Genomic DNA, 43178 nt, shown 5'->3' on the forward strand with positions numbered 1-43178 from the left:
ATCACCACTTCCAACTTCGACCTACTGTAAGTGCTTGATTTTCAAGCTCTTTCAGCGCTTCGTCGCTGGGAGTGGTGCGCATTATAGGGAGTTTAAATTGGCCGTCAACGACTAATTTAAACTTTCTGCAAAAACTGTCCGACCGATCAATTTACCGCCACACCCTGCCCTGTCAGACGGCGCTCCTGGCGCAGCAGATAGCCGCCCACCAGCAGGCCGACCACGCACAGCGCCACGACGTAGTAGGCCGGCCCCAGTGGGTCTTCCTTCATAAGGAGGGCAACCACCATGGGTGTCAGGCCGCCGAAGATGGCGTAGGCCAGGTTGTAGGAGAAGGACAGGCCGGTGAAGCGCACGACCGGGGGAAAGGCGTTCACCATGACATAGGGCACCGCGCCGATGACGCCGACACACAGGCCAGTCAATGCATACAGCGGGAACAACCAGTCCGGGTGTGCCTTGAGGCTGGTGTAGAAGGTCCAGCAGACGACGCCCAGCAGCACGCTGCCGACTATAAAGGTGCGACCGGCGCCGAAACGATCCGCCAAGCGCCCGGCAAGGATGCAGCCGACACTGAGGAATACAATCGCCAGGCTGTTGGCCTTCAGGGCCGTGGCCGCATCGAAGCCGTAGACCGTCTGCAGCACCGACGGCGTCATCAGGATCACCACCACGATGGCGGCCGACAGCACCCAGGTCAGCAGCATGGACAGCACCACCGCCGGACGATGCTCGCGCACCACCACACCCAGCGGCACTTCTTCGGCCAACTGCTTGCGCAGTTGCAGCTCGGCAAAAACCGGTGTTTCGTGCAGCCAGCGGCGCAGGTAGACGGAGAACAGGCCGAAGATGCCGCCGAGCAGGAACGGAATCCGCCAGGCATAGGCCCGCACTTCCTCGGCACTGAAGACGCTGTTGATCAGCGTCGCTACCAGCGAACCGATGAGAATGCCCGCGGTCAGACCCGAGGTGAGCGTGCCGCAGGCATAGCCCACATGGCGGTGCGGAACGTGCTCGGCGACGAAGACCCAGGCGCCCGGCACTTCACCACCGATGGCGGCGCCCTGGATGATGCGCAGCAGCAACAGCGCCAGCGGCGCCCAGATGCCAATCTGCTCGTAGGTCGGCAGCAGGCCCATGATCAAGGTGGGAACGGCCATCAGGAAGATGCTCAGGGTGAACATCTTCTTGCGCCCCAGCAGGTCGCCGAAGTGCGCCATGACCACTCCACCCAGCGGACGGGCCAGGTAGCCGGCTGCGAACAGCCCGAAGGTCTGCAGCTGACGCAGCCACTCGGGCATGTCGGCGGGGAAGAACAGCTTGCCGACCACGGTGGCGAAGAACACGAAGATGATGAAGTCGTAGAACTCCAGGGCGCCGCCCAGGGCAGACAGGGACAGGGTCTTGTAGTCGCTGCGGGTCAACGGACGTGACGCGGGCGCGGCAGGAGCGTTCACAGAAGGCATTGTGATTATTCTCGACAGGCAAGGCAGATGGCGGCGGCGTTGAGCCGCCGGTGCCGAACCATAGCAAATTGCGCCAGGACGACACAGGCATGCGCGGACGAGGCAAAGTCGAATCCCTACGGTCGTCGCAGCGGGCCTTGCTCTATATAATGCAGACAGGCCGATCAAAAGCTGTCCCAAGGCCTTGCACCGGCAGGTGTCTTGGGAGAGTTTTTCCACAACCTCACCATGAGTACGCCGGGGGCAAGAGGCCCTGAACTATGATCGAGCTCGAACAAGAAGACCCCATTCCGCAGGGTGACTTGGCCCTGCAGATAACCGCCCTGCCGCGCGAGACCAACGGCTTCGGTGACATCTTCGGTGGTTGGCTGGTGGCGCAGATGGATCTCGCCGGTACCGCCATGGCCAGCCGCATCGCTGGCGGCCGCGTCGCTACAGTGGCCATCGACCGTATGGCCTTCCTAGTTCCGGTCGCCGTTGGCGCCCAGCTCTCCTTCTATACGCAATCGCTGGAAGTCGGCCGCAGCTCGATCCGCATGCTGGTCGAAGTGTGGAGCGACGATCCGCTGTCCAGCGAATGGCGCAAGGTCACCGAGGCAGTCTTCGTGTTCGTCGCCATCGACGGCAGCGGTCGCACCCGTCCGGTTCCACCGCGCCGAGGCTGAAAACTGAAACGCCGGCTATCAAGCCGGCGTTTTCGTACGTGCCCTTCTCTCTTTTCAGGATCAGCGCATCGGCTTGCCGCGTACCGGAGCGCCGTTGGCCTTGTAGTAGTCGGCGGTGCTGCGGGGCAGCGGCTGACGGCCACGGACCTTATCGGCGATCTTCTCGGCCATCATGATGGTGGTGGCATTGAGGTTGCCGGTGATGATCAGCGGCATGATCGAGGCGTCGACCACGCGCAGCCCCTGCATGCCGTGCACACGACCCTCGCCGTCGACCACCGCCATGTCGTCCTCGCCCATCTTGCAGGAGCAGGACGGGTGGAAGGCGGTTTCCGCGTGCTCGCGTACGAAGGCGTCCAGTTCGGCATCGCTCTGCTTGTCCAGACCCGGGCTGAGCTCGCGGCCACGGAAGGGGTCGAGCGCCGGCTGGTTCATGATCTCGCGGGTCAGGCGGATGCCATCGCGGAACTCCTGCCAGTCCTGCTCGCTGGACATGTAGTTGAACAGGATGCTCGGATGCTTGCGCGGGTCGCGGGAGACCGCGTTGATCCGGCCGCGGCTGGGAGAGCGCATGGAGCCGACGTGGGCCTGGAAGCCATGCTCCTTCACTGCGTTGCTGCCGTTGTAGTTAATTGCCACCGGCAGGAAGTGGTACTGGATGTTCGGCCACTCGAACTCCGGACGGGTGCGGATGAAGCCACCGGCCTCGAACTGGTTGCTCGCGCCCAGGCCGGTGCCGAGGAACATCCACTCAGCGCCGATCTGCGGCTGGTTCCACCACTGCAGTGCCGGGTACAGCGAGACCGGCTGCTTGCAGGCGTACTGCAGGTACATTTCCAGGTGGTCCTGGAGGTTCTGGCCGACGCCGGGCAGGTCATGCACCACCTCGATGCCCAGGTCGCGCAGCAGGCCCGCCGGACCGACGCCCGAACGTTGCAGCAGCTGCGGCGAGGCGATGGCGCCGGAGCACACCAGCACTTCGCGGCGGGCACGAACTTCCTTCAGCGCATTGTCGTTGCCATGCAGGTAGGTCGCCCCGATGGCGCGCTTGCCGCTGAACAGGATGCGGTCGGTCAGCGCGTGGGTGACGATGGTCAGGTTCGGCCGCTCGCGGGCCTGGTCCAGGTAGCCGCGTGCGGTGCTGGAGCGACGGCCCTGCGGGGTCACGGTGCGATCCATCGGACCGAAACCTTCCTGCTGGTAGCCGTTGAGGTCTTCGGTTCGCGGATAGCCCGCCTGCACGCCGGCCTCGACCATGGCATGGAACAGCGGGTTGTTGCCGGCCTTGGGCGTGGTGACGCTGACCGGGCCATTGCCACCGTGGTAGTCGTTGGGGCCGATGTCGCGGGTCTCGGCCTTGCGGAAGTACGGCAGACAGTCGAGGTAGGTCCAGTCTTCCAGGCCCTTGGCCTGGGCCCAACCGTCGAAGTCCATGGCGTTGCCGCGGATGTAGCACATGCCGTTGATCAGCGAGGAGCCACCCAGCCCCTTGCCGCGACCGCACTCCATGCGGCGGTTGTTCATGTGCGGCTCGGGATCAGTCACATAGGCCCAGTTGTAGCGACGACCCTGCAGCGGGTAGGCCAGCGCGGCCGGCATCTGGGTGCGGAAGTCGGCGCGGTAGTCCGGGCCGCCGGCTTCGAGCAGCAGGACGCTGACGTCGGCGTCTTCGGTCAGGCGGGTAGCCAGTACGTTACCGGCGGAACCGGCACCAATGATGATGTAGTCGAATTCCTGGGACATGCAGGCCTTCCTCTTTTTCAGGCACGACACCGCCCGCGACGCGTGCGCGTCGGTGTCTGCGTATTCGGGATGGCCGGTGGTCAGGGAGTGGGGCCTGCGACCGGCCGTTCAGGGCTCGCTCGCGGCGGTCAGAACACCGAGGCGTAGTCGCCCAGCTCTACCTGCACGGATTTGATGCGAGTGTAGTGAGCCAGGGTGGTCAGACCGTTCTCGCGACCGACACCCGATTGCTTGTACCCGCCAACCGGCATTTCGGCCGGCGACTCGCCCCAGGTGTTGATCCAGCAGATGCCGGCTTCCAGGCGGTGGATCGCACGGTGCGCGCGGGCCAGGTCCTGGGTGACGACGCCGGCGGCCAGGCCGTACTCGGTGTCGTTGGCGCGGCGGATGGCTTCGTCTTCGGTGTCGTAGACGAGGATGCTCATGACCGGCCCGAAGATCTCTTCGCGGACGATGGTCATGTCATCGGTGCAGTCGGTGAACACGGTCGGCGCGACGTAGGCGCCCTTGGCGAACTCGCCCTGGGTGACACGCTCACCACCGCACAGCAGGCGGGCCTTCTGCTCTTTACCCGACTCGATGTAGGAGAGCACGCTCTCCATGTGGGCGAAGCTGGTCAGCGGGCCGAAGTTGGTGTTTTCGTCCTGCGGGCTGCCCAGGCGGATGCGCTTCACGCGCTCGACGACCTTCGCCTCGAAGCGTGCCTGCAGGCTGCGCGGGATGAACACGCGGGTGCCGTTGGTGCACACCTGGCCGGAGCTGAAGAAGTTGGCCATGACGGCGATGTCGGCGGCACGGTCGAGGTTGGCGTCTTCGAAGATGATCAGCGGCGACTTGCCACCCAGCTCCATGGTGACGTCCTTGAGCGAGGAGCTCGAGGCGCTGGCCATGACCTTCTTGCCGGTGGAGGTGCCGCCGGTGAAGGAGATCTTCTCGATCAGCGGGTGCTCGGTCAGCCACTGGCCGACTTCGCGGCCGCTGCCGGTGAGGACGCTGAACACGCCATCGGGCAGGCCGGCCTCGGTGTAGATTTCGGCGAGCTTCAGCGCGGTCAGCGGGGTGACTTCGCTGGGCTTGAAGATCATCGCGTTGCCGGCGGCCAGGGCCGGGGCGGATTTCCACAGGGCGATCTGGATCGGGTAGTTCCAGGCGCCGATGCCGGCGACCACGCCCAGCGGCTCGCGGCGGGTGTAGACGAAGCTGGTCTCGCGCAGCGGGATCTGCTCGCCTTCGATGGCCGGCACCAGGCCAGCGTAGTACTCGAGCACGTCGGCGCCGGTAACGATGTCGACGTTGCGGGTCTCGGCCAGCGGCTTGCCGGTGTCGAGGGTTTCCAGTTCGGCCAGCTCGTCGTTGCGCTGACGGAGGATTTCTACGGCACGGCGCAGGATGCGCGAACGCTGCATGGCGGTCATTGCCGCCCAGACTTTCTGCCCTTCCACCGCGGCCTGTACGGCGCGCTCGACGTCGTCCTTGGAGGCGCGCTGGACCTGGGCGAGAACCTCACCATTGGCCGGATTGATGGTTTCGAAGGTGGCGCCGCTGGTGGCTTCCACGTAGCGACCGCCGATGTAGAGCTTCTGTTCTTCGAATCGAGCCATGGTGTAGGCGTCCTCTCTTATTAGGTATCAGTGCGCAAGGCTGGCACAGCGGGCTATCCCGCCTGTTTCGCCAGTTGTTGGTCGAGGTAGTCGTATGCGATGGACAGTGCCTGCTCGGTGTCGAAGGCATCGCCCGAGAGCGCGCCGCGCAGCCACAACCCATCGATCAGCGCCGCCAGCCCACGGGCCGCCGCGCGCGCTTCGGCGATCGGCAGAACCCTGCGGAACTCGCAGCACAGGTTCGAATACAACCTGTGGTCGTTGACCCGCTGCAGGCGGCGCAACGACGGCTGGTGCATGCTGGTTGCCCAGAACGCCAGCCAGGTTTTCATCGCCGGCCCGTTGACCTGGCTCGCATCGAAGTTGCCTTCGATGATTGCGCGCAGGTGCGAGCGCGGCTCGTCATCCCTCAGGGCCCGGCGGCGTTCACCGACGGCCTTGTTCAGCGCCAGCATCAGATGGCGCATGGTCGCTTCCAGGAGTCCGTTCTTGTCCTGGAAGTAGTGGCTGATGATGCCGTTGGAGACCCCCGCCAGACGGGCGATCAGGGCGATGCTGGCGTCACCCATGCCCACCTGGTCCACCGCCTCCAATGTGGCGTGAATCAACTGGGAACGGCGAATCGGCTGCATACCGACCTTGGGCATTTCGTCTCTCCTCTTCGCCTGGACGTACCTGTGCCGTCCGGCGACTTGTTGGCCAGTCTATTTTGTTTTTATTGAACGTTCAATCAACTAAGAATAAGCTGCGCTCCGTGAACCACTCCGAGCCTTGTGTGCAAGCGGGCCCGAGCCGTTCATCGCCGCATCGTTTTCCAACCTTCAAGGATCGCAGAATCCCGGTGGGAAGTGTCATGCGGCTGTGCTGTGTCTGTGGTTTGCGGCCCGTCGCCGTGCCTTAGTCGCATCCGACGCCGGCCGCCATGCGTTCACTGTCATGGGGTCATCCTCCAAATGAGTACTGCTTCGCCAATAAAAACAAACGAGCAGGTACGTCTGAATCCGGTCGTGTTCTACGGTTCCACCGTACTGATCCTGGTTCTGACCGCCGCCCTTATTCTCTTTCCCGACAGCGCCGGTGCGGTCCTCAATCGCACGCAAGCTTGGCTTTCGCACAGTTTCGGCTGGTACTACATGCTGGCCATCGGCAGCTACCTGTTCTTCGTACTCTGGGTCGCGTTCTCGCGCTACGGCCAGCTGAAGCTGGGCGCCGACCACGAGAAGCCGGACTTCAGCTACGGCGCCTGGGCCGGCATGCTGTTCTCCTCCGGCATCGGCATCTCGCTGCTGTACTTCGCAGCCTCCGAGCCGATCGATCACCTCTACCATCCGCCGGAAGGTGTGGCCGGAACGCCGCAGGCCGCCCGCCAAGCGCTGCAGCTGACCTTCCTGCACTGGGGCGTGCATGGCTGGGCGATCTACGCGCTGGTCGGCCTGGCCGTCGGCTACTTCGCCTATCGCCATCGCCAGCCGCTGGCCCTGCGTTCGGCGCTGCTGCCGATCCTCGGTGAACGCTGGGTGAAAGGCAGCGCCGGCAACGCGGTGGACTGCTTCGGCATCTTCGTCACCCTGCTGGGCCTGGTGACCAACCTGGGCATCGGTGCGCTGCAGGTGTCCTCGGGCATCGAGTACCTGACCGGCATGGAGCATTCCAAGACCACCCTGCTGATCGTGCTGCTGGTGATGAGCCTGGTGGCCACGCTGGCCGCGGTCTCGGGCATCGAGAAAGGCATCCGCCGGCTGTCCAACCTGAACATCGTGCTGTTCAGCTCGCTGCTGGTGTTCGTGCTGGTCTGCGGCTCTACCCTGGAGCTGCTCAACGGTTTCGTGCAGAACCTGGGCGACTATCTCAACGGCCTGATCCTCAAGACCTTCGACCTCTACGTCTACACCGGCGGCGGCGCCGGCAAGAACGAAGAGTGGCTGGGCCTGTGGACCCTGTTCTACTGGGCCTGGTGGATCTCCTGGGCGCCCTTCGTCGGCATGTTCATCGCCCGTATTTCCCGTGGCCGCACCGTGCGCGAACTGGTCATGGGCGTGCTGCTGATCCCGCTGGGCTTCACCCTCGCCTGGCTGTCGGTGTTCGGCAACAGCGCGGTGGATCTGGTGATGAACCACGGCGCCGCCGACCTGGGCAAGGCCGCGCTGGAGCAGCCGTCGATGTCGATCTACCTGCTGCTGGAGCACTACCCCTTCGCCAAGATCGTGATCGGCATGTCGATCTTCGTCGGCTTCGTGCTGTTCCTCACCCCGGCTGACTCCGGCTCGGTGATGCTGGCCAACCTGTCGCGCCAGGGCGGCGATCTCGATGAAGACGCCCCGCACTGGCTGCGCATCCTCTGGTCCGCGGTGATCACCCTGGTGACCATCGGCCTGTTGTTCGCCGGCAACTTCACCGCCATGCAGACCGTCGTGGTGCTGGCCGGGCTGCCGTTCTCGGCGGTGCTGATCCTGTTCATGTTCGGCCTCTACAAGGCCATGAAGGCGGATTACGAGGCCCTGCACGGCCAGGCCGCGTCGCCCGCCTCCCTGGCTCCCGCAGCCTGATCTCCCCGGCGGCGTCGCCAGACGCCGCCCGCCTGCTGAGGCAGGCCCTTTCGCCCGGCCCCGCGCCGGGCTTTTCTTTTTCCGCTCGTTGATCTGGGCCGCTCAAGCGCGCCGGCGAACGACTATGGTGTCTGCGATACCTATCGTGGAGACAGTCATGAGCGACAACCCTCTCTGGCAGGCCCTCGGCCAACACTGGAAATGGATTGCCCTGCGCGGCGTGGCGGCAGTGATCTTCGGCCTGGTGGCAATCGCCTGGCCGGCTATCGCCCTGGCCGTGCTGGTCCTGGTCTGGGGCGCCTACGCCTTCGTCGACGGGGTATTCACCCTGCTGGCCGCCGCACGCATGCGCGAATCGGGCCGGCCGATCTGGCCGCTGGTGCTGGTCGGCCTGCTGGGCGTCGTCGCGGGGCTGGTGGCGTTCTTCTGGCCGGCACTGACGGCGCTGGGCCTGCTCATGCTGATCGCCGCCTGGGCGCTGGTCACCGGCGCGCTGCAGATCATCGCCGCGATCCGCCTGCGCAAGGCATTGGCCAACGAGTGGTGGCTGGGTCTTTCCGGAGCGCTGTCGGTGCTGTTCGGCGTCCTGATGATTGCCAACCCCGGTGCCGGCGCGGTGGCGGTGGCCTGGGTGATCGGCGCCTATGCGGTGTTCTTCGGCGTGATGCTGGTGCTGCTCGCCCTGCGCCTGCGCAAGACCTCGACCTTCAATGCCTGAGCGGGACTGGTGCCTGCTGCGCCTGGACGACAACGGCAACCGCTTCGTCATGCGCCGCCAGCTGACCCGCGACGAGGCCGAGGCCCTGGCGCGGAACTACCAGGCGCGCGGGCACAAGCAGACGTACTGGGCGGAGCGGGAGCAGCCGCCGTCTTGCGAGCGTCCGCGGGAATGACGGCACTCTGCACCGCAGCATGAACGTAGGGTGCTCCGGGGTCGACCATGGAGCTACCGATGAACACAGTGCATCGGCGTACAACCGCGAACGGTTGTACGCCCTACCGCCACACCTTGCGCAGCGCCTTGAGCGCTTCGGCGATCCGCGCCTCGGGTACCGCCGCGAAACCCAGTACCAGTCCGGCGCGTTGGTCTTCCGGCTCTGCGGACTCCGGCAGCCAGTAGTCGCTCAGCGCATTCACCTCTACCCCCACGGCCAGCGCACGCTGCACCAGTTCACGTTCGCGCTCGCGACTATCGACCCGTACGCACAGGTGCAGCCCCGCTTCCACCGTCGGCATCGGAGCGCAGCCAGCCACTTCCGGCCAGCCCCGCAGCAAGGCATCGCGCCGGCTGCGTGCGGCTCGGCGCATGCGGCGAACATGACGCTGGAAATGCCCCTCGGCGATGAAGTCCGCCATCACCCGCTGGGTACCGACCTCCGAGTGCCGCACGTCCAGCGCGCGACGGCGGGCGAAGGCCTGCGCCAGCGCCGGCGGGACCACGAGATAGCCCAGGCGCAGCGCGGGAAAAGCGATCTTGCAGAAGGTGCCGACATAGAGCACCCGGTCATGCCGGTCCAGCGCCGCCAGCGGCATCAACGGCGTACCGCTGTAGCGGTACTCGCCATCGTAGTCATCCTCGACGATCCAGCCGCCACTGCGCTCGGCCCACTCCAGCAGCTCCAGGCGCCGCGCCAGGGACAGGGTCACCCCGGTCGGGTACTGGTGAGAGGGCGTGACGTAGACCAGCCGGCAGTCCGGCAACTGCTCCAGCTGCGCCGTGCACAGGCCGTCGGCATCTACTGGCACGCCATGCAGCCGTGCGCCGGCGGTGGCGAAGGCGTGGCCGGCTGCGCGGTAGCCGGGATTCTCGATGGCCGCGCCGTCGCCCTCGGCCAGCAGTACCTGGGCGCACAGCGCGATGCCCTGCTGGGCGCCGCTGGTGATGATGATCTGCCCGGCGTCGCAATGCAGCCCTCGCGTGCTGCGCAGGTAGGCGGCGACCAGTTCGCGCAGGCGTTGTTCGCCCGCCGGGTCGCCGTAGCCCAGGCAATCCAGCGGCGGGTCGCGCCAGAAGCGCGCCTGCAGCCGCGCCCAGGTATCGAAGGGAAACAGGTCGAAGGCCGGCACGCCAACGCGGAAGGCACGGGGCGCGCCGGTGGGCGGCAGCGGCAGATGATGCTTCGCCAGGCGCTCCAGCGACGGCGCATCCGGGCTGCGCGCCTCGCCGCGCGCGGTGTCCACCGACGGCTGCACCCGCTCGGCCACATAGGTGCCGTCACCCGTACGCCCCTCGATGTAGCCCTCCGCGTAGAGCTGCTCGTAGGCACGCACCACGGTATTGCGCGAAACCCCCAGTGACGCCGCCAGGTCGCGGCTTGCCGGCAACCGCGAACGCGCCGCCAGGCGCCCGTCGAGGATGCGCTCACGAAGGGCCTGGAACAGTTGCACCCCCAGTGGCCGCGCGGGATCGAGAAGGATGCCGGAGGGGTTGAAAGGCAGCGGAACACTCATGCGGGCGGATTCCAGGAGGACGGCAATGGTTCCTTTGATTTCACCATGAATGGCTCTTTAGCAGAACCATTTCCCGGCCTAGGCTGGAACCATTCCAACGCACACAAGGCCGTCACCATGACTTCCGCTGTCGAGATCCGCCCGATCACCGCTGACGATCACGCCGTCTGGCTGCCGCTCTGGCAGGGTTACCAGCGCTTCTACAAGACCACCATCGATGAGGCCACCAGCGCCGTGACCTGGCAGCGCTTCCTCGACCCGGCCGAGCCGATGCACGCCGCCCTCGCCTGGCGCGACGGCGAGGCCATCGGCATGGTGCATTTCATCTACCACCGCTCCTGCTGGACCCAGGGCGACTACGTCTACCTGCAGGACCTGTTCGTCACCGAAGGCCAGCGTGGCGGCGGCATCGGTGCGGCGCTGATCGAGCACGTCTATGCCGATGCCCGCGCCAACGGCGCCTCGCGGGTGCACTGGCTGACCCACGAGACCAACACCGACGCCATGTTCCTCTACGACCGGATTGCCGACCGCTCCGGTTTCGTCCAGTACCGCAAGATCATCTGACCCGGAGCGCCCATGAACGACCAGCCCCTGCTGAACTGGCGCCCCGCCGCCACCCCCGAAAAACGCATCCTGCCCGGCCGCTACGTCAACCTGGTGCCACTGGATGCCGTCATCCATGGCGACGACCTGTGGGCAGCCCTGCAAGGTCCGGACTCCGATCCGCTGCTCTGGGATTACCTGCCTTACGGCCCTTTCCCCGAGCGTGCGCCGTTCGACGCCTGGCTCGCCGGCAATGCCGCCAGCGCCGACCCGATGTTCTTCGCCGTGATCGACCGCGTCAGCGGCCGCGCGGTGGGCCTGCTCAGCTTCCTGCGAATCTTCCCCAAGGACGGCAGCATCGAGATCGGCCACATCGCCTACGGCCGCGCGATGCAGCGCTCGCCCGCGTCCACCGAGGCGGTCTACCTGCTGGCGCGCTGGGCCTTCGAGATGGGCTACCGCCGCCTGGAGTGGAAGTGCAACGCGCTCAACGCCCGTTCCATGCGCGCCGCCGTGCGCCTGGGCTTCACCTTCGAGGGCACCTTCCGCCAGGCAACCGTGGTGAAGGACCGCAACCGCGACACCGCCTGGTTCTCGATCATCGACAGTGAATGGCCGCGCTGCCAGCAAGCCTTCGAGGCCTGGCTGGCTGCAACCAATTTCGACGGGGAAGGACGGCAGCGGACGCAGCTGGCGGACCTGCGCCTGCGCTGATCTTTTCATTCTCCGGGAACTGCCCGGCGCGCGGAGGATCGGTGATACTGAATCTTTCCCATCGCAGCCCCGGAGACCACCATGAGCAGCGATATCCAGACGCCCCGCGTCGAGCAGGTGCAGGTCGACGAACTGCCCTGCTGGCGCATCCACACCGCCCATGGTGAAGCCCTGATCGCCCAGCAGGGCGCGCAATTGCTGAGCTACCAGCCCCACGAGCAGCCGCCGCTGGTGTGGCTGAGCGAGACGGCCGAGTTCCGCCACGGCCAGTCCCTGCGCGGCGGCGTGCCGGTCTGCTGGCCCTGGTTCGGCAACCTCGAACGCAACCCGGTGGATGTCCGCACCGCCTTTACCGGCGACAGCGCCCCGGCCCACGGTCTGGTGCGCAGCGTGGACTGGCAGCTGGACGACATCGCCGACGAACTGGGCGAACTGGCGGTGCACTTCAGCGTCGACGCCAGCCACGGCCTGCCCGGCTGGCCGCATTCGGCGCGCCTGGAACTGGTGATGCGCTTCGGCGAACGCCTGACCCTGGAAATGACCACCCACAACCTCGGCGACAAACCGCTGCCGGTCAGCCAGGCGCTGCACACCTATTTCGCGGTGAGCAACAGCCGCGAGATCGGCATCGACGGCCTGCAGGGCTGCCGCTACATCGAAACCCTGGAGAACTGGGAAGAGCGCCAGCAACACGGGCTGGTGCGCATTGCCGGGGAAACCGACCGCATCTACCTGGACGTGGAGAAGCCCCTGGTGATCCGCGATCCGCTGTGGGAGCGCGGCATCCACATCAAGGCCAGCGGCTCGCGCTCGGCGGTGGTGTGGAACCCCTGGATCGACAAGTCCGCGCGCCTGCCGCAGTTCCCGGACGATGCCTGGCAGGACATGCTGTGCATCGAGACCGCGCGGGTCTGGGACGACGTGATGAGCGTCGCCCCGGGGCGCAGCGAGACAATGAAGGTGGAAATCTGGAGCGAGCCGCTCAGCAGTTGAGCCCGCGGCGGTAGCAGATATCGTAGGAGCGGACTCTGTCCGCGATCCGTCGGCAAGGCCGGCGCTACATCAGGTTCGCGAGCAAGCTCGCTCCTACGCAGAGCGCTCCGCTGCAAGCCTGTAGGAGCGAGCTTGCTCGCGAACCGTGCCGGCACCCCTGTCAATCGCGGACGAAGTCCGCTCCTACGAAGACCGATTCTTACAGATCGCTCTCCTCCACCGGCCGCACCTTGGCGTCGTCGATGGCGTAGGCCGCATCGGCGAGGTCATTGCTGACCTTCTCGACCTTCAGCGTGCCGGTGACCCAGATCGGGCTGTAGATATCGTCGAGCTTGATGCCCTTGGGGTAGCGCACCAGCACGATCTGGTTCGGCGGCGGCGGCGGCACGTGGATGCAGGCGCCCGGATAGGGCACCAGGAAGAATTCGGTGACACGGCCCTTGGCATCGTTCTCCAGCGGCACCGGGTAGCCGCCCAGGCGCAACGCCTTGCCATTCAGCGCGGCGACGGTCTTGGTGGAATACATCACCTGCGGCAGCTTCTTGTCGGACTGCTTCAGGCCGCCCTTGTTGGTGAAGGTGCCGTTGGCCTCGGGGCCGTTGTGGGTGATTTCCGGCATGTCCTCCAGCGCCTTGCGGTCACTCGGCGGCATCAGGGACAGCCAGTCGGTTTCGGGAAGTTCGGCGGCGGATGCCAGGGACGTCAGCAGCACCAGGCTGCAGGCAAGCAATGTACGGCGCATCGTGGACTCGAAAGGCCCGGTGGGGCACGGACGGGAAGGTCTTCCAGCGCCCTCCCCCGTTGCGGGAGAGGGCTGGAAATCACCGTCAATTCTTCTTGATCAGACCGTAAATGACCAGCAGGACGATGGCGCCGATCACCGCGCCGATGAAGCCCGCCGCCTGGCCCACGGCGTAGATGCCCAGCGCCTGGCCGCCGTAGGTGGCCAACAGCGAGCCGCCGATGCCGATCAGGATGGTCATGATCCAGCCCATGCTGTCGTCGCCCGGCTTCAGAAAGCGCGCGACGAGCCCGACGATCAGGCCGATGACGATGGTTCCGATTAAGCCCATGACAGTCTCCTTGTGGATTGAGCGCGATGGGTTCGCGCTTGTCATGGGACAGTGTAGAAAACGCCGACGTTCCCTGTTCGGGACGCAGGCCAGAGCGACTTGCGGCGTAGCGCGACGCGCGCACGGATGCACCAGGCAGGCAGAAAAAAGCCGCGTCGGTGATTGACGCGGCTCCTTTCAAAGCACCGTGACCGGCAGGCCGTCAGCCCTTGGCGATCAGCGCCTCGACCTCGGCGATACGCGCCTTGAGGGTCGGCAGGTCCTGGCTGCGCAGGGTGGCGTGACCGACCTTGCGCCCGGCCTTGAAGGCCTTGCCGTAGTGGTGCAGGTGGCAGTCGGCGATGTTCAGTACATCAGCCACCGGCGGCACTTCGCCGATGAAGTTGAGCATGGCGCTCTCGCCCACCTTGGCGGTGGAACCCAGCGGCAGGCCGGCAACGGCGCGCAGGTGGTTCTCGAACTGGCTGCACTCGGCACCTTCGATGGTCCAGTGCCCGGAGTTGTGCACGCGCGGGGCGATCTCGTTGGCCTTCAGGCCGCCGTCGACCTCGAAGAACTCGAAGGCCATCACACCGACGTACTGCAGCTTGTCCAGCACGCGGCCGACGTAGTCCTCGGCCAGCGCCTGCAGCGGGTGGTCGGTGCTCGCCACGGACAGGCGCAGGATGCCGTTCTCGTGGGTGTTGTGGACCAGCGGGTAGAAGCGGGTCTCGCCGTCGCGGGCGCGTACCGCCACCAGCGAGACTTCGCCGGTGAAGGGCACGAAGCCTTCGAGGATGCAGGGCACGCTGCCCAGCTCGGCGAAGGCGCCGGTCACGTCCTCGGCCTTGCGCAGGACCTTCTGGCCCTTGCCGTCATAGCCCAGGGTGCGGGTCTTCATTACTGCCGGCAGGCCGATGCTGGCCACGGCGGCGTCGAGGTCGGCCTGGGACTGCACGTCGGCGAAGGCCGGGGTGGGAATCCCCAGGTCCTTGAACATGGACTTCTCGAACCAGCGGTCACGGGCAATGCGCAGCGACTCGGCGTTCGGGTATACCGGCACGAACTGCGACAGGAAGGCCACGGTCTCGGCCGGCACGCTCTCGAACTCGAAGGTCACCAGGTCGACTTCATCGGCCAGCTGGCGCAGGTGCTCCTGGTCGCTGTAGTCGGCGCGAATGTGTTCGCCCAGCGCTTGCGCGCAGGCGTCCGGCGCCGGATCGAGGAAGGCGAAGTTCATGCCCAGCGGCGTACCCGCCAGGGACAACATGCGGCCGAGCTGACCGCCACCAATGACACCGATTTTCATGGTTCGAGCCTGTGCTTGCTGACACTGTTCGGGGGCGCCGCGCGGACGCCCTGTTACTCACGCGTCGCGCGGGTCCGGATTGTCCAGGACCGTTTCGGTCTGGATGGTGCGGAACTCTTTCAGCGCCTCGTGATACTTCGGGTACTTGCCGCCCAGGATGCTGGCGGCCAGCAGTGCGGCGTTGGTAGCGCCGGCCTTGCCGATGGCCAGGGTGGCGACCGGAACGCCCGCCGGCATCTGCACGATGGACAGCAGCGAGTCGACGCCCGAGAGCATGGAGGACTGCACTGGCACGCCGAGCACCGGCAGGTGGGTCTTGGCGGCGCACATGCCCGGCAGGTGGGCGGCACCGCCGGCGCCGGCGATGATCACTTCGATGCCGCGGCCATCGGCCTCTTCGGCGTACTGGAACAGCAGGTCCGGGGTGCGGTGGGCGGAAACCACCTTCACTTCGTACGGAATGCCGAGCTTGTCCAGCATGTCCGCGGTGTGGCTCAGGGTGCTCCAGTCGGATTTGGAACCCATGATCACGCCAACCAGTGCGCTCATCGTCGTGCCTCTCTCAAGTGCGCTCTTGTGCGCGTCAGAAACCAACAAGCCACGCTCGTCGGAGGCGTGGCTTGTGCGTGGCCAAACCGGCGGGCAGTGCCGGCGGCTTGAAGGCGGCGCAGTATACCGCAAAGGGCACGCCGGGGTGCACCCACCATGACCGTCTGTCCCGATTTCGTCATTTCCCCGTGCTGGAGTGACTGACGACTTCGGAAAAGCTTGCTTCAACTCAAGGTGGCTTCGCCTCAAAGGAACAGACTCGTCTGACATCTTCCTGTTCCTGCCCGGATTGGGCAGGCCCCTCCCCCTTCAAGGAGCGAGTGCAATGTCCATGACCCTGCCCACGACCATGAAAGCCGCCGTCGTCCACGCCTTTGGCGAGCCGCTGCGGATCGAGGAAGTCAAAGTCCCGCTGCCCGGCCCCGGACAGATTCTGGTGAAGATCGAGGCGTCCGGCGTCTGCCACACCGACCTGCACGCCGCCGAGGGCGACTGGCCGGTGAAGCCGAGCCTGCCGTTCATTCCCGGCCATGAAGGCGTCGGCTTCGTCGCCGCGGTCGGCGCCGGCGTCACCCGCGTGAAGGAAGGCGACCGCGTCGGCGTGCCCTGGCTGTACACCGCCTGCGGCTGCTGCGAGCACTGCCTGACCGGTTGGGAAACCCTCTGCGAACACCAGCAGAACACCGGCTATTCGGTGAACGGCGGCTATGCCGAATATGTGCTGGCAGACCCCAACTTTGTCGGCATCCTGCCGAAAAATGTCGGCTTCACCGAGATTGCGCCAATCCTCTGCGCGGGCGTCACCGTCTACAAGGGCCTGAAGGAAACCCAGGCGCGCCCCGGCCAGTGGGTGGCCATTTCCGGCATTGGCGGCCTCGGCCACGTGGCCGTGCAATACGCCAGGGCCATGGGCCTGCATGTGGTAGCGGTGGACGTGGATGACGCCAAGCTGGAACTGGCCAGGAATCTGGGCGCCAAGCTGACCATCAATGCCAGGAAGGAAGACCCGGTACAGGTGGTGCAACGCGATATCGGCGGCGCCCATGGCGTGCTGGTGACTGCCGTCTCCAACAGCGCCTTCGGCCAGGGCATCGGCATGGCCCGCCGTGGCGGCACCGTGTCGCTGGTCGGCCTGCCGCCGGGCGATTTCCCCACGCCGATCTTCGACGTGGTGCTCAAGGGCCTGCACATCACCGGCTCCATCGTCGGTACCCGCGCGGACCTGCAGGAAGCCCTGGACTTCGCCGGCGAAGGGCTGGTGAAGGCCACTGTCAGCGCCGGGAAGCTGGACGACATCAACGCCATCCTCGACCGCATGCGCGCCGGGCAGATCGAAGGGCGGATCGTGGTGGAGATGTAAGGCTCGCTCGGTACATAGCAAAAGCCCCTCTCCCTGAAGGGAGAGGGAACCGTTCGGAGTGCGGGGGATGCCGGAGTCAGCCGGCAAGCCTTATACGAACGGTAGGAGCAACTGTCTTCTTCTGGAACTCCGTGCTCGGGATTTCCCTCTCCCTGAAGGGACAGGGGACCGTTTGGTGCAGGTTGAAACCATAGTGTCAGCCGGCACGGATAGCTCCCTCTCCCTTCGGAGCGGGGCGCGCAGCCAGGGCGGGGGGAGAGGGCTAAGGCCAACAAAGGACTATCCAGGTAGGAGCGGGCCATGCCCGCGATCGCGCCCATGGGGCGCTCCTGCACGAGCCACCGACAGCATGGGTATCGCTGCGCTCCACCCATCCTACAACTGCCGCGCGCGCCCGCCACGAGCACTCCCGGATCAGAACTCCACCGTCGTCGACACCTCGAACTGCCGCGGCTCGCCCACGGCGACGTAGAGGTTGTTCGCCGCCGATGGGTAATAGGTGCGGTCGAACAGGTTCTTCACGTTGAACTGGAAGCCGACGTTGTGCCCACCCAGCTGGGTGTCGTAGCTGGCGAAGACATCGGTGACGGTATAGGACGGCAGCTCGAAGGAGTTGGCCGGGTCGCCCGCGCGCTTGCCGACGTAGCGCGGGCCGCCGCCCAGGCGCAGATTGTCGCCGCCGAAGATCGAGCCCGCGTCATACACCGCCGCCAGAGAGGCGGTTTGCTTGGCCACGTTCTGCAGGCGATTGCCTTCCAGCTCCGGGTCCTCGGTCACCCTCGCGTCCAGCCAGGCGTAGCTGCCGATCAGGCTCCAGCGCTCGGTCAGCTGGCCGGTGACGTCCAGTTCGGCGCCGTAGGAGCGCACCTTGCCGGCGGTGCTGACTCGGGTGTCGCCGTTGGCGTCGAGCTGGGTGACCATCACGTTGCGCTTGTGGATGTCGAAGAACGCCAGATTGGCAGTGATGCGGCCGGGGATGTCCAGCTTGCCGCCGATTTCCCAGGAGGTGGCCTCCTCCGGCAGGATCGACGAGTCGATTACCTCGCCCGTGGACAGCGGCGCGATGGTGGAGTTGGGCTTGAACGATTCGGTGTAGCTGCCGTACAGCGAGACCTCGTCGTTGACCTTGTAGACCACGCCCGCGCGCGGCACCCACTTCTGCCCGTTGATGTCGGTGTTGGCCTTGAACGGCCGGCCGCGTCCGGCGTACTGGTCGTACATCTGGTAGCGCCCGCCGGCCACCAGGATCCAGTGCTCGTCCAGGTGCCAGGAGTCCTGCAGGAACAGCGAGTCGCTGCGCAGCTTGTCGGTCTGGTCGCTGTCGGCGGGGCTGACGCGGGTGGCCGGGGAAATCTGCCCGTAGACCGGATCGAGGTAGTCGAAGGTGTTGCTCTTGGTATCGCGGATCAGGTCGGCGCGGTAGATCTTGCGCTTTTCGCTGTCGATGCCGACGGTCACTTCATGGCGGAAGCCGCCCAGTTGCAGGTCGCCGTTGAGCCCCACGGTGGCGAAGCTGTCGCTGCTCACCGCGCCGTGAGTGCCGTCGACACGGCGCGTCACAGTACCCTTGGCGCTGTCGACCTTGGTCACCCGCGCCTGGTTGTCGTCGTAGGTCTCGCGGGTCCAGCCGTAGGCGAAATGCGCCTTCCAGGCGTCGTCCAGGCGATGCTCAACGTCCAGCCGGGTGAGATCGGAGCGGCCTTCGGTGATGTTGAACGGCTCGTCCAGGCGGCGCGTGCGCGGAATGTCCAGCGGCTTGTTGGTGCGCGGGTCGATGGCGGTGCCGCGGTCGAAGGGGGTCTTGAACTCCCGGTGCTCATAGCTGAGGTTGACCGTGGTGTCCTCGCCGAGCCAGGCCAGGGACGGCGCCACCAGCGTCTCGCGCTGCTGGCCGAAATTGCGCCAGTAGTTCTCGTCCTGATGATCGACGATCAGCCGGTAGGCCAGGTTCGACTCACCCAGCGCGCCGGTGCTGTCGACCTGGCCGCCACCGCCCTGCTTGCCGTGGGCGTAGGTCGAACCACGCAGGGTGACGGCGTTGTACTGCTGCAGTTGCGGCTTCTTGCTCACCACGTTGACCACCCCGCCTGGGTCCTGGATGCCGTAGAGCAGCGAGGCCGGCCCCTTGAGCACTTCGACGTGGTCGGCGGTGGCGGTGAGGTTGCGGCCCAGCACCGAGGGCAGGCCGTCGCGCATGATCGAGCCGTCGCGGTTGTCGCCGAAACCGCGCTTCATCACCGCATCCTGGGTGCCGCCGAGGGTGTTGGCCTGGGTGATGCCGCTGACGTTGCCCAGGGCATCGTCGAGGTTCTGTGGTTTCTGGTCGCGCAGCACCTGGGCCGGAACCGTGACGATGCTTTGCGGAGTCTCCAGGACCGGCGTGTCGGTGCGGCCGATGGAGGCGACCGGCGCCGGCTGGTAGCTGGCGGAATCGGCCAGGGCGGTGACGGTGGTGTCGGTGAGGCTCAGGGTGTCGTTCGGCAGGCGCTCCAGGGTCAGGGTGCGGCCATCGAGGGCGCGGAAGCGGTAGCCGGAACCGCTAAGCAGGCGGTTCAGTGCGTCGTCGGCGCTGAGTTGGCCAGTCACGGCCGGGGCCTTGAGGTCGTAGGGCGCTTCGTCGGTGTAGACCACGCTCAGCCCGGTCACCCGGCTGAACTCGCTGAGCGCCTGGGGCAGCGGTTGGGCGGCGATGTCGAAGCCGAAGCTTGCCTGCAGTCTGCTGCCGGCTTGCGTCTCCTCGGCCCATGCGGCCGGCGCCTGGGCAGTGGCCAGGACAGCGCCGAGCACGAAGGCGGCGAGCGGCTTCAGGGACAGTTCGGGGACAGCGCGGCACAACGGGGTCATCGGGGGCTCACTTGCTCGAAAGGTCGATTCCACATGCGAATAAATCGCATTCATGACCACTACACGGAGCAACCGCGGCAGTACCTCACCCTTTTTCCGAAAATATTTTCGTGTTCAGCGAATCAACACGAAGCGCCCCAGCAGCGCCTGCTGGCGGAAGCCCACCACCGCCTGCAGCGAATCCAGCGCAGCCTGCGGGTCGGCGCTGGGGAAACTGCCGCTGACCCGGCGCTGCGCCAGCTCGTCGTCGAGCAGGACGATGCGTCCTGGGTAATAGGCGCCCAGGCGCTCCAGCACCTCGCCCAGCGGCGCGCGGTAGAAAGTCAGCCACCCCTGGCGCCAGGCCAGTGCGGCCTGTGCATCGGCGGGCTGCGCCGCGCCCAGCGTCGTGCCGTCGATGCCGACCCGCTCGCCCGCGCCCAGCACCACTTCCGGCACGCCAACCGCATGGCTGCCGCGCACCGAGACGCGGCCTTCGGCAACGGTGACGCGGGTCTGTCCATCCAGGCGGCGCACTTCGAATTCGGTACCGAGCACCCGCGCCTCCCCTTCGCCGGCGCGCACCACGAAGGGCTTGGGCAGATGCTTCACGGTAAAGGACGCGGCGCCACGCAACAGCTCGACGCGGCGTTGCTCGCCCTCCAGCGAGACGGCGACGGCGCTGTCGGCGTCCAGGGTCATACGCGAGCCATCGGCCAGCGCGATCTCCCGCACCTGGCCCGGCGCGCTGACGTAGTCAGCGGACAGGTCGCCGAGCCAGTTGCCTGGCGACCACCATGCGCCGGCCCAGAGCATCAGCAGCAGGCAGGCGGCGCTGGCCAGGGGATAGCTCCAGCGTCGGTGATTGAGTTGAGCTCGGCGCGCGGCGGGGCGATCCATCTGCGCCAGATAGGCGTTCAAGGCATCGCCCTCCTCCGCCGCCAGTCGTTGCGCCGGCGCGGCGCTGGCCTGCCACAGTGCATCGACCTCGGCATAGGCGAGGGCATGTTGCGGGTCCGCCGCCAGCCACGCCTGGAAAGCCTCCAGCCAGGCTTCGCCGTCGCGATCCTGCAAACGCAGCAGCCACTGGCGCGCCTGGCGCTGGGCCTGCTGGGGCGAGGTGGCGATGTCGGGCTTCATCGGTCGGCGGCTCCACGGCGAGTAACCGGCGCGGCGGGTTCCAGGCTCGCCTTGCAGGCATCGAGGGCGCGCATCATATGTTTTTCCACCGCGCTCCGGGAAAGCTCCATGGCTGTGGCGATCTCGCCATAGGTGCGGCCATGCACGCGGCTGAGCAGGAAGATGTGGCGGGTGCGTCCGGGCAACTGGCGCAGGGCACACTCGATGCGTTCCAGTTCGGCACGGGCCTGCACCGCCTGCTCGGGCGATGGCTGCGCATCGTCATCGGGCAGTAGCGCGCTGAGGGTGCGACCGCGCGAATCCTCGCCGCGCAGATGGTCGATGGCCAGGTTGCGGGCGCTGCGCAACAGGTAGCTGCCCAGCTCCTCAACCGGCGCCTGCGGACGCTTCCAGAAGCGCAGGAACAACTCCTGCACCAGGTCCGCCGCCGTGGCGCGGCAGCCGACGCGGCGCTGAACCAGGGCCTCCATGCGCGGGCGCTGGGACAGGAACACCCGCAGGAAGTCCTCGCGCGGCAGCGAATCGGCGGGCGCTGGGGCGTCCACGGCAAAGGAGTCGGCCGGGTGGTCGGAATGGGACATCGGGGACGGAGGCTCGCCAGCGGTCCGCGCCGAAACCGGCGCGAGGGGAAGACCCTGGAAAGTCGCAAATGATAATTCTTATCAAGTGAACGGAACAGCCCCGATCATCCGCCCCGCTCCTGCCGATCAGGGCGTCTCGTCCAACCCCAGTCCGCCTTCCAGCTTGCGCCAGAGCAGGCGGATCTGCGCCTTGCGCACCAGCGCGCAGCGGTACAGGCGGATTTCCTGCGGCACGATCCAGTGCGGGCCGCCGCACACCGCCAGTTCGCCACGCGCCAGTTCCGCCTCCATGCTCAGGCGCGGCACCCACGCCACGCCCATGCCCTGCAAGGCCATGCTCTTGAGGCTGTCGGCCATCGCCGTTTCATAGACGGTGGTGTAGCGCAGGTTGCGCTGGCGCAGCAGCAGGTTGACCCCGCGACCGAGGAAGGCGCCGGCGCTGTAGGCCAGCAGCGGCACGCTCTGCCCGCTGTCGAGGTCGTAGAGCGGTACGCCGGCGGAGTTCACCGCGCACACCGGGAGCATTTCGGTGCGTCCCAGGTGCAGCGAGGGGAAGACTTCCGGGTCCATCTGCAGGGCGGCGTCCGGGTCATAGAAGGCCAGCATCAGGTCGCAACCGCCTTCGCGCAGCAGGTGCACCGCCTCGCCCACGTTGGTCGCCACCAGCCGGCTGGCGATGTTCAGGCCCTCCGAGCGCAGGCGGGAAATCCATGCCGGGAAGAAGCCGAGCGCCAGCGAGTGCGCTGCGGCGAACTGCAGCACCTCGCCCTGCCCGCCTTCCAGGTGGTGCAGGTGACGCACCACCTGGCCGAGCTGCTCGACCACCGCCCGGGCGGTGACCAGGAACAGCTGCCCCGCTTCGGTCAGCTCGATGGGCGTGCGCTGGCGGTTCACCAGGGTCAGGCCGAGGGCGTCCTCCAGGCTGCGAATGCGGCGGCTGAAGGCCGGCTGGGTGACGAAGCGTTTCTCTGCCGCCTGGGAAAAGCTGCGGGTGGCGGCCAGGGTGCTGAAGTCTTCCAGCCATTTGGTTTCGAGGTTCACGTCATCTCCAGCGCGGAGCAGCGCTTGATCGATTGGTCAGGAGCCGGGCGCGCGTAACACAGCCACACGCTCGCCGTCATCTATTCGTCACAGGGTACATTATGCCGTTTGTGCATGAGGCAGCTTTTAACAGCATTGGCCGACGATCGGCGAAATCCCTAGTCTACCGGGCATCGCGGCACTGGCCGTGTTTCTCTGAGACAATCCCCGTCATGTCCCCTGTTGCATCGTTCCGCATCGAGAAAGACCTCCTCGGCACCCTCGAAGTACCTTCTGACGCCTACTACGGCATCCAGACCCTGCGCGCTGTGAACAACTTCCGCCTCTCGGGCGTACCGCTGTCGCACTACCCGAAACTGGTAGTCGGCCTGGCGATGGTCAAGCAGGCGGCAGCCGATGCCAACCACCAGCTCGGTCACCTGTCGACCGAGAAGCACGCCGCCATCAGCGAAGCCTGCGCTCGCCTGATCCGTGGCGATTTCCACGACCAGTTCGTGGTGGACATGATCCAGGGCGGCGCCGGCACCTCGACCAACATGAACGCGAACGAAGTCATCGCGAACATCGCGCTCGAAGCCATGGGCCACGCCAAGGGTGAGTACAAGTACCTGCACCCGAACAACGACGTGAACATGGCGCAGTCGACCAACGACGCTTACCCGACCGCCATCCGCCTGGGCCTGCTGCTCGGCCACGACACCCTGCTGGCCAGCCTCGACAGCCTGATCCAGGCCTTCGCCGCCAAGGGCGTCGAATTCGCCAGCGTACTGAAGATGGGCCGTACCCAGCTGCAGGACGCGGTACCGATGACCCTCGGCCAGGAATTCCACGCCTTCGCCACCACCCTGGGCGAAGACCTCGACCGCCTGCGTCGCCTGGCGCCCGAGCTGCTGACCGAAGTGAACCTCGGCGGCACCGCCATCGGCACCGGCATCAACGCCGACCCTGGCTACCAGAAGCTGGCCGTCGAGCGCCTGGCAGCCATCAGCGGTCAGCCGGTCGTCCCGGCCGCCGACCTGATCGAAGCCACCTCCGACATGGGCGCCTTCGTGCTGTTCTCCGGCATGCTCAAGCGCACCGCAGTCAAGCTGTCGAAGATCTGCAACGACCTGCGCCTGCTGTCCAGCGGCCCGCGCACCGGCATCAACGAGATCAACCTGCCGGCTCGCCAGCCGGGCAGCTCGATCATGCCGGGCAAGGTCAACCCGGTGATCCCGGAGGCCGTGAACATGTGCGCCTTCGAAATCATGGGCAACGACCTGGCGCTGACCATCGCTGCCGAAGGCGGCCAGCTGCAGCTGAACGTGATGGAACCGCTGATCGCCTACAAGGTGCTCGACTCGATCCGCCTGCTCCAGCGCGCCATGGACATGCTGCGCGAGCACTGCATCACCGGCATCACCGCCAACGTCGAGCGCTGCCACCAGCTGGTGGAGCACAGCATCGGCCTGGTGACCGCGCTGAACCCCTACATCGGCTACGAGAACTCCACCCGTATCGCCAAGACCGCGCTGGAAACCGGTCGCGGCGTCCTGGAACTGGTACGCGAGGAGCAGCTGCTGGACGAGGCCACCCTGGCCGACATCCTCAAGCCGGAAAACATGATCGCCCCGCGCCTGATTCCGCTGCGCGCCTGATCACCCGCCCGGCGCGAGCCGGGCACGTCTCACCGGTTGAGGGGGGAGTACTCCTTCCTCACCTTCAGGGACTGGTTACCCCCGGTCCCTTCTTTTATGCCCGGCGCGACGGATTCATCCGGAGCGCCACGTCTCACCGGTTGAGGGGCCTCTTGGCCCACTCTCCTTTAGCAGGGACACCGCTTACCCCGGTGTCCCTTTTTTTTGCCTGTGATTCGGGGCGCCCTACGAAGAGCATCGCGGACGGAGTCCGCTCCTACGCTGTTCAGGTTTCGTAGGAGCGGACTCCGTCCGCGATTCGCATGGCTTGAAGAAGAGACGCGCTGGGACTCAATCCTGCCGCTGCAGGTGATCGAGAATCCGGCGGTTGAGGGCGGCGATACGCTCCACGGCGTCCGCATCGTCACGCTCCCGGACCTCTTCGCCAAGCTGGCGGGCGCAGAGGTTGAGCGCGGAGAGCACCATCAGTTCATTGCTGGTGACGTAGGGGAATTTCTTCTTGCTGGCGGCGATTTCCGCCTGCAACAGCGCGGCCGCGTCCTGCAGCCGGCGCTCTTCACCGGCCGGCGCACGGACGCTGTATTCGCGTCCGAGAATACGCAGGACGCGGACGCCGTCGCCACTCATGCGTGGGCGCGACTGTCGCTGACGCGGCGGATCAGCGCCTGCAGGCGGGTGGCGGTCGCGTTGTGCTTCTCTTCCTGCTCCATCAGGGACAGCTGCAGGCTGTCGTTTTCCTCACGGGCCTTGAGCAGCTCTTCACGCACCTGGGCGTTGTCCTGCACCAGCACTTCGTTCTGCTGTAGCAGTTCGGCGACCAGCTGTTCAAGTTGTTCGAGGGTGGAATCGAGCATGGGAGCCTCCGCAAAGCCTTTCAAAGGGTGCGGAGGATAAAGAAAGGGGCGACGCGGGGCCAGCGAAAACGGCAATCTTCGGATAAGCCGTATGCTGTCAATTCAATGGCTTACGGAAGCTTTCTCGTGTTGTTTCAATACCTTGTCGTGCCATCGCCGATTTTGACCGGAAATAGGCGGACAAGGTTCACGCAGGCGGAGGGGCAGCAACCTGTAGGAGCGGGCCATGCCCGCGATTCGCGCCCATGGGGCGCTCCTACAGGGGAGGCCGAATTACACGCGGATCACGCCCTCTTCGCGCAACAGCTTGAAGATCGCCTCGGCACCCGCTTCGGGGGTGACGTCCTTGAGCACTTGTCCGGTACCGCCCGATGCCTTGGCCGTGGCGGCCTTCATCCGTTCGGCGCCGGTCTTGGCCTTGATCACCTTCAGGCGCTTGGGACGCGGGCGCGCCGGTTGCAGGTTGCCTTCGGCAAGCAGCGGATCGACCACCACTTCCACCTCGGACGCTTCCAGATAACCGCGACGGGCCGGGCCGAAGGCGCTTTGCCGGGCAACCGGCGCGGCGTTATCGACGCTGGCGACGAAGGGCAGGCGCACTTTAAGCCGGCGACGCTGACCACGGGGCAGTGCCTGGAGTACCTGGGCGCTGCCGTTCTCCACCTTTTCCACTTCCGCGAGCCCGACCACCAGCGGCCAGCCGAGGCGCTCGGCGAGCAGGAAGGGCAGCATGCCGGAGCCTTCGCCGGTTTCCGCCTGGGTGCCGGTGAGTACCAGTTGCGCGTCGCTGTCGGCCAGGTAGGCGGCCAGCGGCGGCAGGGCGTCGGCGCCGGCGGGTTGTTCCAGCACCGCCAGCTCGTCCAGGCCCATGCCCAGGTAGCCGCGCAGGGCTTCTTCCTCGGCATTGCCGGCGTGCACCACGCGCAAGCGCTTGCCGGCCAGGCGCAGGCCGAGCTCCACCGCGCGGGCGTCCTGCTCGGCACGACGCGCGCGGCCCGAGGCAGGGTGCGCGCCGATGGAGACCAGGGTGACGATGTTCAGGTCGTTCATAACGCAACCTCGAAGAGCGAGTGGCGCAGCGCGTCACTCACGGGAAGATGGTCCAGGGCAAGAGCGCCCTCACCCCGGCCCTCTCCCATGGGGAGAGGGAGAAGCCCAGCCAATCGCGCGGTGTGGCGGCCAAACAGATGCAGCCCCGCGCACCAGAGACCTTTAAGCCGCATCACGCGCCGCTCCATTGCGATGGGCCTCGGCCAGCGCGATCAGCGCCTTGAGGATCGCGGTGGAATCGCCGATCACCGATAGGTCGGCGCGTTTGATCATGTCGCAGCCCGGGTCCATGTTGATCGCCACCACCTTGTCGCAGGAGCCGATGCCCTGCAGGTGCTGGATCGCGCCGGAGATGCCGACGGCAAGATAGACCCGCGCAGTGACCCAGGTACCGGTGGCGCCGACCTGGCGCGCACGCGGCATGTGGCCGTCGTCCACCGCCACGCGGGACGCGCCTTCGGTGGCGCCAAGAGCCACGGCGGCGGCATGGAACAGGTCCCAGTCCTTGATGCCGTTACCGCCGGAGAGGATGAACTCCGCCTCGGCCATGGGAATCTGCGCCGGGTCCACGGCCACCGGGCCCAGGTCCTCGATGCGCGGCAGATTGCGCGCGACGTTGTTGTCCAGCTCGACGGCGCGGGCTTCGTGACGGGTCTCGCTGACCGGCTCGGCGCACTCGGCGGCGGCCAGGATCAGACGCGGCAGGTCGCGGTGCAGGTCCTGCTGGCCGGCGCCGGCGCGGCCGACGCAGCGCTCGCCTTCGGCCTGCCAGACGCGGGTCGCCGGGCGCTCGCCCAGGCTTGCCGCCAGGCGCCGACCGAGTTCGCCGCCACCGGTGCGGCTGTCGGGCAGCAGCCAGTGGCGCGGGGTGAACTGGCTGTTGACCGAGCGCAGCGCCAGCACCCGTTGTTCCGGGGCGTAGCCATCGTATTCGTTGCCTTCGATCTGCAGCAGGCGGTCGACGCCGGCGGTATCGAAGGCGGTTTCCTTGTGTTCGCCGAAGACCACGGCCAGCACCGCGCCGTCGCTGCCGGCGAGCTTGCGGGCCAGGCCCAGCAGGTCGCGGTCGTGGCTGGAGAGGCGGCCGCCGACCATGTCCGGCACCACGGCAATCAGGAAAGCCGGCTGCTCGATCGTCACCAGCGGCAGCTGCACCACTTCCGGCGCGCTGCTGCGCTTGCCGCCGGTGCCCTGCTGGCCACCGGAGCGGTCGATGCGCTTGATGCCGTTGGGGCCGATGAAGCCGACCGCGTGGGGATTCTTGCGAATCACCCCGTTGGGGCCCATCCAGCGGGTCTCGCCGCCCTGGGCGGACTGCATGGCCGCGTGCAGCGGATGCAGGCGGTTGCGGGCGATCCACTCGGCGCGGGGATCGCGGCGGATGATGTCGCTCATGACTGGACCTCCAGCGCGAAGGTGCTTTTCGTAGGAGCGAGCTCGCTCGCGAACGGATCAGCACCGAAGTTTGGGCGGTTCGCGAGCAAGCTCGCTCCTACAGGTTCAATTCCGCAGGGGCGGGTATCCATCAATGCACCTCCGCCATTTCGTCACGCTTGGCCAGCGACGGCTTTTTTGCCGCCACCTCGGTGGCCTCGATCAGGACCTCGGCGACCAGTTCGGCAATGTCCTTGATCTCCGGACGCGGAGCGACCACGCCTTCGAGCATCGCGGTGCACTGCGGGCAGCCCACGGCCACCAGCTCGGCGCCGGTCTGCTTGATGTCGACCATGCGCATGTCGGGAATCCGCTGCTTGCCGGGGATGTCGGTGATCGGCGCGCCGCCGCCGCCGCCGCAGCAGCGCGAGCGGAAGCCGGAGCGTTCCATTTCCTTCACTTCGATGCCGATGGCCTTGAGCACGTTGCGCGGCGCTTCGTACTCGCCGTTGTAGCGGCCGAGGTAGCACGGGTCGTGATAGGTCACGCTGTCGGCCTTGCTCTGGCCGAGGTTCAGCGCACCCTTCTGCACCAGCTCGTCGATGAAGGTGGTGTGGTGCAGTACCTGGTAGTTGCCGCCGAGCGCGCCGTACTCGTTCTTCAGCACGTGGAAGCTGTGCGGGTCGCAGCTGACGATGCGCTTGAAGCGGTACTTGGACAGCGTAGCGATGTTGCGCTTGGCCAGGGTCTGGAAGGTGGCCTCGTCGCCCAGGCGGCGAGCCACGTCACCGCTGTCGCGTTCTTCCAGGCCGAGCACGGCGAAGTCGACGTTGGCGGCTTTCAGGATCTTCACGAAGGACCGCAGAGTGCGCTGGTTACGCATGTCGAAGGCACCGTCGCCGACCCAGAACAGCACGTCGGCCTGCTGCTTGTCGCTCATCAGCGGCAGGTTCAGGTCCGCCGCCCAGTTCAGGCGGCCACCGGGAGCGAAGCCGCCGGGGTTGTCGGTGGCGATCAGGTTTTCCAGCACCTCGGCGCCCTTGTTCGGGGTCGCGCCCTTTTCCAGGGTGAGGTGGCGGCGCATATCGACGATGGCATCGACGTGCTCGATCATCATCGGGCATTCCTCGACGCAGGCGCGGCAGGTGGTGCAGGACCAGAGGGTCTCGGCGTCCACCAGGGCCTTGCCGTCCAGCGCAACGATCGGCTGGTGCGGGCCGCCGCTGTGTTCGCCCAGCGGCTTGCCCGGATACGGGCTGCCGGCGAAGTTGGCGTCATTGCCACCGGCCAGGCCGATGACCATGTCCTGGATCAGCTTCTTCGGGTTCAGCGGCTGGCCGGCGGCGAAGGCCGGGCACATGGCCTCGCACTTGCCGCACTGCACGCAGGCGTCGAAGCCGAGCAGCTGGTTCCAGGTGAAGTCGGTGGGCTTTTCCACGCCCAGCGGCGCCATGGGATCGGCCAGGTCCAGCGGCTTCAGGCCGGTGGAACGACCGCCACCGAAGCGCTCGGCGCGGCGGTGCCAGGCCAGGTGCAAGGCGCCGGCGAAGGCGTGCTTCATCGGGCCGCCCCAGGTCATGCCGAAGAACAGCTCGGACACGCCCCAGGCTACGCCGACGGCGAGGATGGCAGCGAGGAACCAGCCGCCGAAACCTTCCGGCAGGATGCCGGCCACCGGCAGGGTGGCGATGAAGAAGCTCGCCGAGAACATCAGCAGGCTTTTCGGCAAGCGCATCCACGGGCCTTTCGACAGGCGCGACGGCGGGTCGAGACGACGCTTGGCGACGAACAGCGCGCCACAGAACATCAGCGCGGTGGCGGCCAGCAGGGCGAAGCCGAGGATGCGGCTGTGCAGGCCGAAGCCGTGCACCAGGATGGCCAGCAGCGCGGCGGCGACGAAGCCGCCAGCGGTGGCCACGTGGGTCTTGGACATGTACTTGTCGCGCTCGACCACGTGGTGCAAGTCCACCAGGTAGCGGCGCGGCATTTTCAGCAGGCCGCCGATCCAGTCGACCTGGGCGGGTCGGCCACGGCGCCACATCGCGAAGCGCTTCACGGCGCCCAGCACGGCGAGGCCGAGGGCGGCGAAGAGCAGGATGGGGAGGATGATGTTGAGCATTGTTATTGGTCTCCCTACGGGACCGGACTAACGCAGAAAGGACTCGTAGGATGGGTGGAGCGCAGCGATACCCATGCTGCCTCGACAATCGATGGGTATCGCAAGCTCCACCATCCTACGGGGGCGTCAGAAGTCCTTGCACAGACGCAGTGCGTCATAGATCGCGGCGTGGGTGTTGCGCTGGGCCACGCAGTCGCCGATGCGGAACAGCAGGTAGCCGTCACCCGGTTCGGACAGGCACGGCTGCGGCTTGATCGCGAACAGCGCCTCGACGTCGATCTGGCCCTTGTTGCGCGAGCCCTGCTTGAGCGCGTAGTACAGGCTCTCGTCCGGACGCACGCCGTTCTCCACGACGATCTGGTCGACCACCCGCTCTTCTTTCGCGCCGGTGTATTCGTTTTCCAGCACCGCCACCAGCTTGTCGCCCTCGCGGTAGACCTTCTCCAGCATCAGGTCCCCGGTCATGATCACTTCCTTGGGGTACATGCTGCGGTAGTAGGTCGGGAAGGTGGTGCCGCCGATGGCCACGCCCGGCTTGATGTCGTCGGTGACGATCTCGACCTGGGCGCCCTTGTCGGCGAGGAAGTCGGCGACCGACATGCCGCTGAACTCGCAGATGGTGTCGTAGACCAGCACGTTCTTGCCCGGCGCGACCTTGCCGTCGAGGATGTCCCAGCTGCTGACCACCAGCCCTTCGGCGGCGCCCCAGTGCTCGTTCTGTTCCAGGAACGGATGGCCGCCGTTGGCCAGCACCACCACGTCGGGGCGCAGGTCCAGGATGGTGTCGGCGTCCGCGCCGGTGCCCAGGCGCAGGTCGACGTTCAGGCGCGCCAGCTCCAGCTGGTACCAGCGGGTGATGCCGGCGATCTGGTCGCGCTGCGGGGCTTTCGAGGCGGTGGTGATCTGTCCGCCCAGTTGGTCCTTCTTCTCGAACAGGGTCACGTCGTGGCCACGTTCGGCGGCGACGCGCGCCGCTTCCATGCCGGCCGGGCCGCCACCGACGACGACGACCTTGCGCTTCACGCCGGTGGTCTTCTCGATGATGTGCGGTACGCCCATGTATTCACGGGAAGTCGCGGCGTTCTGGATGCACAGCACGTCCAGGCCCTGGTACTGGCGGTCGATGCAGTAGTTGGCGCCGACGCACTGCTTGATCTGGTCGACCTGGCCCATCTTGATCTTGGCGATCAGGTGCGGGTCGGCGATATGCGCGCGGGTCATGCCGACCATGTCCACGTAGCCGCCTTCGAGGATGCGGGTGGCCTGGTTCGGGTCCTTGATGTTCTGCGCGTGCAGCACCGGTACGTTGACCACTTCCTTGATGCCGGCCGCCAGGTGCAGGAAGGGCTCCGGCGGGTAGGTCATGTTCGGGATGACGTTGGCCAGGGTGTTGTGGGTGTCGCAACCCGAGCCGACCACGCCGATGAAGTCGATCATGCCGGTGTCGCTGTAGTACTTGGCGATCTGCTTCATGTCGTCATGGGTCAGACCGTCCGGGTGGAACTCGTCGCCGCAGATGCGCATGCCGACGCAGAAGTCGTCACCGACTTCCTTGCGCACGGCCTTGAGCACTTCCAGGCCGAACTTCATGCGGCCTTCGAAAGTGCCGCCCCACTCGTCGGTACGCTTGTTGACGCGCGGGCTCCAGAACTGGTCGATCATGTGCTGGTGCACGGCGGACAGCTCGACGCCGTCCAGGCCGCCTTCCTTCGCCCGGCGTGCCGCCTGGGCGTAGTTGCCGATCACGCGCCAGATCTCTTCCGGCTCGATGGTCTTGCAGGTGGCGCGGTGCACGGGCTCACGGATGCCCGACGGCGACATCAGGGTCGGCCAGTTGAAGCCGTCCCAGCGCGAGCGGCGGCCCATGTGGGTAATCTGGATCATGATCTTGGCCCCATGCTTGTGCATGGCGTCGGCCAGGTTCTGGAAGTGCGGGATGATGCGGTCGGTGGACAGGTTCACCGAGCTCCACCACTCCTGCGGGCTGTCGATGGCAACCACGGAGGAACCGCCGCAGATGGCCAGGCCGATGCCGCCCTTGGCCTTCTCCTCGTAGTACTTCACGTAGCGCTCGGTGGTCATCCCGCCGTCGGTGGCGTAGACCTCGGCGTGGGCGGTGGAGAGTACGCGGTTGCGGATGGTCAGCTTGCCGATCTGGATCGGCTGGAACATTGCCTCGAAAGCCATTGCGGCATCCTCACGGAATCAGAGGTTTCTTGTTGTGGTGGCGGCCCGTTCGGGCCGCTTCGGCCGGTTCTTGTCAGCGGGCGGGATCAGAGCGGCTTGACGACGAACAGACCGTCGTCATGACCTTCCTCGGAGCCGCTGTAGACCTGCTCGGCGACGGTGCGGAGCTTGCTGCCGCGCGCCTGGAGGATCTGGTCCATGGCACCGGCGAACCAGCCGGTGAACATGTAGTCGACCTTGCGGTTGACCTTGCCGTACACGTAGACGAAGGCGGAGTGCTTCAAGCGAACCTCGGCGGTGCCCTTGTCCAGGTCGATGCTTTCGATCTGGAACAGGCCCCAGCCGCGCTGGGACAGGCGCTTCATGTAGTGCTCGAAGACGGCGACGCCTTCCAGGCCATGGCACTCGGCTTCCTTCTCGCACCAGTGCCAGGCGGACTTGTAGCCGGCCTTGTAGAGGATTTCGGCATAGCGCTCGGCGCCCAGCTCTTCCTCGATGCCCATGTGGTTGTTGACGAAGAAGTGACGCGGCACGTAGAGCATCGGCAGGGCGTCGGTAGTCCAGACGCCGGTTTCGCTATCGACTTCGATGGGCAGTTCGGGGGCGTGTTTGGCCATGGTGGTAGAACTCCGATTCTTTTGGCTCCCTCTCCCTTTGGGAGAGGGTTGGGGTGAGGGGGTATGACGGGTGAGCGCAGCAGCCCTCACCCCGCCCCTCTCCCAAAGGGAGAGGGGGAAAAGCGACTTACTCGCCCCAGACGTCGGCGAGGATTCTTACCCAGTTCTCGCCCATGACCTTGCGCACCACGCGCTCGGGCATGCCGCGCTTGAGCAGGGTCTCGGTGAGGTTGGGGAACTCGCCCACGGTGCGGATGCCCAGCGGGTTGACGATCTTGCCGAAGCTGGTGAGGCGGCGGGCGTAACCCTTGTCGTGGGTCAGCCACTCGAAGAAGTCCTGGCCGTGGCCCTGGGTGAAGTCGGTGCCGATGCCGATGGCGTCTTCGCCGACGATGTTCATCACGTACTCGATGGCCTCGGCGTAATCGTCGATGGTCGAGTCGATGCCCTTGGCGAGGAAGGGCGCGAACATGGTCACGCCGACGAAGCCGCCGTGGTCAGCGATGAACTTCAGTTCCTCGTCGGACTTGTTGCGCGGGTGCTCTTTGAGGCCCGACGGCAGGCAGTGGGAGTAGCAGACCGGCTTCTTGGATTCGAGGATGACTTCCTCGGAGGTCTTGGAGCCGACGTGGGACAGGTCGCACATGATGCCGACGCGGTTCATCTCCGCGACGATCTCGCGACCGAAGCCGGAGAGGCCGCCGTCGCGCTCGTAGCAGCCGGTGCCGACCAGGTTCTGGGTGTTGTAGCACATCTGCACGATGCCCACGCCCAGCTGCTTGAACACCTCGACGTAGCCGATCTGGTCCTCGAACGCATGGGCGTTCTGGAAGCCGAAGAGGATGCCGGTCTTGCCCTGTTCCTTGGCCTTGCGGATGTCGGCGGTGGTGCGCACCGGGATCACCAGGTCGCTGTTCTCGCGGATCAGCTTGTTGCTCGCGGCGATGTTGTTCACCGTGGCCTGGAAGCCTTCCCACACCGAGACGGTGCAGTTGGCAGCGGTCAGGCCGCCCTTGCGCATGTCTTCGAACAGCTCGCGGTTCCACTTGGCGATGATCAGGCCATCGATGACGATGCTGTCGGCGTGAATTTCGGCTGGGCTCATCTTGGTGTCTCTCTAGTCAGGCAAGGCTTGTCAGGCTTGGTACGCCGGGACTTGTGCCGACGCTTTGAGGCAGGATATCCCTGGCACCGGAGGGGACCCGGTTCGAAAACGACCAGGGTCGTACCGAAAGCGTCAACCTGGCGACATGGGCGACAGCGTTTGCGTCGTATAGGGAAAGGTTGGGGCTGGAGGTGAGGATTCACGGGGAGGCCGGACACTCCTTGCAGGAACGAGCTTCGGCACGGAATATGGAGGGGGATTGAGAGCGCCTCTCTCCGAAAGGAAAGGGATAGGGAGATGCGGCGATGCCAAGCCCGGAGCGCAGGACGGTTCGCGAGCAAGCTCGCTCCTACCAGAAGCCCGCCAGCCGGCTATCAGGGAGTGGATCGGAGCGTTTTATTCAGCGCTTGCGCCAGCAGGCAAAGATATTCCACGCCACCAGGCTGGTGACGAAGGCGGAGCTGCTATAGAAGAGCATGGCGTCCACGTGGAATCCTCCGAAAACGACGGCGCCCCGCAAGGGGGCGCCGGTTGGTGCGGTTACTCGCCAGCGACCAGGCGAGCGTGAGCGGACTCCTCGCCCAGGTTGTTGAGCATGCGCTCGCTGTACCAGTCGAGGAAGTTGATCACGCCGAACTCGTAGGTCTTGGAGTACGGGCCCGGCTGGTAGGCGGTGGAGTTGATGCCACGCTGGTTCTCTTCGGCCAGGCGGCGGTCCTGGTCGTTGGTGGCGTCCCAGACTTCGCGCAGGCGCGCCACGTCGTAGTCCTCGCCTTCCACCGCGTCCTTGTGCACCAGCCACTTGGTGGTGACCACGGATTCCTGCGCGCTGATCGGCCACACGGTGAAGACGATCATGTGGTCGCCCATGCAGTGGTTCCAGGCATGCGGCAGGTGCAGGATGCGCATGGAGCCCAGGTCCGGGTTCTTGATGCGACCCATCAGTTTCTTGCTGCCCGGCTTGCCGTCCATGGTCATGGACACGGTGCCGTCGAGCAGCGGCATGCGCACGATGCGGTTGCGCAGGCCGAAGCTGGCGTGGGCGTACGGAATCTTCTCCTCGTCCCAGGCCTTGGTGCAGGCGGCGACCTGGTCCTTGAACGCCTGGCTGGCGCGCGGGTCGGTGACGTCGTCCCACTCCAGCAGGGTTTTCAGCAGCTCCGGGTGCGAACCGTTGCAGTGGTAGCACTCGCGGTTGTTCTCGATCACCAGCTTCCAGTTGGCCTTCTCGCGAAGGGTGGTCTGCACGGCGACCTTGGCGTTCTCCATGTCGTACGGCTCCATGTAGTGCTCGAGCGTACGCAGGAAGTCGTCGATGGCCGGCGGGTTCTCGGCCAGGGAGATGAAGATGTAGCCACCGGCGGTCTTCACGTTCACCGGCTTGAGGCTGTAGTCCTTCATGTCGAAGTCGGCGCCCATCTCGGTGCCGGCGAACAGCAGGCGGCCGTCCAGCTCGTAGGTCCACTGGTGGTACGGGCAGACCAGCTTGGCGACCTTGCCCTTGTCGCTGACGCACAGGCGCGAACCACGGTGGCGGCAGACGTTGTGGAAGGCATGGATCTTACCTTCGGCGCCGCGCAGCACGATGATCGGGTTGTCGCCGATCTGCAGGGTCAGGAAGTTGCCCTTGGCCGGGATCTCGCAGGTCATGCCGGCGATCAGCCACTCCTTGTGGAAGATCTCCTGCATGTCGATCTGGAACAGGCGCTCGTCATTATAGAAAGGCTGCGGCAGCGAGAAGCTGTGGTCGCGGGTCTGCAGCATCTCGACGGTGGCCTTGCGGGCCGGTTCCAGCGGATCGCCCAGACTCAGCTTGGTGGTGACGTCCATCGGTAAGTCCTCATGCCGCAGCCCTGGGCTGCCGGCGGAAATTAAGTGGCTGATACGGTGTGCCACGCAGGGCAGTGGCGACAGGTGTCAGGCGCGCCGAGAGCGCCTTGGCCCATCGTCCTCATACAACCGTGAAGGGTTGCTCGGCTGAGGCTGAGTGTGGGGCCGCGCCCCGGAATGACCCTTATCCATGGGCGACACGACCGCATCCGTTTCCGACGCGCAGGCCCGCACGCCAGGCGGCAGGTCGCGATAAGCATGCAAATGTCGCTGGCAGGTAAATGGGTGCGACGGCCCATGTACACAATCGGCTCCATCAGGCATGCCGAAAGGCCCGTGCTTCAGCAGTCGCCCACCGGCGACGCGCACCGGCCCCGGCGCTGCCCCTACAAGGCCGACGACGGCCCGCGTGCGCGGAGAGACAGCATGTCGACGAACAACTTCCTCAATCCGGTGAATACCCAGACCTGGGCCAACGGCCGCCACCTGGTGCGCTGCGTCAAGGCCATCCAGGAAACCTGGGATGTGCGCACCTTCTGCTTCGCGGCCGACCAGCCGCTGATGTTCTTCTTCAAGCCCGGCCAGTTCGTCACCCTGGAGCTGGAGATCGACGGCGTGCCGATCATGCGCTCCTACACCATCTCCAGCTCGCCCTCGGTGCCCTACAGCTTCTCCATCACCATCAAGCGCGTGCCGGGCGGCAAGGTCTCCAACTGGCTGCACGACAACCTCAAGGAAGGCGACGTGCTGCCGGTGCACGGCCCGGTGGGCAACTTCAACGCCATCGACTTCCAGTCCGACAAGGTGCTCTACCTGTCCGGCGGCGTCGGCATCACCCCGGTGATGTCCATGGCGCGCTGGTTCTTCGACACCAACGGCAACGTCGACATGATCTTCGTGCACAGCGCCCGTACGCCGAAGGACATCATCTATCACCGCGAGCTCGACCACATGGCTTCGCGGATCAACAACTTCAAGCTGCACCTGATCTGCGAGAAGTACGAGATCGGCGAGACCTGGGCCGGCTACCGCGGCTACCTGAACAAGGCGATGCTGCACCTGATCGCCCCGGACTTCCTCGAACGCGAGATCTTCTGCTGCGGCCCGACGCCCTACATGCACGCGGTCAAGCGCCTGCTCGAAGCCGAGGGCTTCGACATGTCGCGCTACCACGAGGAAGCCTTCGGCCCGACCCCGCCGGAAGTCCGCGCGGAAGTGAAGGAACTCGCCGCCGAAGCCGCCGAGGCGGCGGAAGTGCCGGCCGCCGACCTACACCAGGTGGACTTCTGCGAAACCGGCAAGAGCATCCGCGTGGCGCCGGGCGAGACCGTCCACGCCGCCGCTGCCAAGCTCGGCCTGCACATTCCCAAGGCTTGCGGCATGGGTATCTGTGGCACCTGCAAGGTGATGAAGCGCTCCGGCGACGTGGACATGGAGCACAACGGCGGCATCACCGACGAAGACGTGGCCGAAGGCTACATCCTGTCGTGCTGCAGCGTGCCCAAGGGCGACGTGGTGATCGAATACTGATCACAGCCTACCCCCACCCGCCCCACACGTTACCCACCGAGTTATCCACAGACTGAAGGTGTCCCGGCGCAAGGCCGGAGACACCTCTGGCCGGCCCCGCTGGCCACACCGATCCCGCCTGCAACCCGCATGCCACTTGACTTCGATACCCCGTCGAGGTGCGAACGGAACGGGCGCGCAACAGCGCAGCCGGGGCGGTTTTCACGCCCCGGCTGCGCCGATTATCCACATTCGCTCAGTCGTCTTCCGGTACTGCCTTGTAGGTACTGGACAGGCGCTGCTGCACGTCCTGCGGCACCGCGCTGTAGTGGCTGGGCGAGAGGTCGTAGAGCCCCTGGCCGGCGGTGATCGACTTGAGCCGGTTGGCGTAGCCCTCCATCTCCGCCAGCGGCACCTGGCCACGGACCAGCGCGACATGGGCGGAGAGCGACTCGGTGCCCATCACCTGGCCGCGCCGCCCCGTCAGGTCGGCGGTGATGTCGCCCAGGCGCGCGTCCGGCGCGGTCACCTCGATGTTCACCACCGGTTCCAGGACGATCCCGCCGGCGTTGCGCAACGCATCGAACATCGCCTTGCGCCCGGCGGCCTGGAAGGCGATGTCCTTGGAATCCACCGAGTGGCTCTTGCCGTCGTAGACGGTGACCCTGACGTCGGCCACCGGGAAGCCTGCCAGCGGCCCCGCCGCCAGCGCCGAGCGCACGCCCTTCTCCACCGAGGGAATGAACTGGCCGGGAATCACCCCGCCCTTCACCGCATCGATGAACTCGAAGCCGCCGCCACGGGGCAACGGTTCCACCCGCAGGAACACCTCGCCGAACTGGCCGGCGCCGCCGGTCTGCTTCTTGTGCCGGCTGTGCCCTTCTGCCATGCGCGTGGCGGTTTCCCGGTAGGGCACGCTGGGTGCGCGGGTCTGCACGTCGACCTTGTACTGGCCGGCCATGCGTTCGAGCAGGTAGCGCAGGTGCAGCTCGCCCATGCCGCGCAGCACGGTTTCCTGGGTGGAGGCGTTGTAGTCCAGGCGCACGCAGGGGTCCTCGGCCTGCAGGCGCTGGAGAATCTCCGCCAGGCGCTGCTCGTCGCCCCGGCGGCTGGCCTCGATCGCCAGGCCCTGCATGGGCGTGGGGAAATTCAGCGGCTTGAGGCGGATATGGTCCTCGTCGTGGGAGTCGTGCAGTACCACGCCGTACTCCAGTTCATCGACCTTGCTCAGGGCGCCGAAGTCGCCGGGGATCAGCTGCCCCACTTCTTCATGCTTCTTGCCCTGCAGGCGCAGCAGGTGGCCGACCTTGAACGCCTTGCGGCCGTCACCGGCGAACAACTGCATGTCCCGCTGCAGCGTGCCCTGGTGCACGCGGAACACCGCCAGGCGGCCGACGAAGGGGTCGATCACCACCTTGAACACATGGGCCAGGACATGGCCCTTGGGGTCCGGTGAAGAGTGGAAGTCCTCGACGTCGCCGCTGTCGTCGGTACGCACGAACAGCGGCGGGTTGCCCTCGGCGGGATTGGGCGCCAGCCGCGCCAGCACATTGAGCAGCTCCGCAATCCCGGCACCGGTCCGCGCCGAGACGAAGCACAGCGGAATCAGGTGACCCTCGCGCAGCGCCCGCTCGAAGGGTTCGTGCAGGGCCTCGGGCGCCACCTCGCCCTCCTCCAGGTAATGCGCCATCAGCGCCTCATCGACTTCCACTACCTGGTCCACCAACGCCTGGTGCGCCTCGGCCACGGAGGAGAAATCGGCGTCGCCGTCGGGCTCGAAGAAGCAGTCCACCACCCGCGAGCCGCCCTCGGCGGGCAGGTTCAGGGGCAGCACTTCCTTGCCGAACGCCTCGCGCAAATCCGCCAGCAAACCCGGCAGGTCGACGCGCTCGGCATCGATCTTGTTCACCACCAGCATCCGGCACAGGCCGCGCTCGCCGGCCCAGTCCATCATCCGCCGGGTGGTCAGCTCGACGCCGTTCTGTGCATTCACCACCACCAGCGCCGTCTCCACCGCCGCCAGCGCGGGCAGCGCATGGCCGATGAAGTCGGGATAACCGGGGGTGTCAATGAGGCGGACGTGCGCACCTTCGTGCTCGAAATGCACCAGGGCGGCGGCGAGCGAGTGATGGTAATCGCGCTCCATGGGGTCGGAGTCGCAGGCGGTGTCACCGCGCTCCAGCGAGCCCATGCTGGTGATGGCGCCGCTGCCTTGCAGCAGCGCTTCGGCGAGCAGCGTCTTGCCGCTGTCGCCATGGCCGACCAGGGCGACCGTGCGGATCTGTTCCACCGAGTAACTGGACATGCTGATCTCCCGCCCCCAGGGTTCCTGCCTCGCAGTCCATGGATTATAGGCAGTCACCTCCGACGCCCATGGACGAAAATTGACCAACACGGCGCAGCCCAGCAGCCATCGCAGCTGCAGCGATCCATCCACAACCGGTCCACACCTTCCCGGCAGAACGCTGCACAGCCAATGTGGAAAACATCCCGCGAAAATCGCCGGAAGCCAGAATCCATCGGACTTCCAGCGATTGATCAAAAAACGACCTGACGGAGCAAGTCCACGCCTGGCGGGGCCCCCAGCGATCTGGGTACAGGTTGTCCACACCTTCTGCGAGATTCGCCCCACAGGCATTGTGGAAAGTTTCACGCAGGCTCCGCCGCTGGGGAAAAGTACCTGTGGATCAGTCAGTTGCGCCGATGGCTGTTCGTTATTTGATCAAGACCGCGCAGCTCTTGCAGCATGCGGTGCCGGCGATGTTTTCCACAGGCGACTCACAAGAGGGTCAACACAAACCGGGGATAGCGGTGGAAACTTCGTACACAGAATTTTCGCGGGAATCGATACACAGGCTTGCAAGTGGCTGAAAAGGTTAGCGTGATCAAAAAACAACCAGCTTTCACAAAGCCACGTGCCACCGGCCTCGCAGACGGCCGCCAACAGATTTTCCACAGGTTGGACAAGCGTGCCTCCACAGCGGCTGTGGAGATCTGCACAACCCCACCCTGTTGCGCTGAAGGCCGCGAATTACGGGGCTTCCATAAGAAATACCGACCCGCCTTCGCGGTTCATGGAAGCGCCACGAAGCGGTCATTCTCCACGCGATTATCCACAGCTTTATCACAAGGCTGCCCCCAGATTTCCGGCAAATGCTGAAACACAGCCGACGCGGTCTTCGGGAGGGCGCGGGGCTATGCTGGATTTCCCCAACACGAGGAGCCATTCCCATGATCCTGACCACCACACCCACCATCGAGGGCAAGACCATCCAGGAATACCGCGGCATCGTGGTTGGCGAGGCCATCCTCGGCGCCAACGTGTTCCGCGACCTGTTCGCCGGCCTGCGCGACATCATCGGCGGCCGTTCCGGTGCGTACGAGAAGGAGCTGGGGCGGGCGCGGGAGATTGCCTTCGAGGAGTTGCAGGAGCGCGCGCAGGAGCTGGGCGCCAACGCGGTGGTCGGCATCGACCTGGATTACGAGGTGGTGGGGCAGAACGGCAGCATGCTGATGGTCAGCGTGAGCGGAACGGCGGTGCGCATCTAGCGGCGCAATGCCTTGCGGCAGGAAGCCCCTGGGCGCGACGCCCGGCTGAAGGGTGTTCATTCTTCAATGCAGGAGTGGCAGTGGAGATTCGCGGAAAAGGTCCGCTACTACCGGAGCTGATGACTCCGTCGTAGGAGCGCGCCATGCGCGCGATCGCGGGCATGGCCCGCTCCTACGGTGGGACGCGGAGCCGGCCGGCGGCTTCTGGTCAAAATTTGATCACACCAATGAAAGCTGTGCCAGCCGTGGCCTACAGGCATTCATCCACAGGAAGGGGACAGGTTGCGCGAACAACCGTCCCCAGCGCCTGGGGACAACTCAGGCGGCGCCCATCACGCGACGGATGTCGGCGGCCAGCGCCTCGACACGGGCGATCTCGGTATCCCACGAACACATGAACCGCGCACCACCGGCACCGATGAAGGTATAGAAGCGCCAGCCCAGCTGACGTAGGGCTTCCAGCGCCGGCTCGGACATCTGCAGGAACACCCCGTTGGCCTCCACCGGGAACATCAGGCTGACGCCGGGCACGTCCGCCACCCGTTCGGCCAGCAGGCGCGCGCACTGGTTGGCATGGCTGGCGTAGTGCAGCCAGGCGCCGTCCTGCAGCACGCCCACCCAGGGCGCAGCGAGGAAGCGCATCTTCGAAGCCAGTTGGCCGGCCTGCTTGCAGCGGTAGTCGAAACCTTCAGCCAGTTCGCGGTTGAAGAACAGGATGGCCTCGCCCACCGCCATGCCGTTCTTGGTGCCGCCGAAGCACAGCACCTCTACGCCGGACTTCCAGGTCAGCTCCGCCGGGGTCGCGCCCAGCGAGGCGCAGGCGTTGGAGAAACGTGCGCCGTCCATGTGCAGGTGCAAGCCCAGCTCGCGGCAGGTGGCGCTGAGCGCCTGCAGCTCGTCCGGGCGGTAGACGGTGCCGACCTCGGTGGCCTGGGTGATGGTGACCACGCGGGCCTTGGGATAGTGGATGTCCTGGCGCTTGAGGGCGATCTCGCGGATCGCCTCGGAGGTCAGCTTGCCCTCGGCGTCGGTGCGCGCCAGCAGCAGCTTGGAGCCGTTGGAGAAGAACTCCGGCGCGCCGCACTCGTCGGTCTCGACGTGGGCGGTCTCGGCGCAGATCACGCTGTGATAGCTCTGGCACAGCGATGCCAGTGCCAGGGAGTTGGCCGCCGTGCCGTTGAAGGCGAAGAACACTTCGCAGTCGGTCTCGAACAGCTCGCGGAAGTAGTCGGAAGCGCGGGCGGTCCACTGGTCGTCGCCATAGGCGCGCTCGTGGCCGCGATTGGCCTCGGCCATGGCGGCCCAGGCTTCGGGGCAGATGCCGGAATAGTTGTCGCTGGCGAACTGTTGGGTGTTGTCGGTCATGGGGCGGCCTCAAAAAACGTTGTACGTCTGACAGCAGCGTAGCAACGGATAGTCGCTCGCCGCCGGAGGGGGCGCGAGGCCTCTCCGTATAGAGAGGCCGTGCGGTGGATCAGGGCAGCTTGGTCAGCGCCATCTGCTCGGAGATGGGCACGAACAGTTCGCGCAGGGACTGGGCGGTGCCGCCATTGGGCTTGTCCGGCGAGGTCATGTTGAGCACGTAGCGGCCCTTGATCAGGCCGGTGAGGGTCGCCTCGCCGGTCTTGTCGTCCGGCGCCGGCACGCTGATCGCCAGCGGGTCGCCCATACGGGTGCTGTCGATCACCGGCAGGTACTGCTCGCCGCCGAACTGCGCGGCGGTGCCGTTCTGCAGCGCGGCCTGGCGCGCCTGGTTGAGCAGCGAGACGTTCTTGGCGGTGGTGTCGCGCAACTTGGCCTGGGCGGCCAGGTACTGCTTGGCGGCTTCGCCCTGCTGGTCGGCACCCGGCGCCGGCATGCCGGTGTCGGTCAGGGTCACGACCAGGTGCTGGCTGCCGTCGGCCTTGCCGTAGACGATGGTGGCGTCGTCGTAGCCGCACTCGCGGGAGAGGTAGGGATAGCCGTAGATGGCCTTGGTCGGCGGCAGCGCCTTTTCCAGCGCATGGCCGGTGCAGCTGTCGCCGGCCGGCGCGGCGGCGGTGCTGGCGGCTTCGGGGGCCTGGGCCTTGGCGGGTTTGCTGTCATCACCACAGCCTTGCAGGGTCGCGGCGACCAGCAGGGCGGAAAGCAGGGTCAGGGAACGGTTCATGGCGTCCTCGCATTTCGGAGAGCCGCAGTTTAGTCCCTTGTCCGGGCGGTTCCTATCGGCAGCTTCATTGCGGGGGTTTGCAGCCCTGCCTGCCGGTCGCCTCGCCATCGAACAGCCGCGACATGCCCCAGGCCGACACCTGGGTCAGCAGCAGGGCAGAACGACACAGGTAGAAAGAAGCGCTTCATCCCGCAGGTCGCGCCGTCCTGACGCGGGCATGTCGCATTCTGACCAGCCGCAGCGGGCAATTCCACGCGCCCGGTCGCTTTTGCGCCATTCGCGCCATGTCGCAAACGCACCTAGCCGTGGCGTACATAGGCATCTGAGTCGGCAGGGCCAGTCATACCATCGCAGACAAGGGGGCCACTCGGCCCCGCACCAGCCATTGGCGCGCGTCCCGCGCCGCAGGGAGACCAGCGATGTTCAGCAAGCACGACCAGATCCAGGGCTATGACGACGAACTGCTCGCGGCGATGGACGCCGAGGAGGCACGCCAGGAAGACCACCTCGAGCTGATCGCCTCGGAGAACTACACCAGCAAGCGCGTCATGCAGGCCCAGGGCAGCGGGCTGACCAACAAGTACGCCGAAGGCTATCCGGGCAAGCGCTACTACGGTG

36 protein-coding genes and 1 pseudogene are annotated in these 43178 nt (G+C 66.0%); 12 read left to right on the plus strand and 25 right to left on the minus strand.

What is annotated here, in order from left to right; all coding sequences use genetic code 11:
* Positions 1–146 precede the first annotated feature (146 nt).
* Entirely contained in the window at positions 147–1466 is a 1320-nt protein-coding gene (locus ACQ5BL_RS26675) for an MFS transporter (protein ID WP_207888160.1), read from the minus strand.
* A gap of 260 nt (positions 1467–1726) precedes the next feature.
* On the opposite strand from ACQ5BL_RS26675, the gene ACQ5BL_RS26680 reads away from it, so the two are divergent.
* Positions 1727–2131 (plus strand): acyl-CoA thioesterase, encoded by a 405-nt coding sequence (locus tag ACQ5BL_RS26680; protein ID WP_015479588.1) that lies wholly within the window; start codon positions 1727–1729, stop codon positions 2129–2131.
* 60 nt (positions 2132–2191) lie between these two features.
* On the opposite strand, the gene betA is transcribed toward ACQ5BL_RS26680, so the two are convergent.
* The 3 genes from betA to betI all read right to left on the minus strand — a co-directional run bounded on the left by betA (position 2192) and on the right by betI (position 6122).
* Positions 2192–3874 (minus strand): choline dehydrogenase, encoded by a 1683-nt coding sequence (gene betA / locus ACQ5BL_RS26685; RefSeq protein ID WP_243807527.1) that lies wholly within the window; start codon positions 3872–3874, stop codon positions 2192–2194.
* Positions 3875–4002: 128 nt separating this feature from the next.
* On the minus strand, positions 4003–5475 hold the full coding sequence (gene betB / locus ACQ5BL_RS26690) for a betaine-aldehyde dehydrogenase (protein ID WP_243807526.1): 1473 nt from the start codon (positions 5473–5475) through the stop codon (positions 4003–4005).
* Positions 5476–5528: 53 nt separating this feature from the next.
* Positions 5529–6122, minus strand: coding sequence for a transcriptional regulator BetI (betI, locus tag ACQ5BL_RS26695; protein ID WP_243807525.1), 594 nt, complete (start codon positions 6120–6122; stop codon positions 5529–5531).
* A 360-nt stretch (positions 6123–6482) separates the two neighbouring features.
* Here betI and ACQ5BL_RS26700 point away from each other — a divergent pair, with 360 nt between their 5' ends.
* The 3 genes from ACQ5BL_RS26700 (at position 6483) to ACQ5BL_RS26710 (ending at position 8914) form a co-directional block, all read left to right on the plus strand.
* Complete coding sequence (locus tag ACQ5BL_RS26700; RefSeq protein WP_207888189.1) at positions 6483–8021, plus strand: BCCT family transporter; 1539 nt, start codon at positions 6483–6485, stop codon at positions 8019–8021.
* Between the two features lie 157 nt (positions 8022–8178).
* On the plus strand, positions 8179–8739 hold the full coding sequence (locus ACQ5BL_RS26705) for an HdeD family acid-resistance protein (RefSeq protein WP_243807524.1): 561 nt from the start codon (positions 8179–8181) through the stop codon (positions 8737–8739).
* Positions 8732–8914, plus strand: coding sequence for a hypothetical protein (locus tag ACQ5BL_RS26710; protein WP_207888165.1), 183 nt, complete (start codon positions 8732–8734; stop codon positions 8912–8914). The genes ACQ5BL_RS26705 and ACQ5BL_RS26710 overlap by 8 nt, the downstream gene beginning before the upstream one ends.
* Before the next feature lie 103 nt (positions 8915–9017).
* Here the strand turns inward: ACQ5BL_RS26710 and ACQ5BL_RS26715 are convergent, their stop codons facing one another.
* Complete coding sequence (locus ACQ5BL_RS26715; RefSeq protein ID WP_243807522.1) at positions 9018–10472, minus strand: PLP-dependent aminotransferase family protein; 1455 nt, start codon at positions 10470–10472, stop codon at positions 9018–9020.
* Positions 10473–10589: 117 nt separating this feature from the next.
* On the opposite strand from ACQ5BL_RS26715, the gene ACQ5BL_RS26720 reads away from it, so the two are divergent.
* The 3 genes from ACQ5BL_RS26720 (at position 10590) to ACQ5BL_RS26730 (ending at position 12725) form a co-directional block, all read left to right on the plus strand.
* Positions 10590–11039 carry a GNAT family N-acetyltransferase gene (locus tag ACQ5BL_RS26720; RefSeq protein WP_243807520.1) on the plus strand — a complete coding sequence of 150 codons (450 nt, stop codon included), beginning with the start codon at positions 10590–10592 and terminating at the stop codon, positions 11037–11039.
* Positions 11040–11051: 12 nt separating this feature from the next.
* Positions 11052–11732 (plus strand): GNAT family N-acetyltransferase, encoded by a 681-nt coding sequence (locus ACQ5BL_RS26725; protein WP_243807519.1) that lies wholly within the window; start codon positions 11052–11054, stop codon positions 11730–11732.
* A gap of 81 nt (positions 11733–11813) precedes the next feature.
* Positions 11814–12725: a D-hexose-6-phosphate mutarotase gene (locus tag ACQ5BL_RS26730; RefSeq protein WP_243807518.1), complete on the plus strand. Its 912-nt coding sequence runs from the start codon at positions 11814–11816 to the stop codon at positions 12723–12725.
* Positions 12726–12924: 199 nt separating this feature from the next.
* Here ACQ5BL_RS26730 and ACQ5BL_RS26735 read toward each other — a convergent pair whose 3' ends face one another.
* The 4 genes from ACQ5BL_RS26735 to purE all read right to left on the minus strand — a co-directional run bounded on the left by ACQ5BL_RS26735 (position 12925) and on the right by purE (position 15635).
* A complete protein-coding gene (locus ACQ5BL_RS26735) occupies positions 12925–13467 on the minus strand; it encodes a DUF3299 domain-containing protein (RefSeq protein ID WP_243807517.1) in 543 nt (180 codons plus the stop codon).
* Positions 13468–13552: 85 nt separating this feature from the next.
* Complete coding sequence (locus ACQ5BL_RS26740) at positions 13553–13798, minus strand: GlsB/YeaQ/YmgE family stress response membrane protein (protein ID WP_207888171.1); 246 nt, start codon at positions 13796–13798, stop codon at positions 13553–13555.
* A 202-nt stretch (positions 13799–14000) separates the two neighbouring features.
* Complete coding sequence (locus ACQ5BL_RS26745) at positions 14001–15086, minus strand: 5-(carboxyamino)imidazole ribonucleotide synthase (protein ID WP_243807516.1); 1086 nt, start codon at positions 15084–15086, stop codon at positions 14001–14003.
* A gap of 57 nt (positions 15087–15143) precedes the next feature.
* Complete coding sequence (gene purE, locus ACQ5BL_RS26750) at positions 15144–15635, minus strand: 5-(carboxyamino)imidazole ribonucleotide mutase (protein WP_207888173.1); 492 nt, start codon at positions 15633–15635, stop codon at positions 15144–15146.
* A 331-nt stretch (positions 15636–15966) separates the two neighbouring features.
* On the opposite strand from purE, the gene adhP reads away from it, so the two are divergent.
* Entirely contained in the window at positions 15967–16995 is a 1029-nt protein-coding gene (gene adhP, locus ACQ5BL_RS26755) for an alcohol dehydrogenase AdhP (protein WP_207888190.1), read from the plus strand.
* Between the two features lie 414 nt (positions 16996–17409).
* Here adhP and ACQ5BL_RS26760 read toward each other — a convergent pair whose 3' ends face one another.
* From ACQ5BL_RS26760 to ACQ5BL_RS26775, 4 genes are all read right to left on the minus strand, one after another.
* A complete protein-coding gene (locus tag ACQ5BL_RS26760; protein WP_243807515.1) occupies positions 17410–19839 on the minus strand; it encodes a TonB-dependent siderophore receptor in 2430 nt (809 codons plus the stop codon).
* Between the two features lie 114 nt (positions 19840–19953).
* Positions 19954–20958 (minus strand): FecR family protein, encoded by a 1005-nt coding sequence (locus ACQ5BL_RS26765; protein ID WP_243807512.1) that lies wholly within the window; start codon positions 20956–20958, stop codon positions 19954–19956.
* Complete coding sequence (locus tag ACQ5BL_RS26770) at positions 20955–21539, minus strand: RNA polymerase sigma factor (protein ID WP_243807511.1); 585 nt, start codon at positions 21537–21539, stop codon at positions 20955–20957. Before ACQ5BL_RS26770 ends, ACQ5BL_RS26765 begins: the two co-directional genes overlap by 4 nt.
* A gap of 126 nt (positions 21540–21665) precedes the next feature.
* Complete coding sequence (locus ACQ5BL_RS26775; protein WP_207888174.1) at positions 21666–22580, minus strand: LysR substrate-binding domain-containing protein; 915 nt, start codon at positions 22578–22580, stop codon at positions 21666–21668.
* 212 nt (positions 22581–22792) lie between these two features.
* Here ACQ5BL_RS26775 and aspA point away from each other — a divergent pair, with 212 nt between their 5' ends.
* Complete coding sequence (aspA, locus tag ACQ5BL_RS26780; protein WP_207888175.1) at positions 22793–24217, plus strand: aspartate ammonia-lyase; 1425 nt, start codon at positions 22793–22795, stop codon at positions 24215–24217.
* A gap of 330 nt (positions 24218–24547) precedes the next feature.
* Here aspA and ACQ5BL_RS26785 read toward each other — a convergent pair whose 3' ends face one another.
* From ACQ5BL_RS26785 to gbcA, 9 genes are all read right to left on the minus strand, one after another.
* Positions 24548–24844 (minus strand): cell division protein ZapA, encoded by a 297-nt coding sequence (locus tag ACQ5BL_RS26785; protein WP_207888176.1) that lies wholly within the window; start codon positions 24842–24844, stop codon positions 24548–24550.
* Positions 24841–25071: a hypothetical protein gene (locus ACQ5BL_RS26790; RefSeq protein WP_207888177.1), complete on the minus strand. Its 231-nt coding sequence runs from the start codon at positions 25069–25071 to the stop codon at positions 24841–24843. Before ACQ5BL_RS26790 ends, ACQ5BL_RS26785 begins: the two co-directional genes overlap by 4 nt.
* Positions 25072–25344: 273 nt before the next feature.
* Positions 25345–26121, minus strand: coding sequence for an electron transfer flavoprotein subunit beta (locus tag ACQ5BL_RS26795; protein ID WP_243807510.1), 777 nt, complete (start codon positions 26119–26121; stop codon positions 25345–25347).
* A 162-nt stretch (positions 26122–26283) separates the two neighbouring features.
* Positions 26284–27516 carry an electron transfer flavoprotein subunit alpha/FixB family protein gene (locus tag ACQ5BL_RS26800; protein ID WP_243807509.1) on the minus strand — a complete coding sequence of 411 codons (1233 nt, stop codon included), beginning with the start codon at positions 27514–27516 and terminating at the stop codon, positions 26284–26286.
* 130 nt (positions 27517–27646) lie between these two features.
* The gene (gene dgcB, locus ACQ5BL_RS26805) at positions 27647–29614 is read right to left on the minus strand and encodes a dimethylglycine demethylation protein DgcB (protein ID WP_243807508.1); all 1968 of its coding nucleotides are present in this window, start codon (positions 29612–29614) and stop codon (positions 27647–27649) included.
* A gap of 126 nt (positions 29615–29740) precedes the next feature.
* A complete protein-coding gene (gene dgcA, locus ACQ5BL_RS26810; protein WP_207888181.1) occupies positions 29741–31801 on the minus strand; it encodes a dimethylglycine demethylation protein DgcA in 2061 nt (686 codons plus the stop codon).
* Between the two features lie 86 nt (positions 31802–31887).
* The gene (locus ACQ5BL_RS26815) at positions 31888–32418 is read right to left on the minus strand and encodes a DUF5943 domain-containing protein (protein ID WP_207888182.1); all 531 of its coding nucleotides are present in this window, start codon (positions 32416–32418) and stop codon (positions 31888–31890) included.
* A 127-nt stretch (positions 32419–32545) separates the two neighbouring features.
* Positions 32546–33523, minus strand: a complete 978-nt coding sequence (locus tag ACQ5BL_RS26820; protein WP_207888183.1) for a dipeptidase — start codon at positions 33521–33523, stop codon at positions 32546–32548.
* 540 nt (positions 33524–34063) lie between these two features.
* The gene (gene gbcA / locus ACQ5BL_RS26825; RefSeq protein WP_207888184.1) at positions 34064–35353 is read right to left on the minus strand and encodes a glycine-betaine demethylase subunit GbcA; all 1290 of its coding nucleotides are present in this window, start codon (positions 35351–35353) and stop codon (positions 34064–34066) included.
* A gap of 426 nt (positions 35354–35779) precedes the next feature.
* Here gbcA and gbcB point away from each other — a divergent pair, with 426 nt between their 5' ends.
* Entirely contained in the window at positions 35780–36883 is a 1104-nt protein-coding gene (gbcB, locus tag ACQ5BL_RS26830; protein ID WP_243807507.1) for a glycine-betaine demethylase subunit GbcB, read from the plus strand.
* Between the two features lie 235 nt (positions 36884–37118).
* On the opposite strand, the gene fusA is transcribed toward gbcB, so the two are convergent.
* The gene (fusA, locus tag ACQ5BL_RS26835; protein ID WP_243807506.1) at positions 37119–39167 is read right to left on the minus strand and encodes an elongation factor G; all 2049 of its coding nucleotides are present in this window, start codon (positions 39165–39167) and stop codon (positions 37119–37121) included.
* Between the two features lie 926 nt (positions 39168–40093).
* Between fusA and ACQ5BL_RS26840 the strand changes: the two genes are divergently transcribed.
* Positions 40094–40411 carry a heavy metal-binding domain-containing protein gene (locus ACQ5BL_RS26840; protein WP_017521552.1) on the plus strand — a complete coding sequence of 106 codons (318 nt, stop codon included), beginning with the start codon at positions 40094–40096 and terminating at the stop codon, positions 40409–40411.
* 318 nt (positions 40412–40729) lie between these two features.
* On the opposite strand, the gene ACQ5BL_RS26845 is transcribed toward ACQ5BL_RS26840, so the two are convergent.
* Both ACQ5BL_RS26845 and ACQ5BL_RS26850 read right to left on the minus strand, forming a co-directional pair.
* A complete protein-coding gene (locus tag ACQ5BL_RS26845) occupies positions 40730–41776 on the minus strand; it encodes a low specificity L-threonine aldolase (protein WP_207888187.1) in 1047 nt (348 codons plus the stop codon).
* A 109-nt stretch (positions 41777–41885) separates the two neighbouring features.
* Positions 41886–42560 (minus strand): hypothetical protein, encoded by a 675-nt coding sequence (locus tag ACQ5BL_RS26850; protein WP_243807504.1) that lies wholly within the window; start codon positions 42558–42560, stop codon positions 41886–41888.
* A gap of 419 nt (positions 42561–42979) precedes the next feature.
* Here ACQ5BL_RS26850 and glyA point away from each other — a divergent pair.
* A pseudogene (gene glyA, locus ACQ5BL_RS26855) lies at positions 42980–43178 on the plus strand (serine hydroxymethyltransferase); the annotation flags it as partial.

The organism is Pseudomonas sp. B1-22, from assembly GCF_050474425.1.
Lineage (GTDB): Bacteria > Pseudomonadota > Gammaproteobacteria > Pseudomonadales > Pseudomonadaceae > Pseudomonas.

What these genes read in the sequence shown, in the direction of transcription:
- ACQ5BL_RS26705 (WP_243807524.1), top strand. Translation starts at nt 8,179, where the DNA reads ATGAGCGACAACCCTCTCTGGCAGGCCCTCGGCCAACACTGGAAATGG.
- gbcB (WP_243807507.1), top strand. Translation starts at nt 35,780, where the DNA reads ATGTCGACGAACAACTTCCTCAATCCGGTGAATACCCAGACCTGGGCC.
- fusA (WP_243807506.1), bottom strand. Translation starts at nt 39,167, where the DNA reads ATGTCCAGTTACTCGGTGGAACAGATCCGCACGGTCGCCCTGGTCGGC.
- ACQ5BL_RS26730 (WP_243807518.1), top strand. Translation starts at nt 11,814, where the DNA reads ATGAGCAGCGATATCCAGACGCCCCGCGTCGAGCAGGTGCAGGTCGAC.
- ACQ5BL_RS26765 (WP_243807512.1), bottom strand. Translation starts at nt 20,958, where the DNA reads ATGAAGCCCGACATCGCCACCTCGCCCCAGCAGGCCCAGCGCCAGGCG.
- ACQ5BL_RS26760 (WP_243807515.1), bottom strand. Translation starts at nt 19,839, where the DNA reads ATGACCCCGTTGTGCCGCGCTGTCCCCGAACTGTCCCTGAAGCCGCTC.
- ACQ5BL_RS26720 (WP_243807520.1), top strand. Translation starts at nt 10,590, where the DNA reads ATGACTTCCGCTGTCGAGATCCGCCCGATCACCGCTGACGATCACGCC.
- ACQ5BL_RS26770 (WP_243807511.1), bottom strand. Translation starts at nt 21,539, where the DNA reads ATGTCCCATTCCGACCACCCGGCCGACTCCTTTGCCGTGGACGCCCCA.
- ACQ5BL_RS26710 (WP_207888165.1), top strand. Translation starts at nt 8,732, where the DNA reads ATGCCTGAGCGGGACTGGTGCCTGCTGCGCCTGGACGACAACGGCAAC.
- ACQ5BL_RS26790 (WP_207888177.1), bottom strand. Translation starts at nt 25,071, where the DNA reads ATGCTCGATTCCACCCTCGAACAACTTGAACAGCTGGTCGCCGAACTG.
- ACQ5BL_RS26735 (WP_243807517.1), bottom strand. Translation starts at nt 13,467, where the DNA reads ATGCGCCGTACATTGCTTGCCTGCAGCCTGGTGCTGCTGACGTCCCTG.
- aspA (WP_207888175.1), top strand. Translation starts at nt 22,793, where the DNA reads ATGTCCCCTGTTGCATCGTTCCGCATCGAGAAAGACCTCCTCGGCACC.
- ACQ5BL_RS26845 (WP_207888187.1), bottom strand. Translation starts at nt 41,776, where the DNA reads ATGACCGACAACACCCAACAGTTCGCCAGCGACAACTATTCCGGCATC.
- betA (WP_243807527.1), bottom strand. Translation starts at nt 3,874, where the DNA reads ATGTCCCAGGAATTCGACTACATCATCATTGGTGCCGGTTCCGCCGGT.
- ACQ5BL_RS26675 (WP_207888160.1), bottom strand. Translation starts at nt 1,466, where the DNA reads ATGCCTTCTGTGAACGCTCCTGCCGCGCCCGCGTCACGTCCGTTGACC.
- ACQ5BL_RS26745 (WP_243807516.1), bottom strand. Translation starts at nt 15,086, where the DNA reads ATGAAAATCGGTGTCATTGGTGGCGGTCAGCTCGGCCGCATGTTGTCC.
- ACQ5BL_RS26840 (WP_017521552.1), top strand. Translation starts at nt 40,094, where the DNA reads ATGATCCTGACCACCACACCCACCATCGAGGGCAAGACCATCCAGGAA.
- ACQ5BL_RS26815 (WP_207888182.1), bottom strand. Translation starts at nt 32,418, where the DNA reads ATGGCCAAACACGCCCCCGAACTGCCCATCGAAGTCGATAGCGAAACC.
- ACQ5BL_RS26800 (WP_243807509.1), bottom strand. Translation starts at nt 27,516, where the DNA reads ATGAGCGACATCATCCGCCGCGATCCCCGCGCCGAGTGGATCGCCCGC.
- dgcB (WP_243807508.1), bottom strand. Translation starts at nt 29,614, where the DNA reads ATGCTCAACATCATCCTCCCCATCCTGCTCTTCGCCGCCCTCGGCCTC.
- adhP (WP_207888190.1), top strand. Translation starts at nt 15,967, where the DNA reads ATGACCCTGCCCACGACCATGAAAGCCGCCGTCGTCCACGCCTTTGGC.
- ACQ5BL_RS26785 (WP_207888176.1), bottom strand. Translation starts at nt 24,844, where the DNA reads ATGAGTGGCGACGGCGTCCGCGTCCTGCGTATTCTCGGACGCGAATAC.
- ACQ5BL_RS26715 (WP_243807522.1), bottom strand. Translation starts at nt 10,472, where the DNA reads ATGAGTGTTCCGCTGCCTTTCAACCCCTCCGGCATCCTTCTCGATCCC.
- ACQ5BL_RS26820 (WP_207888183.1), bottom strand. Translation starts at nt 33,523, where the DNA reads ATGAGCCCAGCCGAAATTCACGCCGACAGCATCGTCATCGATGGCCTG.
- ACQ5BL_RS26680 (WP_015479588.1), top strand. Translation starts at nt 1,727, where the DNA reads ATGATCGAGCTCGAACAAGAAGACCCCATTCCGCAGGGTGACTTGGCC.
- ACQ5BL_RS26740 (WP_207888171.1), bottom strand. Translation starts at nt 13,798, where the DNA reads ATGGGCTTAATCGGAACCATCGTCATCGGCCTGATCGTCGGGCTCGTC.
- dgcA (WP_207888181.1), bottom strand. Translation starts at nt 31,801, where the DNA reads ATGGCTTTCGAGGCAATGTTCCAGCCGATCCAGATCGGCAAGCTGACC.
- ACQ5BL_RS26795 (WP_243807510.1), bottom strand. Translation starts at nt 26,121, where the DNA reads ATGAACGACCTGAACATCGTCACCCTGGTCTCCATCGGCGCGCACCCT.
- ACQ5BL_RS26725 (WP_243807519.1), top strand. Translation starts at nt 11,052, where the DNA reads ATGAACGACCAGCCCCTGCTGAACTGGCGCCCCGCCGCCACCCCCGAA.
- ACQ5BL_RS26850 (WP_243807504.1), bottom strand. Translation starts at nt 42,560, where the DNA reads ATGAACCGTTCCCTGACCCTGCTTTCCGCCCTGCTGGTCGCCGCGACC.
- betB (WP_243807526.1), bottom strand. Translation starts at nt 5,475, where the DNA reads ATGGCTCGATTCGAAGAACAGAAGCTCTACATCGGCGGTCGCTACGTG.
- purE (WP_207888173.1), bottom strand. Translation starts at nt 15,635, where the DNA reads ATGAGCGCACTGGTTGGCGTGATCATGGGTTCCAAATCCGACTGGAGC.
- gbcA (WP_207888184.1), bottom strand. Translation starts at nt 35,353, where the DNA reads ATGGACGTCACCACCAAGCTGAGTCTGGGCGATCCGCTGGAACCGGCC.
- betI (WP_243807525.1), bottom strand. Translation starts at nt 6,122, where the DNA reads ATGCCCAAGGTCGGTATGCAGCCGATTCGCCGTTCCCAGTTGATTCAC.